Annotated in this window: 42 protein-coding genes and 4 pseudogenes (1 of these 46 running past the window's edge); 26 read left to right on the top strand and 20 right to left on the bottom strand. The window is 41.3% G+C overall.

The genetic code is table 11. The annotated features are described in order from the left end of the window. Both V7K48_RS10025 and V7K48_RS10020 read left to right on the top strand, forming a co-directional pair. Positions 1 to 31, top strand: partial view of a hypothetical protein gene (locus V7K48_RS10025; RefSeq protein ID WP_335071980.1) — the end only. Its footprint begins 656 nt before the window's first position; 31 of the gene's 687 nt are visible here — the last part of the coding sequence; the start codon falls outside the window, past its left edge; it ends in the stop codon at positions 29 to 31. 198 nt (positions 32 to 229) lie between these two features. Beyond that, positions 230 to 4,087 (top strand): CHAT domain-containing protein, encoded by a 3,858-nt coding sequence (locus V7K48_RS10020; RefSeq protein WP_335071957.1) that lies wholly within the window; start codon positions 230 to 232, stop codon positions 4,085 to 4,087. A 233-nt stretch (positions 4,088 to 4,320) separates the two neighbouring features. On the opposite strand, the pseudogene recR reads toward V7K48_RS10020, so the two are convergent. Further along, positions 4,321 to 4,917 (bottom strand): annotated as a pseudogene (gene recR, locus V7K48_RS10015) (recombination mediator RecR); the annotation flags it as partial. 365 nt (positions 4,918 to 5,282) lie between these two features. Between recR and V7K48_RS10010 the strand changes: the two are divergent. Further along, positions 5,283 to 6,683, top strand: a complete 1,401-nt coding sequence (locus V7K48_RS10010) for a DUF697 domain-containing protein (RefSeq protein ID WP_335071953.1) — start codon at positions 5,283 to 5,285, stop codon at positions 6,681 to 6,683. A gap of 402 nt (positions 6,684 to 7,085) precedes the next feature. After that, entirely contained in the window at positions 7,086 to 7,346 is a 261-nt protein-coding gene (locus V7K48_RS10005; RefSeq protein ID WP_335071951.1) for a Calvin cycle protein CP12, read from the top strand. Here the strand turns inward: V7K48_RS10005 and V7K48_RS10000 are convergent. Both V7K48_RS10000 and apcB read right to left on the bottom strand, forming a co-directional pair. Continuing rightward, positions 7,343 to 8,161 carry a TlyA family RNA methyltransferase gene (locus tag V7K48_RS10000; RefSeq protein ID WP_335071949.1) on the bottom strand — a complete coding sequence of 273 codons (819 nt, stop codon included), beginning with the start codon at positions 8,159 to 8,161 and terminating at the stop codon, positions 7,343 to 7,345. The two genes, V7K48_RS10005 and V7K48_RS10000, sit on opposite strands and share 4 nt — an antisense overlap. Before the next feature lie 953 nt (positions 8,162 to 9,114). Further along, positions 9,115 to 9,624 (bottom strand): allophycocyanin subunit beta, encoded by a 510-nt coding sequence (apcB, locus tag V7K48_RS09995; RefSeq protein WP_335071947.1) that lies wholly within the window; start codon positions 9,622 to 9,624, stop codon positions 9,115 to 9,117. 358 nt (positions 9,625 to 9,982) lie between these two features. Here apcB and glnA point away from each other — a divergent pair, with 358 nt between their 5' ends. Next, on the top strand, positions 9,983 to 11,407 hold the full coding sequence (gene glnA / locus V7K48_RS09990; protein WP_335071945.1) for a type I glutamate--ammonia ligase: 1,425 nt from the start codon (positions 9,983 to 9,985) through the stop codon (positions 11,405 to 11,407). A gap of 119 nt (positions 11,408 to 11,526) precedes the next feature. Here glnA and V7K48_RS09985 read toward each other — a convergent pair whose 3' ends face one another. Then, complete coding sequence (locus tag V7K48_RS09985; RefSeq protein ID WP_196524783.1) at positions 11,527 to 11,727, bottom strand: hypothetical protein; 201 nt, start codon at positions 11,725 to 11,727, stop codon at positions 11,527 to 11,529. A gap of 294 nt (positions 11,728 to 12,021) precedes the next feature. On the opposite strand from V7K48_RS09985, the gene V7K48_RS09980 reads away from it, so the two are divergent. Continuing rightward, a complete protein-coding gene (locus tag V7K48_RS09980; RefSeq protein WP_335071943.1) occupies positions 12,022 to 13,080 on the top strand; it encodes a class I SAM-dependent methyltransferase in 1,059 nt (352 codons plus the stop codon). Between the two features lie 322 nt (positions 13,081 to 13,402). On the opposite strand, the gene V7K48_RS09975 is transcribed toward V7K48_RS09980, so the two are convergent. The 5 genes from V7K48_RS09975 to V7K48_RS09955 all read right to left on the bottom strand — a co-directional run bounded on the left by V7K48_RS09975 (position 13,403) and on the right by V7K48_RS09955 (position 17,427). After that, positions 13,403 to 13,615 carry a hypothetical protein gene (locus V7K48_RS09975; RefSeq protein ID WP_335071941.1) on the bottom strand — a complete coding sequence of 71 codons (213 nt, stop codon included), beginning with the start codon at positions 13,613 to 13,615 and terminating at the stop codon, positions 13,403 to 13,405. A gap of 59 nt (positions 13,616 to 13,674) precedes the next feature. Further along, positions 13,675 to 13,902 (bottom strand): heterocyst-inhibiting protein PatX, encoded by a 228-nt coding sequence (gene patX / locus V7K48_RS09970; protein ID WP_334973923.1) that lies wholly within the window; start codon positions 13,900 to 13,902, stop codon positions 13,675 to 13,677. Between the two features lie 107 nt (positions 13,903 to 14,009). Next, positions 14,010 to 15,848, bottom strand: a complete 1,839-nt coding sequence (locus tag V7K48_RS09965) for an FAD-dependent oxidoreductase (protein ID WP_335071937.1) — start codon at positions 15,846 to 15,848, stop codon at positions 14,010 to 14,012. 174 nt (positions 15,849 to 16,022) lie between these two features. Further along, complete coding sequence (locus V7K48_RS09960) at positions 16,023 to 16,601, bottom strand: hemerythrin HHE cation-binding protein (RefSeq protein ID WP_335071935.1); 579 nt, start codon at positions 16,599 to 16,601, stop codon at positions 16,023 to 16,025. Positions 16,602 to 16,695: 94 nt separating this feature from the next. Then, a complete protein-coding gene (locus V7K48_RS09955) occupies positions 16,696 to 17,427 on the bottom strand; it encodes an alpha/beta fold hydrolase (RefSeq protein WP_335071933.1) in 732 nt (243 codons plus the stop codon). Positions 17,428 to 18,235: 808 nt separating this feature from the next. Between V7K48_RS09955 and V7K48_RS09950 the strand changes: the two genes are divergently transcribed. The 9 genes and pseudogenes from V7K48_RS09950 to V7K48_RS34975 form a co-directional block, all read left to right on the top strand. Continuing rightward, on the top strand, positions 18,236 to 19,174 hold the full coding sequence (locus tag V7K48_RS09950) for a hypothetical protein (protein WP_335071931.1): 939 nt from the start codon (positions 18,236 to 18,238) through the stop codon (positions 19,172 to 19,174). Positions 19,175 to 19,299: 125 nt separating this feature from the next. After that, positions 19,300 to 19,575 (top strand): reverse transcriptase N-terminal domain-containing protein, encoded by a 276-nt coding sequence (locus V7K48_RS09945; RefSeq protein ID WP_335071929.1) that lies wholly within the window; start codon positions 19,300 to 19,302, stop codon positions 19,573 to 19,575. A gap of 1,026 nt (positions 19,576 to 20,601) precedes the next feature. Continuing rightward, positions 20,602 to 22,062 carry a hypothetical protein gene (locus V7K48_RS09940; protein ID WP_335071927.1) on the top strand — a complete coding sequence of 487 codons (1,461 nt, stop codon included), beginning with the start codon at positions 20,602 to 20,604 and terminating at the stop codon, positions 22,060 to 22,062. A 22-nt stretch (positions 22,063 to 22,084) separates the two neighbouring features. Continuing rightward, positions 22,085 to 26,854 carry a response regulator gene (locus V7K48_RS09935; RefSeq protein ID WP_335071925.1) on the top strand — a complete coding sequence of 1,590 codons (4,770 nt, stop codon included), beginning with the start codon at positions 22,085 to 22,087 and terminating at the stop codon, positions 26,852 to 26,854. Between the two features lie 260 nt (positions 26,855 to 27,114). Further along, the gene (locus V7K48_RS09930; protein ID WP_335071923.1) at positions 27,115 to 27,768 is read left to right on the top strand and encodes a hypothetical protein; all 654 of its coding nucleotides are present in this window, start codon (positions 27,115 to 27,117) and stop codon (positions 27,766 to 27,768) included. Positions 27,769 to 27,910: 142 nt separating this feature from the next. After that, the gene (locus tag V7K48_RS09925; RefSeq protein WP_335071921.1) at positions 27,911 to 30,106 is read left to right on the top strand and encodes an OmpA family protein; all 2,196 of its coding nucleotides are present in this window, start codon (positions 27,911 to 27,913) and stop codon (positions 30,104 to 30,106) included. A gap of 50 nt (positions 30,107 to 30,156) precedes the next feature. Continuing rightward, positions 30,157 to 30,681, top strand: coding sequence for a Rab family GTPase (locus V7K48_RS09920; RefSeq protein ID WP_335071919.1), 525 nt, complete (start codon positions 30,157 to 30,159; stop codon positions 30,679 to 30,681). Positions 30,682 to 30,685: 4 nt separating this feature from the next. Further along, positions 30,686 to 31,630, top strand: a pseudogene (locus V7K48_RS34980) (histidine kinase dimerization/phospho-acceptor domain-containing protein); the annotation flags it as partial. Between the two features lie 186 nt (positions 31,631 to 31,816). Further along, a pseudogene (locus V7K48_RS34975) lies at positions 31,817 to 33,091 on the top strand (ATP-binding protein); the annotation flags it as partial. Between the two features lie 105 nt (positions 33,092 to 33,196). Here V7K48_RS34975 and V7K48_RS09910 read toward each other — a convergent pair. Next, positions 33,197 to 33,613 (bottom strand): ATP-binding protein, encoded by a 417-nt coding sequence (locus tag V7K48_RS09910; protein ID WP_335071915.1) that lies wholly within the window; start codon positions 33,611 to 33,613, stop codon positions 33,197 to 33,199. Positions 33,614 to 33,762: 149 nt separating this feature from the next. Between V7K48_RS09910 and V7K48_RS09905 the strand changes: the two genes are divergently transcribed. Beyond that, positions 33,763 to 34,953 (top strand): PP2C family protein-serine/threonine phosphatase, encoded by a 1,191-nt coding sequence (locus V7K48_RS09905; protein WP_335071913.1) that lies wholly within the window; start codon positions 33,763 to 33,765, stop codon positions 34,951 to 34,953. A 43-nt stretch (positions 34,954 to 34,996) separates the two neighbouring features. On the opposite strand, the gene V7K48_RS09900 is transcribed toward V7K48_RS09905, so the two are convergent. From V7K48_RS09900 to V7K48_RS34970, 7 genes are all read right to left on the bottom strand, one after another. After that, entirely contained in the window at positions 34,997 to 35,323 is a 327-nt protein-coding gene (locus tag V7K48_RS09900; RefSeq protein WP_335071911.1) for an STAS domain-containing protein, read from the bottom strand. 107 nt (positions 35,324 to 35,430) lie between these two features. Next, entirely contained in the window at positions 35,431 to 36,141 is a 711-nt protein-coding gene (locus V7K48_RS09895; RefSeq protein ID WP_335071909.1) for a PIG-L deacetylase family protein, read from the bottom strand. Positions 36,142 to 36,257: 116 nt separating this feature from the next. After that, positions 36,258 to 38,240, bottom strand: coding sequence for a glycosyltransferase family 2 protein (locus V7K48_RS09890; RefSeq protein ID WP_335071907.1), 1,983 nt, complete (start codon positions 38,238 to 38,240; stop codon positions 36,258 to 36,260). A gap of 103 nt (positions 38,241 to 38,343) precedes the next feature. Continuing rightward, entirely contained in the window at positions 38,344 to 39,813 is a 1,470-nt protein-coding gene (locus V7K48_RS09885; RefSeq protein ID WP_335071905.1) for a DUF3131 domain-containing protein, read from the bottom strand. Continuing rightward, the gene (locus V7K48_RS09880) at positions 39,814 to 40,872 is read right to left on the bottom strand and encodes a hypothetical protein (protein WP_335071903.1); all 1,059 of its coding nucleotides are present in this window, start codon (positions 40,870 to 40,872) and stop codon (positions 39,814 to 39,816) included. 188 nt (positions 40,873 to 41,060) lie between these two features. Further along, positions 41,061 to 43,901 carry a DUF3131 domain-containing protein gene (locus tag V7K48_RS09875; RefSeq protein ID WP_335071901.1) on the bottom strand — a complete coding sequence of 947 codons (2,841 nt, stop codon included), beginning with the start codon at positions 43,899 to 43,901 and terminating at the stop codon, positions 41,061 to 41,063. A 142-nt stretch (positions 43,902 to 44,043) separates the two neighbouring features. Further along, positions 44,044 to 44,160, bottom strand: coding sequence for a phage integrase N-terminal SAM-like domain-containing protein (locus V7K48_RS34970; RefSeq protein ID WP_442949425.1), 117 nt, complete (start codon positions 44,158 to 44,160; stop codon positions 44,044 to 44,046). A 479-nt stretch (positions 44,161 to 44,639) separates the two neighbouring features. On the opposite strand from V7K48_RS34970, the gene V7K48_RS09870 reads away from it, so the two are divergent. The 4 genes and pseudogenes from V7K48_RS09870 (at position 44,640) to V7K48_RS09855 (ending at position 47,896) form a co-directional block, all read left to right on the top strand. Next, positions 44,640 to 45,758: a TIR domain-containing protein gene (locus tag V7K48_RS09870; protein ID WP_335071899.1), complete on the top strand. Its 1,119-nt coding sequence runs from the start codon at positions 44,640 to 44,642 to the stop codon at positions 45,756 to 45,758. A gap of 392 nt (positions 45,759 to 46,150) precedes the next feature. Beyond that, positions 46,151 to 46,525 carry a DUF433 domain-containing protein gene (locus tag V7K48_RS09865; RefSeq protein WP_335071897.1) on the top strand — a complete coding sequence of 125 codons (375 nt, stop codon included), beginning with the start codon at positions 46,151 to 46,153 and terminating at the stop codon, positions 46,523 to 46,525. Further along, positions 46,522 to 46,918 (top strand): annotated as a pseudogene (locus tag V7K48_RS09860) (ACP S-malonyltransferase). The gene V7K48_RS09865 and the pseudogene V7K48_RS09860 overlap by 4 nt, the downstream one beginning before the upstream one ends. A gap of 435 nt (positions 46,919 to 47,353) precedes the next feature. Beyond that, positions 47,354 to 47,896 (top strand): Uma2 family endonuclease, encoded by a 543-nt coding sequence (locus tag V7K48_RS09855; RefSeq protein WP_335071895.1) that lies wholly within the window; start codon positions 47,354 to 47,356, stop codon positions 47,894 to 47,896. Between the two features lie 152 nt (positions 47,897 to 48,048). Here the strand turns inward: V7K48_RS09855 and V7K48_RS09850 are convergent, their stop codons facing one another. After that, entirely contained in the window at positions 48,049 to 49,566 is a 1,518-nt protein-coding gene (locus V7K48_RS09850) for a DUF3131 domain-containing protein (protein WP_335071893.1), read from the bottom strand. 388 nt (positions 49,567 to 49,954) lie between these two features. On the opposite strand from V7K48_RS09850, the gene V7K48_RS09845 reads away from it, so the two are divergent. Next, positions 49,955 to 50,530: a TIGR04376 family protein gene (locus V7K48_RS09845; protein WP_335071891.1), complete on the top strand. Its 576-nt coding sequence runs from the start codon at positions 49,955 to 49,957 to the stop codon at positions 50,528 to 50,530. Positions 50,531 to 50,690: 160 nt separating this feature from the next. On the opposite strand, the gene V7K48_RS09840 is transcribed toward V7K48_RS09845, so the two are convergent. Further along, positions 50,691 to 50,990: a hypothetical protein gene (locus tag V7K48_RS09840; RefSeq protein WP_335071889.1), complete on the bottom strand. Its 300-nt coding sequence runs from the start codon at positions 50,988 to 50,990 to the stop codon at positions 50,691 to 50,693. Positions 50,991 to 51,192: 202 nt separating this feature from the next. After that, positions 51,193 to 53,757 carry a penicillin acylase family protein gene (locus V7K48_RS09835; protein ID WP_335071887.1) on the bottom strand — a complete coding sequence of 855 codons (2,565 nt, stop codon included), beginning with the start codon at positions 53,755 to 53,757 and terminating at the stop codon, positions 51,193 to 51,195. A 121-nt stretch (positions 53,758 to 53,878) separates the two neighbouring features. Between V7K48_RS09835 and V7K48_RS09830 the strand changes: the two genes are divergently transcribed. The 5 genes from V7K48_RS09830 to V7K48_RS09810 all read left to right on the top strand — a co-directional run. Next, positions 53,879 to 54,220 (top strand): hypothetical protein, encoded by a 342-nt coding sequence (locus V7K48_RS09830; protein ID WP_335071978.1) that lies wholly within the window; start codon positions 53,879 to 53,881, stop codon positions 54,218 to 54,220. Between the two features lie 73 nt (positions 54,221 to 54,293). After that, positions 54,294 to 54,617: an HNH endonuclease gene (locus V7K48_RS09825; protein ID WP_335071885.1), complete on the top strand. Its 324-nt coding sequence runs from the start codon at positions 54,294 to 54,296 to the stop codon at positions 54,615 to 54,617. Between the two features lie 128 nt (positions 54,618 to 54,745). Then, the gene (locus V7K48_RS09820) at positions 54,746 to 55,486 is read left to right on the top strand and encodes an RNA methyltransferase (RefSeq protein WP_335071883.1); all 741 of its coding nucleotides are present in this window, start codon (positions 54,746 to 54,748) and stop codon (positions 55,484 to 55,486) included. Positions 55,487 to 55,660: 174 nt separating this feature from the next. Next, the gene (locus tag V7K48_RS09815) at positions 55,661 to 57,226 is read left to right on the top strand and encodes a serine hydrolase (RefSeq protein WP_335071881.1); all 1,566 of its coding nucleotides are present in this window, start codon (positions 55,661 to 55,663) and stop codon (positions 57,224 to 57,226) included. 52 nt (positions 57,227 to 57,278) lie between these two features. Next, on the top strand, positions 57,279 to 57,671 hold a 393-nt coding region (locus V7K48_RS09810; protein ID WP_335071879.1), incomplete at its 3' end, for a hypothetical protein.

Below are 57,671 nucleotides of genomic sequence, written 5' to 3'. Positions count from 1 at the left end.
TCAATCGACTACAGAGCATACAGAAAATTAACGGCTTGGCAAAGTCAAAATTCAAGAGTGAAATCTGGGAATTGTAACGTTGTAATGCTATGCTCTTGAAGTTTTGTATATTTTTTGCTAACTTGCTACGGAAGCGCTGTGCGGATCTAATGGGTTTTTACGTAATTGATGATTTTTTTAACACAACGATGGCTAGAATCTAGAAAAACAAAATCCAAGAGTGTGGCAGATGCTCAGGCGGATATCGCAGTCGCTTAAAAGGTTTTTAAGGCGCCTTATTGAAAGTAAGCAGACTAGTTCTCTCAAGGGTGCGAGAGGACGCAACCTGGTGGAGGTACTACCAGAACTAACCAATGCGGATCTGGAACAATTGTTTATCCAATTGTTAGAAGGCGTGCATCAAGCACGAGGACGACAGTGGACATTGAGGTATCTGCAACGAATCGAAAATCGCGTTCCAGTTGAACGCTGGATAGATTGGTTGGTGATATTTGGTGATAGCTTGCTAGCTTCACCCGCACCGAATCCTCTTTTAGCAACACAGATGGTGCAATTGGGGGAACTTAGTGTCGGCAGAATTGGAGACGTTGCCTATGACATTGGCATCCGGCTGATGCAAAAGTTACCCACACAAATAGAGTATCAGGACAATCAGGCGCAAGATGGGGTAGAAATCACTCCTGGGCAAGAACTGATTCGCAATTTAGGCGAACAGTTATGGGAGTATGATCAGCCAGATGTTGTAGAAACTACTCCTGGGCAAGAACTGATCCGCAATTTAGGCGAGCAGTTATGGGAGTATGATCAGCCAGCTGTTGGAAAAACCACAACCGATGAAGAAATTCTCTCAACTACACCTGGGCAAGAGCTAATCCGTAGCTTAGGTGAGCAATTATGGGAATATGATCTGCCAGATGTTGAACCAATAACGCCAGCACCTCAAAATGCCTCTTTTGAGGAAAGATTGACCGAGAATTTAGAGGAACTGGTATTGGAGTATGAAGGAGAAGATGCTCAAACCACAATCACCTCAAATCTCCCTCTCCCCGCAGCGGAAGATTCAATCACCTCATTAGCCGAACTCAGGTTTGGCGATGAAGAGGAAGTTACCCCAACTAAAACACCAGCAAATCTCCTTTCCACTAGACAAAGAACTGAATTAACAACGTCTGACTCAGTGGAAACCTGGGATAACACTTTGACGAATTTAGAGCCAAATGTGGCTAATACCCTAGATGAGTTGTGGGTAAGATTGGATGAAAGTACCAATTTAGTTCAACAACTTGCTTCTAATTTGGCAGTTCAAAGCAGTAATTCCCCTGGTATTATTGAACGACATAATGATCATCCGATTACCCAGGCTCAAGAGTGGTTTTACCAAGGTCTAAGCCAAGCGAAAACAGGTGATTTGTTAGGCGCGATCGCATCTTATGACCAAGCCATTGAACTTCAACCTGAATTTTCTGAATATTGGTTTAATCGAGGTTTGACGCTGTTTCATTTAGAACGTTTTGATCAAGCGATCGCATCTTACCAAACCGCTATAGAACTGAAACCCGACTTCTACAAAGCTTGGTACAACAGAGGTGGAACTCTCGGAGAATTAGGATATTTTGAAGAAGCGATCGCTTCTTTTGACAAAGCCATAGAAATCAAGCCAGACTACCAAGAAGCTTGGTCTAGCAAGGGTTTGGCGCTGCTGAAGTTAGGTTGGCTACCGGAAGCTATTTCCAGTTATGACCAAGCCCTGAATCTGCAACCAGAAGACCAGGAAAACTGGTATCACCGAGGCATAGCCCTAGCTGTAAGTGAACAATTTGCAGAGGCGATTAGATCTTACGACAAAGCGCTAGAAATTGACCCAGACTACCATGAAGTCTGGATAGACCGGGGTGTAGTACTGTTTAATTTAGGACGGTGGTCAGAAGCGATCGCTTCCTGGGACAAAGCCCTTTCAGTTCAAGCCGACTTCTACTTAGCTTGGTACAACCGAGGTATAGCGTTAGACAACTTAGGACGCCGCCTTGAAGCGATCACCTCCTATCAACAAGCGATCGCCATTAAACCCGACTTTCACTTAGCTTGGTATAATCAGGCAGTAGCATTGTTTTATTTAGAACAATTTGCCGAAGCGATCGCCTGTTATGATCACGCTTTGCAAATTAAACAAGATTATTGGGAAGCTTGGATTGGTCGGGGAACTGCGATCGGTAATTTAGTAAATGCTGACGAATTGCTAAATTTGTCAAGTAGTATAATATCGACAAATCCCGCCTTACAACAGGGCGGCTACGAAGGAAAATTAGCCAGCTACGAAGAAGGTTTAAAACATCTGCGGACAGATACCCACCCAGAAGGTTGGGGTAGATTGCATGTTGCGATCGCTAATACTTACTACGATCAAGGCAAAAAACATACTAATACCCGCGATTATTGGCGCAAAGCCGCATCTGAGTACCATCAGGCGCTGTTAACCCTCACACTAGAATATTTTCCCCAATTGCACCTAGAGGTTTTGCAATCTCTAAGCAAAGTGTTGATGGGTTTGGGACAAACAACACAAGTTCAAGAATTACAGCAACGCGGTAGAGATTTATTGCAACAATTACTAAGTGAAGAAACTCGCTCTGACGAAAGTAAAAAACAGCTAGCTCTGAAATTTGCAGGCTTTGAGCAATTGGCAGTTGATTTAGCCATAGAGTCTGGTGATTTAGTTGAAGCTTGGGAAATTGCTGAACAAGGCAAAAATGCTTGTTTAAATTGGCTGCTTTCTGGCTGGAATGATGATATTTACTCACCTCATTATCACGCAATTCAACAACTATTCAATCCCACAACAGCAATTATTTACTGGCATATTAGTCCAGTTGCATTACATACTTTCATTATTAAAGACCAAGCGCCATCACCAATCCTTCTCTTTACACCCATGCAAGCTCCTGGGGGAATACCTTTAGGAGAAGACGCTATCCTTCTAAATGAATTGCCTCTACCTGAAGCAGTACAACGCCTAATTGAGTTTGAAAGTTGGCTAGAAGATTGGCATCAACAATACCAAGAATATCGCAGCACCGCCCAAGACAAAGAAAGTAAAAGCCAGCATTCTTGGCGAGTTGATATGGAACAGAAGCTGTTGCAATTGTATGAAATCCTGAATATTCCCATAATTGCACAGGAACTCGAAGGCATCACCCAGCTGGTTCTAATTCCTCACCGTGACTTGTACAGATTGCCCATTCATACCCTTTTCCATCTCTCTTCCCCATCCCAGGAAGAATTGCCAAATGTAGAATCAAATTTCACCGTCACCTATCTGCCTAGTGCCCAAATAGGTTTATCAATAAAAACTGAAGATATTTGGCAGTGGCAAAATCAGTTATTGCTCAGTGTTGAATATCCTGAAAGTACAGGTTATTCCACACCAAAATTTGCCAAACTTGAGTCTGAAGTTGTAAGCCAGATGTTTAATAATATTCAACGAATTCAAGGGTTAGAAGCTACGAAAACTACTGTTGAAAACGCCTTATTTGAAAATTATAACATCTTTCATTTTACGGGTCGTGTCACTAATAATTTAGCTGAACCGAAAAAATCAGAATTAGCATTAGCAGGTGAAGACAAACTTACTCTAGATGAAATCTGCCAACAAAATCTAGGAAGTTACAACCTTATTACTCTCTCCTCCTGTGAAAATTTAAGTACTAGCAACCACACTATCAGCAGCGAATATGTGAGTTTAGTCAGTGGTTTTGTGAGTCAGGGCGTTCCTCATGTAGTGAGTACTCTCTGGAGTGTAGAATCTTCAGCTAGTGCCTTGGTAATGATCGAGTTTTACCGACGATTACAGCCCAATAAATCAGCAGTTATTGCCTTAGCTGAAGCAACACGATGGCTGAAAGAACTAACTGCTGGAGAACTGACAAAATGGTATGAAGATATCTTGAATAATCTGCACCCTGAGGAATTACGAATTCAAACTTATTTAGCGACACAACTATATAGAAGTAGTAAAATGGCATCAGATAAAAATCTTTATAATCATCCTTACTACTGGGCGGCATTCACGATTACGGGTAAGCCGAATTAATTCTTTGAAATTTAGTAAAAATAATTTGTAAGATCATGTCCGGTTAAACAATTGTCATTGCGAACGTTCTACTCGCAATGACATATCACAAGTAATTTGCCGGACATGATATGATTGATAATTCGTAATGGTAGATTTGTTATACAAGTTACTAACTTTGCCACTGCTGCACATCAAGAAAAACCTGCCCTCTGGGTTGATGGCAAAGGCTTAAATCTAAAGTTGATTTAAGCCTAATCTAACTCCCGGCGTCCTTCCAATGCCCTCGCCAGAGTCACTTCGTCGGCGTACTCCAAATCACCACCTACAGGCAAACCAAAGGCAATCCGCGTCACCTTGGTAAATGGTTTCAGCAGCTGACCAATATACAGTGTTGTTGTCTCTCCTTCTACACTCGGACTAATTGCCAGAATCACTTCTTGAGGTTTCTGCTGACTCACCCGCCGCTGCAAAGCGAGTATAGTCAACTGTTCTGGCCCAATTCCATCAATTGGAGAAATCACCCCACCCAAAACGTGATATTTGCCTTTGTACTCGCGGGTTTTTTCCAGCGCAATCACATCGCGAGGATCTGCTACGACACAAATAGTATTGTTGTCACGGTTGGGATTGCGGCAAATTTCACAAACAGGTTCAGCAGATAAGTGAAAGCAAACAGAACACAAGCCGATCTGTTTTTTTGCCTCGATTAAAGCTTGTGCCAAAGCTTCAACTTCTGCTTCTGGTCGTTTTAAAATATGCAAAGCCAGTCGTTGGGCAGATTTAGGCCCAACTCCCGGTAGGCGTTGCAATTGCTCAATTAACCGTGCTAAAGGGCGTGCGTAAACCGTTGTCTTGTCTCCAAAATATTTTTATCTTAACTTATGATGACATTTGAAGTGAAACTCGGTAAAAGCCGTCTTGCAAGGACAGGGTTTTAGACCCAATTTTCTGATAACAAAGGGTACTCTATTTTGATTCATAAGCAAAACTAACGCCTTACCATCATAAACAGGGCGTTTTCTTATGGGTATGTAATTAATACTTGAAGAACTTCAGACAGATAAGATAGAGATAGATTTTAGCTCTCTCAGGGTTGAGCATGACTGCTGAGTATGAAAATATAGCAAAATAATTGATGCTCAAGTGCTGAAGGTAGGGCGAATGAAATTAAGTGAGCATTTTTCAGGGAGTAAAGGCTGAAAGTATTGATAATATGTCAAGTTCGCGTAATCTGCAAGAAACTCACTTAAATCGTGCCCGCGCCAGTCTCAGACAAGCGCTATCTTGGTATGGATATCTTCGGAAGTCAGGAAAGTTGTCATCTAACCCAGAATTGGTAGGTTTGGTGAAACCGGAATTGGAAGCTTTGAACGCCACACTCAACAAGCTGGACTCTAACGTTATTAGAATTGCCGCTTTTGGTTTGGTGAGTCGGGGAAAGTCAGCAGTTTTAAATGCCTTGCTGGGAGACAAGATTCTGCAAACTGGGCCCCTGAACGGTGTCACCCAATGGCCCCGTTCCGTGCGTTGGCAGCCAGGGGGTAAGGTACTAGTAGAGTTAATTGATACCCCTGGATTAGATGAAATTGAGGGTGAGTCACGGGCGGATATGGCAAGAGAAGTGGTACATCAGGCGGATTTAATTTTGTTTGTCGTGTCTGGTGATATCACGCGCACTGAGTATCAGGCACTGCTGGAATTGCGGCAAGCACAAAAACCCCTGATTTTGGTGTTTAACAAAATAGACCTTTACCCAGATACAGACCAGGAAGCGATTTACCAAAATTTGCAACAACTGGGTGCCGGACATTACGCCACATCTTCCACTTGGGGAAACCTCAACACCGCAGTGGCTCCTCAAGGGAAGCCTCTACTACCTGATGAAATTGTGATGGTGGCGGCGGAACCAGCACCAATGGAAGTACGGGTTGAGTGGCCTGATGGTCGTGTCAGTTATGAATGGGAGACACCACCACCGCAAGTAGACGAACTCAAGGAGACAATTCTGAATATTCTCAATCGAGAGGGCCGATCGCTTCTGGCTTTAAATGCACTCATCCAAGCACGGGATTCAGAAGCTACGATCGCTCAAAAAACTATCGATTTACGCGAACAAGAAGCCGAAGATATCATTTGGCAATTTACTAAATACAAAGCTTTGGCAGTCATGCTCAATCCCATTGCCTTCTTAGATATCCTTGGCGGAACTGTTGCCGATTTGGCTTTAATTCGTGCTCTAGCTAAATTGTATGGTTTGCCGATGACTAGCTATGAAGCTGGGAAAATTTTAAAAACGATTTTATTTAGTTCTGGTGGCTTACTGCTGGGAGAATTAGGTAGTAGTTTTCTTTTAGGCTTAGGCAAGAGTACGGCTGCAATCACCAGTGGTGACAATCCCAGCAATATTACTGCCTTTGCTGGCAGCGCGATCGCCCAAGCTGGTATCGCCGGTTATGGAGCCTACTCGGTTGGCAAAGCTGCTCAGGTGTATCTCGAAAAAGGCTGCACCTGGGGACAGTTAGGCGCTAGCAGCGTCATTCAAGAAATTCTCTCTCAAGTTGACCAAAACACAATTCTGTATCGTCTGCGACAAGAATTAGGGCTAAAGTATTGAGAATAAATAAAAATTGTTTCCCGTTTATTGCCGTTTATAAGTGTTTATCAACTTCTATCAAGCTCTGATGACAATTGACTGACATTCCCAATTTGGGATGCAAGATTGAGAACATGACCATCTCTATTAATGACCACAACTAGTGGAATTTCCTTACCTTTTTGAATCAAAGATGACAATAGGGTAATTCCCACTCAATTTTGCGAAAAAGATGGCGGTGTTTACTACCGCCTCTTGTGGTCAGCCTATCTAAACTGGAAATGTGAGCCAGCCCGGTCTTGTTGCTCCAACAAAGAGGGACTGGCGTTAGCGCAGCGTTAGCGACGCAGGAGCGTGAGCTTTCTAGGGTCATTGAAAGCTCACAGTTAATATCTATCTCTGTAAACTAAAGGTGAAAGTATCATGACAACTAGCCTAAACTCATCTGAAACTGCTGGGACGGCAAATCTTGAAGAAGCCATTACTAGTGCCATTACTGAAGCCCGTACAACTTGTGAGCAAGATGGCAGCAATTCTGCTGATTGTGCCGTAGCCTGGGACATTGTAGAAGAGTTGCAAGCTGAGAAAGCTGATCAACAACAAGCAAAACAAAAGAAAACCTCTCTAGAAAATTATTGCGATACCAATCCCGGTTCCGTAGAGTGTCTAATATACGACGTTTAACTCTTCCGTAAATCAGTTGTTGCTGATTGGGTTATTTGCTTAATTGCCTCTAAATCAGGCGATGGTGTTTCACTTTCCATTCCCAACCACAAAAGATATTCGATATTCCCAGCAGGGCCAGTGATCGGCGACCAAGTTAAGCCTTTGTATTTCCATCCTAATTGGTGGGCTGTTTGCAACACCTGGAAAATGGCATCAGCTTGGTCGTTTGGATCGCGCACAACGCCTTTTTTACCTACACGGGATCTGCCGACTTCAAACTGTGGCTTGACTAACAACACAGCTTCTCGGTTAGCTTGAGTTAATTGCCACAAAGCAGGCAAAATCTTAGTTAAAGAAATAAACGATACATCGACCACAGCCAAATCAGGAATCGGGTCATCCTCGCCATATAACTCATCTGGTCGTAGTTGTCGTAAATTGGTGCGTTCCCGCAAAATTACCCGCGAATCGTTTCTTAAGAGCCAGTCAACTTGTCCGTAACCGACATCAATTCCGTAAACTTGTTTTGCTCCAGCTTGCAAGAGACAATCAGTAAAACCACCAGTAGAAATCCCACCATCTAAACAAATGCGCTCTGCTACGGGAATGGTAAATACTGACAAAGCTTTGGAGAGTTTTTCACCGCCTCTAGAAACAAAAGGCGATCGCTCTTTAATATTTATTTGAGCTAAAATATCAACTTCTGTACCAGGCTTATCAACTAGCTGCTGATTAACAGTAACTTCCCCCGCCTGAATTAATCGCTGTGCCAAGGCGCGAGAAGAACATAAATTTAGCTCTACTAATAGTGTGTCGAGTCGCTGTTTAGCCAATTAACTAGACTCTCCTAGTAAGATTAACGTCAAAGCACGATTGATGATTTCCTCACGGTTAACAACTTTTTCTAATTCTTCTGGCTCATAAATGCAAAATTACTCCATAGCTACGAATCATCTTGATTATGTCTAGGACTAACGCAAGAACTCTCTGAAACTCTTATTTCTCTGTGTCGCGCCAGTTGCTTTAAGTCGGGGAACCGCAAGGGCGCACTGGCTTCTCTGCGGACTCTGCGGTAGCCTGCGGCAAGCTGCTTTGCGTCTACGATTTTCCATTACCTGTGCGTAAGTCCTGTATGTCATTTCGGCTGATTATCTGTTAATTCTTCGACTATGAGCAATGCTCTTTGAACATCGCCTTTAACATGTAAGTCTTTCAGGGTTAATAATTCTTCCATAATCAGCGCCATAAACATCGGCAATTTCTATTGTGGCGGATCTGGAGCGATCGCAGTTGGTTGCACTGAAATCTACCCCGAATTAACTTACATCAATGTCTACTCTTATTCATCCTTATCATAATTAAACATTAAAACAAACTTTTGTTTAGGTAAAACTAACATGGGTATATAGGATGCTCATCCCAGATATTACTTTTCTCACCTTTTTGATAATAAATAATTAACGTTGGGACATCAAAATATTTCTTTTGAGCTTCTATTGACCAATTACCTGAACCGAAGTGCAAAAATTTTAGATCATTAATACTCATAGAACTATTACAAAAAATTATTTATATCAATAATAAACATCACAATAGCCAGGATAAAATTTTTACAGTATTTATTCTCGTTGTACTACTAATTAATTTCTCAGACAACAAATAGTTTTTTTGCATTAAAAAAAGTAAACGCACCTTGCCAATAAAACCAAAGTGCGATATCCGTTAAGTCCAATTACGCGAACTTTGTTTGTATAGTTCCGCGATTTCTAGTTACCAGGGCTAGATGCTAAATATCCTGCTCGCTCAACTCGCGTGTGATGTGATCAAATGGCTCATCCACAAAAGTAGTATTAACCACACCTGCGGCTGTCACCTGTTCTTTAATCAGATCCTTGAGAATTTGGATACCGCGAACCGTAGGCCCAATAGGCACTCCTAGAGAATTGTAAGTTTCCCGTAGCCCTTGTAGCACTCGTTCATCCAACACATTCGTGTTCCCAGCAACCAGCGCATATGTGGCATAGCGCAGATAGTAGTCCATATCCCGTAGACAAGCTGCATAACGACGAGTTGTATAAGCATTTCCACCGGGGCGAATCAATTCTGGCAGTTCTTCAAATAACTGTAAACCAGCTTGCTTGACAAGTGCAGCCGCATTGGTATTGATTGCTGCCGCAGCTTGTACTCTTGCTGTACCACTGTCAAAGTAAGACTTCAGACTATCGATCGCATTCCGGTCAAAATACCGACCAGCTAGGTCATAATTCTTAATTAAACTTGTTACCGCATCGCGCATTCCCTTTTCTCCCAATCTTTGCTATTTATGGTTTGATATTTATTTGGCTGCACTTATGCACCATTAAATTTTTGTGCTATTAAAAATAGATTCGGCACAAAAACAATCTATCCACTATTTAAGGATTCTATGCCAAAGTTGACCCCTATGTGATGAACTTTTCAGTTTTGTACACATGATTGCCGAAAGGTTAATATAACCTGAGAATCAAGACATCTGTAACATAAGCTACAAAATTCCCTAATGTCTAGTATTTAAGATATTTCAGGTGTGTCACGACTTGATTGAGATCAGCAGGGTTAGAATGCTTTGGAAGATTCTGGTATTACTTTAGGAAATTGGTAGAGAAGGAGTAAAAATGACAACACCGCAAGAAGTCTTGGAGAAAATTAAAAATGAAGAAATTCAACTGATTGATCTCAAATTCATCGATACAGTAGGGACTTGGCAGCATCTCACAGTGTACCAAAACCAAATCGATGAGACTGCATTCACTGATGGCGTACCTTTTGACGGTTCTAGCATCCGAGGTTGGAAAGCGATCAACGAATCGGACATGACGATGGTACTCGACCCCAACACTGCTTGGATCGACCCATTCATGAAAGAGCCAACATTGAGTATAATTTGTAGTATTAAGGAACCCCGCACGGGTGAATGGTACAATCGTTGCCCACGTGTTATAGCCCAGAAAGCAATAGATTACCTGGTTTCCACTGGTCTTGGTGACACAGCCTTCTTTGGCCCTGAGGCTGAGTTCTTTATCTTTGACAGTGCTAGGTTTGCACAAACTGCCAACGAAGGCTACTACTTCATAGACTCTGAAGAAGGTGCTTGGAATTCCGGTAAAGCTGGTACAGATAACAAACCCAACTTGGGTTACAAACCACGCTTCAAAGAAGGTTACTTCCCAGTTTCACCAACGGATTCTTTCCAAGATATCCGGACAGAAATGCTGTTGACAATGGCACAATTAGGTGTACCCATTGAAAAGCATCACCACGAAGTTGCTACTGGTGGTCAGTGTGAACTAGGTTTCCAATTTGGGAAGTTGATCGAAGCAGCTGACTGGTTGATGATTTACAAATATGTGATCAAGAACGTTGCCAAAAAACACGGCAAAACCGTTACCTTCATGCCAAAACCGATTTTTGGCGATAACGGTTCAGGAATGCACTGTCACCAGTCCATCTGGAAAGATGGCAAACCTCTGTTCGCAGGTGATAAGTATGCGGGTTTGAGCGATATGGCTTTGTACTACATTGGTGGTCTTCTCAAACATGCACCAGCGCTGTTAGCAATTACTAACCCCAGTACTAACTCTTACAAGCGCCTAGTACCTGGTTATGAAGCTCCAGTAAACTTGGCTTACTCCCAAGGGAACCGTTCTGCTTCTATCCGTATTCCTCTATCTGGAACTAATCCCAAAGCCAAGCGTTTAGAATTCCGTTGTCCAGATGCTACTTCTAACCCCTACTTGGCATTTGCTGCAATGCTTTGTGCTGGTCTTGATGGCATTAAGAACAAAATCCTTCCTGGTGAACCCTTAGATAAGAATATCTATGAACTCTCTCCAGAAGAACTGGCAAAGGTTCCTTCAACTCCAGGTTCTTTAGAACTGGCATTGCAAGCACTCGAAAAAGATCACGCCTTCTTAACTGAATCAGGCGTCTTCACGGAAGATTTTATCGAAAATTGGATTGACTACAAGTTAAGCAACGAAGTCAAGCAGTTGCAGCTGCGTCCTCATCCTTACGAGTTTTACCTCTACTACGATGCTTAATTAACAGTTGTATCTCACTAAAAGTAATAAGTTTTGCCACCCTAAAGTAGAGGGTGGCTTTTTTTCCAGAGTTGTCAGTTGAGACATTCACTCAAAAATCAACCTTAGAACTATAAAACTTAGCTCATGGAAGCATGGCTAGGCCCATAAATCATCCGAGTGTTAGCATCTACCTTGCCTTGAATCGGGTTCCAGTAGTAGGATGCTTCTTCAGGTAGACCAAGTTCTTGTGCAGCCCGCATCAGCATTGATTGTTGGCGATTCTTGACTTGTTGATGTTCACGCACCATTAACGCACGAGATTTATCTGCAATAGACATAACCATAGTCCTCCCTATTTTTGTAGTGAATATATAATTTTTGGTTCTTTTATAAACTAATATAGCAAAAATTCTGTAACATAAGCTACAAAATTCTAAAAAATTTACCATAAATATCGGCTATTTTTCTGCCAAAAGCCCAGAAAATCTTTCTCAAAACAGCTTTGACGACTAAAATCATCTGGCTTAAGATTTGTCTTAGCTCAGGGCATATACCTTTCTAACAGTAGATAACTTATTTGTTACAATTGTTTACAAAAGGAACTATAAGTAATCAAAACTTTACCTATTTTTATGCCTGACACTTTAACTAAGCTGACTTATCAGACCTTTCAACAAAGCAAAAATTACTTTGCTCTGGCTCACAAAATATTAAGTTCACAGTTAAAGAACCTGGTGTATCCGACGCTTGAACAAAAAACCAAACCAATCCCGAAGGAGGTTGTACTCAAACTTCAAGAGAGATTGAATCAGGTGCTAGAAACAGACTGGCAAGATGCCCAAAAAGGTGTGTATCCCGAAAGTTTACTGTTTGACAACCCTTGGGAAGACTTTTTCCGCTACTATCCGCTGGTATGGCTAGATTTCCCTCAAATGTGGGAGCGGGTTGAACAACAGAATTACCAAGATTTTTCACCAGAAATAGACATAGATAGTTATCCCAGCTACTACGTGCAGAATTTCCATCATCAAAGTAATGGCTACTTAAGCGATATGTCAGCCAATTTATATGACTTACAGGTGGAAATTCTTTTTAGTGGGGCAGCTGATCCGATGCGGCGACGAATTCTCGCTCCCCTCAAGCAAGGGCTGAAAGTTTTTGAATCTGTTTCACCAAGACAAGTTCGTATTTTGGATGTAGCTTGTGGAACTGGGCGGACTCTGAAGTTGATTCGGGCAGCCTTGCCTCAAGCATCCTTGTTTGCTACGGATTTATCACCAGCTTATTTGCGTAAAGCAAACGAGCTATTATCTCAAATTCCAGGAGAATTGCCGCAACTTTTACAAGCCAATGCCGAAGAGTTACCCTATCTAGATGACTATTTTCATGCTGTAACTTCTGTTTTTCTCTTCCATGAGTTACCAGCAACTGCACGTCAAACAATTATTGAGCAATGTTTCCGGGTAACAAAACCAGGGGGAGTCTTTATTATTTGCGACTCAATTCAGTTGAATGATTCACCTGAGTTGGAGCATATGATGGACTTTTTCCCTAAAGCTTTCCATGAACCCTACTACAAGCATTACAGTACTGATAATTTGGTAGAACGTTTAGAGAAAGCAGGCTTTGAGAATATTGAAATCCAAGTCCATTTTATGAGCAAGTATTTTATTGCTCATAAGCCAGCTTAAATCAGTGAATAGTTATCAAGGTTTGAGTTAGGGATTTAAACCTTAACTCAAACGAGCTACTTTATGCGGCTGAGTGATGTCTAACAAGGAATTTTATGCTTCGGCAAAGGACGTTAAACAGGCGTCGGAGCGAAGATAAATTACTTGTTAATGTAGAAACCAGCTACTCAATGTATGAGAAGAAAACCTATTAGGGATAAAGTTAAGTTGCCTTAAGGCTGTTTCCTCAACAAGCAAAATGTCTGAATTAGATGTGCTTTAGATTAACTGATAGCCTAAGTAACATCTATTTCTAGAGCAGTTGAGGATTGAGACGCAGAGCTTACCACCGAATATGAGCAACAATTGTGTAGCTTTTGAGGAGTTGGTAATGCTGTTGATCAAGGCACTTAATTTGATTTGCGTTTTGATCGCCAGGATTGATGCCAACTATATATACAAAGCTTGCAGTTGAAATACTAAGCGATCGCTGAAGATTTTCGTGTGTCAACTGTATATATCTCTGCCAGAAAACCTGTGTAAAAGATGTTAGCACAACAGCCGATTTTCTGGTACCTTGGTTCCTTTAGAAAAAGAGGCATTACCCAACGATAGTTAAAGCACAACATAGATATTTCGGAATTTTTGTGTCACTTCTCTGCGCCCACTACCGCGATGACGTGGCAAATCATCTGAATTTTGTTCAGATGCCGCTGAGAGCCACTGTTCCGAAGCAGGCGTGGAAGGCAGCCCATAGGATAAGTGATTGACCATTGCTTGGCAGTTAAAAGCTAAGGGGCCGAACACCAGACTCGAGACTAAAAGTGAAATGGCAACACGCATAGCAGATGTCTATTTTGGAACTCTCCACTTCACTGATACTTAGCTTTTTAATGAATATCCGGACAATTCATCAAAAAGTATTCTGTTTTACTGAAAATAAACTCTTCTTATCCTCCGTTTAAATGTTCGACCAATAACCAATTACCAAAATGATTCTGACGACCCCACAATATAACTAATTGTTCGTGGGGATAAGCGCGTAATTGCTCGTCGATATGCGATCGCAAAGTCACAAGCTGCCAATTTTGGCCTTGATATGCGGCTGGTGCTGTGACAGCGAATCTGTATTCTTGCTGATCCAAGCGGTAGAAAATGCCTTTGAAACAGTTATTTTCTCGAATTAATGCCTTGTCAAAAGCAGAGTCAGGGTACTCATTCCAGGATGGGCTAGGGCAATCGCCACTAACTGGATAGGCTTGTGGGTTATCTAAGTAATACAGTTGCCAGTGTCGCCAATCCGAATGATTGGGTGGAAGATTAAATAAAGGAATAATTGCTGCTTTCGAGCGATTATCTGACAATAAAGCTGTTTGCAGCACCCTAACAGGTAAATCCCTTGGCTGGCAGTTTAACTCAACACACATCGCTGCCGCCATCCCCGCTGCTTGACCAATGCCCATAACCACAGGTTGTAATCTGGTGGCGCCATTGGCAATGTGGGAGACAGAAATATTTTTTTCACAAACCAACAAACCATCTGTTGTGGCTGGAATTAGACAACTGTAGGGAATTGTAAAGGGAGTCCCCGTCCAACGTCCCCCCCAGCGGATAGATTTAGGTTGCAGTGGGAATTGAACACCAGGATAATGATGGTCATTGGCGTAGTTACCAACTGCGATTGCTTCTTTTATCAAAGACGCTTCTCTACCAGAGGCTCCGCCAAGGCGATCGCAAATGCTGTCAGCGATCGGATCATTAAATATAGATGCAACTCTACCTCCAGTAACTGGCAAAATATCTTGTTCTCGGACAGTAGTTAGCCCCACTAAGCGGCGGCTTTCCCGGTAATAGGGATGTAGTGCAAAAGCTGTAGGAGTGTGAGGAAATAGTTTTTTTGCTAAACCATAACTACGACCAAGCTGATTTTGGATAAAACGGGCAAAATTTTGGCTGTGCCAGCGAGATTCTTGGATGAATTCACCTCTGGATGCATCTGACTCTATCAACCGTCCTACTCCTTCGCCGTAGTCATTGCCACAGTTTGGCCAATTAATCATAAACAGACCCCCAGGCAAGCGTCCATAATTCAAAAATGTCTCTGCTCCATAGCCATCCCAAGCACCTGTAAACTGGGATGGATTATCGTTAGGGGCAGCCGGAATTTCTGGGGCGACGGCTTCACCAAAGTCTTGCATAATCACTACCCAAGTGGGCGCTTGCACTGGATATTTATTGGTTAATGAGTTAAAAGTCACTGGGGCGCTGAGTTCTCCCCACTCAGATTGCAATTCCCAGCCCCAGCGGTAAGGTATCTCACCTAAAGCCAACAAATCTCCTAATTCTGTAGCGTCGAGAATAATTTTGGCTGTGACAGCAAAATCAGCAAAGCGGACACCAGTAATAGAATCACCCTGCCGAAATACTTCTAAAGGCACTTGTCCAGAAATCCAGTGCAGATTTGGCAATTCCTGCACCCAATCTGCAAAAATCTCTGCCCCAATCCGAGGATTGTAACTAAAAAAGCTTACCCAGCTGTTATCTAATCCTCCGGGCTGTCGTTGTCGCAATTCTTGCAAAAACGTACCCCATAACCCCGTTTGAAAGGCTTCTAATTCGTTGCCATCAGGTGCAGATACTCCAGCCGAAGTCAGCATCCCCCCCAACCAAGGAAATTCACTCACTAAAATCGTTTTGGCTCCCCGTCGCGCCGCTTGGATAGCAGCCGCAGTGCCTCCGGTTCCCCCACCAACAACCAAGACATCAGCTGTGTATATCTGATAAACCATCTCTTAACCTCTCTGAGTTTCCGACATATTCTCTAAAAAAAAGCGATCGCATTCCAGTTTTTATCTCAAACTGAGTGCGATCGCGATCGGATACCCTAAATCAAAAGAGATTATTAGGATTATTTGTTAATCAGTACTTACCCAACTAGAAGTCGAGGTGGTGTTCAGTTGTATTTACTTTGTCAAACCTTCAAACACACCCCTCAAAGCTGCGACAGCATCTTGAGTCCGTGCCCAAACACCTTGATCTGGGTCTTGACCTGTAAGTTCTCTTGTACCCAACACTTCCAATACACCTTTCAATTGTTCTTGATGGGCACGATTTTCAAAGTTCACTTGATTGAGTGGCCCAATAGCTTCTTTGACATCATCACCAACCACCTGTGCAGCCTTATGGATAATTAAACCAGTCATTACGGCTTGGTGCTTAATCCTTTCGTGGATAGAAACCTTTTGATAGAGTGTTAGCTCATTCCCATCAATTATACGGTTTACTTGCTCGACGTACTGCCCTATAGTGTCTCTAGGCTGGGCTGAACCACCACCAAATTTAGAGATGACTTGCTCAATTACTGTGAGATTTTCTTGGTCATCTTTGAGAAAGTCTATTAAGCGCTTGCTAATTTCTTGATCGTTGCTTACAGCAGGTAGTACTTTTTGTTCATTAGCAATTAGCAACTCTTGTATAGCTTTCAAATCTGCTAGCTCTGTAGCGATCGCGCTCCGCTTGGTATCATCTAAAGCTACAACCATTTCTAGACTTTCCTGAAATAATTTAGGACACAATTAACCTCTCACAATTGTTTGACTCGGCGCATCTTTCTTGAGATATATTATCATCTAATCCTTAAAGTCGCAAACAGGTATACAGGGAATCTAACACATATATAAACTTCCAGAAGTCGAGTAGCTGTTCTCCTACAAGCTGATACTGGGAAAAGTGAAAAAAATGCCCTCCTTCAAAACATGACCATAGGCGATCGGCTTCCTTGAAATGCGATCGCCATCCTTTCAGTGCATCAGGTGTGACAACAATATCGTTTAAGCTACCACAAACCATCAAAGGTACTGAAACTCTGTTTGGAGTCATACTCACTATCTCAAACAGAGAATGAGGAGAGAGCGAACAATCTAAGTCTTGCTCCAGAAGATGTGTCAGACTCTTAAGAGTGCATTTATCCTGATAACCAAACAAGTTATAAACCATATCAGTCAAAAGCTTTTGGCGACTTGAAAACTGACGGTGAACATAGTAATGAGCTTGCCAATCAACTGCTGGATCAACACCCACAGCTAATAGCGTCAAAGACTTAACTGTTTCTGGATAGCGATGGCTATAGAGTAGACCTAGTAATCCTGCTGTACTATGACCAATCAGGTGAACAGGTCGATTGCAAGATTTGAGGTAGTCATGAAGTAAAACAACAGCACCATCTAGTGAACTTACTTCATCTTGGCTTTGGCGATATTTCCACTCTTGGATTGTCACTTGAGATGATAAGTAACAAAGCAGTGGTTGAGCAAAGTATTGCAAACTAGGGCTTGTATTTAACCAAAGAACATCCGGCAGTTTAGACATCCTAATTTTCCTGTAAATAGAATAAACTCTCAATTCACTAATTAAGAATTTTTGTAACGAATAATCCCAAGTTCCTATATCTGAATTACAGATGATTGTTCCAGTCAGGCTTACCAGCGTGTCAAACCTTCTGTAAAAACTTATTGATAAAAATATTCAATATATTATTTTATAAAAGCTTACAATATCAGAGAAATTATTGCAAATAATTGTTGTTAGTGCTTTAATACCGTTTTTCTGTGAACTTACACAAAAAATTTCCCGTCTAGAGATTTAACAGGATTTTGTCTTGCTGACGAGTTAGAAATACCCTTTTGATATACAAGCACCCATATCTCAGTTACCTCGGCAAGGAGTTAAATGTATTTGTTTATACATTATATTTTTCATTACTTGGATTGTTTTCTGATGTCAGGAAAAATAAACTTTTTTCTCTAAATTTTCTCTAAAGATTTATATACTGCTTTTGTAAAATTGAAATAATTTAAATTTTTAAACTCAGTTAGCATCAATATTTTAGCGAAGTTTTTAATTTTAATTTCTGCATCAGAGAAGACAATATTGAATCATTTAATAGTAATATTTACAAAAAATTTAGTTATGGCTTGATATGTATAGGTTAGAGAATTATATATAACAATAATTTTTATTTATTAGCCAGACTCATGAGAACTTGTTTTAAGTTCATATGAATAAATGAACTTTGTATATACAACTAAAGATAGAGGTTATAACTATACCTTTAGGTTTAAACTTAAGATAAATCTCAACTCTATGAATTACTACTATTAAGCAAAATAAAAATATTATGTCCATGAATTGCTTAAAAAACAATAAATTAAGTGTAAATCAAGCTAGCCATGTCTCAAATGTTGAAATAGCACTTTTTATAGATAAAATCAAAAGTAATATCTGGCTATTTGGTATTTCATCTTGGCTTTTCGGAATAACTGATAGAAGTATAGCTGTATTTGCTGATGGTTATATATCTCCTATAGAAATATTTCAGCTATTTACAACCTTTTTCTTTTTTGTGAGTTGGTTATATCTCAAACCGGAGGAAAGCTTTAATAGTAATGATTTAGACCCTAACCAATATCAAGAATATCTTGATCGTACTCAAGCTAACAAGCTTCAATTAAAAAAGCTACACATGATTAGTCAAGAGTATATTTTACCGTTCCCTTATACTTGCCAAATCTATCACCTATTAAACTTAAAACATTTGGAAACAGTTCATAGATTTAGCCTTAATAATCTTAAAATTCTTAGTATTAGCCAGTTCCAGACTACAAACAGCGGTGGTATAATTCAATTTAAAACAATATTAGATTCGCCAGCTAATCCTCTGAGGATGTGGCGACAACCGACTGTAGAGGTGGATTTAATATTGCATACTCCCTATACTATTGAACTAAGTATTCCAGTCTACAATCAGAAAAGAATAATTGTTATATTTCATGCTTTTCCCTTAAATGACTCAGAACATCAGCTATTTATAGATATTTATAGTGACCTAGAGTGGCCAAAGCCATTATTACAAATAATATTGCATTTTGCTTCTTGTTTGACACTCTTTGAAGATTTGCCGTATCTAAGAGCTTTAGCTGAGAAAAATATAGAGCGTTTCTTCAACTTAAGTAGGACTTCAAATCATGAGACTGCACTGCTGTTTAAAAGATTTGTTGAGCTATATGGTTTGAGTCCAGAAGCAACTAAATTACTTGAGGGAAGGAAAGAGAGTTAGGAGCGGAGCCGGAGACGCTCCGCCTCCGGTTAGAAATGAAGAGTTAGGAATTTTAAATTTATAACTCCTGAATTTTATCAAACTCGCCGTAATACCCCTTCCTCAACGAAGTAGGGAAGGGATTAATGACTGCTTTCGGAACGAAGGAACTACTAAAAGATTGGGCAGACATTAATTGGAAGCTCATCAGAAAGTGGATTATCAACTTGAGACAGAGGATTTATCGCGCAACTGGGAACCGTCAATGGAATAACGTTCTTAGCCTGATGAAGTTGATGTTACACAGCTACTCCAACTTGCTGCTGTCAGTAAGAAAGGTTACCTTAGAAAACCAAGGGAAGAAAACTGCTGGTATAGACAACCAGAAAGTTCTAATCCAGATTTTGTACTTCAATCAGTAACATGAATAAACTACACTTAATAAAATAATGGTTCTTTATCTTTATTTTCTATCAAAAGATTACGGTTTTTAAATAGTAGTTAGCGATACATTTTAGCTAGCTCACCAAAACTAATTTAATAGTGAGTTTAAGTATTTCCTGGAAAGAATCATTAAATATTTACAGTTTATACTACATTAAGTATTACAAAGTAAAGTATAGAAAGTGGGTTATGTAGTGTTGGCGTAGCCCGCCGCAGGCATTACACACCTCCCAGCTTTTTTAAGTATTAATACGTAATAAAATAATTAATATTGGTAATTTATTTTGAAACATAAATATATTGCATTTTGAAATGTAGAATCTGGGTTCTAACTCCTGAAGGAAGGGTTGCCTTGGTCAAGGATGCACAGAGAAATACTTCGTGGAAAGTTCACCCAACTAAAAGGGTTTACATTCTTAAAGCAAATGGAAAAGACACCTACCAACAACGAGTTGCTCTCGTAAGCTACCAGAAAGCATCCCAGACCTTGTGGAAACAGCTAAACTTCTCTTGGCAGAACTCAAAGACACATATAGCAATAGATGAGTCAGTAGCATCAAACAACCACAGTTACGCACAGGTAACGGAAAATCGTAGACGCATACTCCTACGGAGAAGCAAGCTACGCGTAGCGTCTGTCTGCGACACGCTGCGCGAACATAGAGAAGCGGCTTGCCGCAGGCTACCACAGAGTCCGCAGAGAAGCCAGTGCACCCTTGCGGTTAAGAGACTTGACTTGTCCCTTGCACGTCTCCCCGCAGGAGTTGCAACTGGCGTGACACGGAGGAATAGGAGTTTGAGAGGTTTTTTGCGTAAGTCCTAAACCATTTAATAGCGCCGAAGCAGACAATCACTTGTCAAGCAAAAGAATTTTTAGTCGTTTTCCTTTGCTATGTCTCAACAAGCATCTATTGTGGGCATTATAATCCCAAGCCGAATACATTAGCTAGCAGCCAGAAAACTTTTGGCAGCGAGTTTTTCATCTACAACTATAGTATCGACCAATGGCAGATAGTTTTAGACTTTATCTCTCTGTTTCTCCATATAGTTTGTACACTGAATTTATTTTGGGATGCCTACAGATTCAATTGGGAGTAATCTGTAGTGTAGGTATTTGGACATTATCAGAAGCTAGGTTACAAGCTGCCCAAGCACATCAGACTTGGAAATCACTTTTAGAATTGACCGAGCAAGTCACTACAGTAAATCCTGAGTCAGCAGAGCAATACTCAAAACTTAAAACTCACACAGATGTCAGAGTAGAGGCTTGGGCCGATAGTGCAGCGTTAGCGAGTCCGCGTACCCCTACTCTTGAGCAAGCTAGCAAGAGCGATCGCCCCAGAGTGTCTGGCTTATCTGCAACACGCTACGTGAATGCCAAGCAAGAGGGCGAACTGAATTTTAGTCATTTAGAATTTTCGATGCCGCTCCCTTATCGATTAAAGCCAACACCTATTTTGATAGCGGCACCCGAAAACTTCAATCCTGATTTACGATTACCGCCAGTGTTACCCGAACCACCGCAGAATTCTAGTCCACCAAAAACTTCCACCGAATCAGGAACCCCGGATGCAGTTTTGGAAAGTATTGATACGGACTATCGCTATGACACAGACAACTTTGGCCAAACTAATTTTTTCCTCGAACCAACGGTTCAGTTTCGATTGAGTAATGGCAATAAAATATTTTTCAAGACAGGTTTTAACTTCTTTGAGCAACCTGGTGTTGAATCAGTAACCAATTTTCCCTTACAAGTTGGATGGCAAGGAAAAATTGGGCAAGTGACTCTACAAACAGCAGCCGGAGTCGATGTGTTCAATCGTTTACCCACAGCTATCAATCTCAATGCTAAGGTGGAGGCTCCCATTTCACCGCCGCGAGTTTCGTCATCAGGTCGATTGCTATCGGCAGTAATACTAGCAGGTAATTTAGAACAAGGACCTTATAAATCCAATGCCCGAACTTTAGACAATCAAATTACTGCTTGGCGATTTGGACCTGATTTATATTGGCAGGTTGACCGTAATACCAGCTTGTTTTCGTCATTGCGTTTGGGTAGTTACAACGATGGTAATTCCGAGGTGCAGTCATTTAGTAGATTAGAGCGCAAGTTCGGACAATTTTCTTTGGCGGCTAACTTATTCACTTGGAGTTACGATCGCGATTTAGAACGCACAAGTGGCTATTTTTCCCCACCAGATTTCCTAGTTTATAACGGTGAGGTGGCTTGGGAAGGAGATATTGCTAATTTCTTACGCTGTCGTCTCGCTGCCAATTTAGGACGACAACGACTTAAAGGAGAATTTGACAATGCCAATACTTATCAAACGCGTTGTACGGTAAAGGTTTCACCGAATATAGAGCTAGACCTCGGCTATAGCTTTAGTAATGTCCGAAATCAAGAAACTGGGGGAAGTGCCTACAGTGGTAATTCCTTGACAGGACAGTTGCGGGTCAAATTTTAGGAGTCACTGATAAGGCTTAAGAATGAAAGCACCATTACCTGATAACGAAATACAGCGAATCGAATCTCTTTTGGAGTATAAAATCCTCGATACTCGTTCGGAAGCTGCCTTTGACGACCTCACCCGTTTAGCCTCCTATATTTGTGGAACTCCGATTGCCTTAATCAGTTTAGTTGATAGCGATCGCCAGTGGTTCAAGTCAAAAGTTGGCTTGGATACCCTAGAAACACCGCGAGATGTATCATTCTGCGCCCATGCTATTATGCAACCTGAAGTTTTTGTTGTGCCGGATGCAACAGAAGACGAAAGGTTTGCTACAAACCCATTTGTCACCTCTGACGCGAATGTTCGGTTTTATGCTGGTGTACCGCTGATTAACTCTGAAGGATATGCACTAGGAACACTTTGTGTAGTTGACCATGTACCAAGAGACCTCTCTCCAGGACAAATTGAAGCATTGCGAATTCTAGGTCACCAGGTAATCAAGCAACTAGAAATGCGGCGCAACTTAGCAGGTTTGGTGTTGGCGAGTGACACACGCAAACAGGCACAAAAGGGACGTAAACAATTTTTTAAAAGAGTAGCCGCAGGGTTTGGGTTAGCATCAGCAATTTTAGTTTTGATTGGGGTGATTTCTTATCAAAACACACGCGTATTGATTGATACTAAAAATCAGGTGCAAAAAACCCAAGAGAAAATCAATAAACTGGAAGAATTACTGTCCGATATGAAGGATGCTGAAACTGGACAACGCGGTTATATCCTCACTGGACAAGAAAGTTATCTGGAACCTTATCAAGCAGTAGTTGGAAACATCGATCAAAAAATTGTAGAACTGAAGGATTTAATAACAGATCAACCTAGTCAACAAAAGCAGTTTGCAACCCTTGAATCTCTGATAGCTGCAAAACTTGCCATACTCAAGAAGACTATATACCTGCGTCAAAATCAGGGATTCGACGCAGCGTTGCAGGTAATCCAGACAAATCAGGGAAAATATCTCATGGATAATATCCGCAAGGTCATACATGAAATAGAGAATCAAGATAAAAGGTTGCTCCAACAGCAATCACAAGCTGCAAAAGCCAGTGCTAACAACACGCTTTTGACACTTGCGATCGCTATTTTTCTAAGTTTTCTGATTCTGGCTATAGTCTACTACTTCATTTCTCGTGAGGTAAGAGAGCGTAAATTGACAGAAGAAACACTGAACCAAGAACGCAACTTTATCTCAGCAGTCCTTGATACAGCCAGCGCTTTAGTAATAGTTATTGATACAGAAGGGCAAATCGTTCGCTTCAATCAAGCTTGTGAACAAACAACTGGTTACTCATTTGATGAGGTGAGAGGAAGACATTTCTGGAACCTATTTTTACTTCCTGAACAGGTAGAGGAAGTTAAAGCAGTTTTTGAGCAGTTACAATCTGGTGAAGGACCCAAAGAGTACGAAAACTATTGGGTAACTAAGGATGGCAGTCGGCGGCTCATTGCTTGGGCTAACACTACTTTGCAAGACTATCAGGGCGACGTTGAATACATTGTCGCCACAGGTATCGACATCACCGATGTATTCGAGGATCTGCGCTTACGCAAACTAGCTGAACAGCATCTCAAAGCAGAGTATGCTACAACCCGCGTCTTAGCAGAATCAACTACAATTAACGAAGCCATGCCCCAAATACTGCAAGGAATCTGCGAGAGTTTGGGATGGAATTTAAGTGAATTTTGGATGGTAAATTATCAAGCAAATATACTTAATTTTATAAATAGCTGGTATAAAATATCTTGGGTAATGCAAGAATTTGAAATACTAAGTCGGCAGATCACCTTTGCACCAGGAATTGGGCTACCTGGTCGTGTTTGGGCTAGTGCTGAACCTGTTTGGATCGCTGATGTCGTAGAAGATAACGATTTTATCCGCTCTCAAATCGCCGCCCAAGCAGAACTGCATGGAGCTTTTGGCTTTCCGATCCGTAGTGGTAAAAAAATCCTTGGTGTCATTACCTGCTTTAGCCATGAGATTCAGCAACCTGACCCCGATTTGGCAAAAGTTATGAATTCTATTGGCGAGCAAGTAGGGCAGTTTATCGAGCGCAAGCAGGCAGAAGAAGAACTCCAACGCCAAAACTTGCGATCGCAACTATTTACTGAAATCACCCTCAAGATTCGTCAATCTTTGCAAATCAAAGAAATTCTCCAAATCACTGTTACAGAGGTACAAAAAATTATCCATAGCGACCGAGTTTTGATTTATCAACCTTTGGCAGATGGATCTGGAGCCACCGTGGTTGAGGCAGTAGTTTCTGGCTGGCTGGCAATCAAAGAGAAAAAGCTTACTGATACTTACTTTCAAGCAGAATACATCCAGCAGTACTATCTACAGCAGTACCGTCAAAGACGGAATCTGGAGCTTGCTGAATTGGATATAGTTGAAGCCCAAAAAAGCCAGATGGAACTACTGGAACAATTTGGAGTCAAGTCCAATTTGGTCATACCTCTTCTTGTCAAAGAACAACTCTGCGGTTTACTGATTGTCCATCAGTGTAGCAGTTCCCGCCAATGGTCTAGCTTTGAAACTCATCTTTTACGGCAAATAGCTGACCAAGTAGGTATTGCTTTAGCCCAAGCCCAAATGTTAAACGCAGAAACTCAACAGCGACGAGAACTCGAAATTGCCCGTCACCAAGCTGAATTAGCTTCTCAAACCAAAAGTGCCTTTTTGGCTAACATGAGCCATGAAATCCGGACTCCGATGAATGCTGTGTTGGGGATGACAGGCTTAATGTTAGAAACTCCCCTCAACTCGGAGCAACGAGATTTTATCGAAACAATTCGTATTAGTGGAGACGCTCTGTTAAGCCTGATCAACGAAATTTTGGATCTGTCTAAACTTGAGGCTGGGGAAATGGCATTAGAAACCCTAGATTTTGACCTATCTACCTGTGTAGAAGAGGTGTTGGATTTATTGGCTCCCCCAGCCCATCAGAAGGGATTAGAAATTGCAGCGTTAATCTATCCCAACGTCCCCACCCATCTCCAAGGCGATGCTGGCCGCCTGCGGCAAATTCTTATGAACCTGATTAGCAATGCGATCAAGTTCACCAGCAATGGAGAGGTAGTATTACGAGCAGAATTGCGATCGCAAACCTCTACTACAGCCACCATCTATTTTGCGATCACAGATACTGGTCTTGGTATTACCTCTGAAGACCAATCCAAACTCTTTACGCCATTTACCCAAGTAGATGCTTCCACCACCCGCAAATATGGTGGCACAGGTTTGGGATTAGCTATCTGCAAGCAACTGGTGAGCTTGATGGCAGGAGAAATTGGCGTAGAAAGTCGGTTGGGGAAAGGATCTAAATTTTGGTTTGAAGTAACTCTCACCAAGCAACTTTACCCTATTTCCTCAGAAGGCGATGGCTTGTCTGCGACACGCTACGCGAACGCCAAGCAAGAGGGCGAACACGAACTTTTGCTGAATCGGCGCTTGTTAGTAGTGGATGATAATGCTACTAATCGCAAAATCATCTACCATCAAGCTACCCGTTGGGGGATGCTGGTGGATCAGGCTGTTTCGGCTGCTACTGCCCTCCAAGCTATTCAGCAGGCTGCCAAGCAAAAAAATCTCTATGACATTGCTGTGGTTGATATGCAGATGCCAGAAATCGATGGCATGACTTTGGGAGAGCAAATTAAGGCAAATTCAGCGATCGCTGGGCTACCTTTAATTATGCTTACTTCTACTAATCAACGGGATGAAATCCAACGAGCGCTAAAAATAGGATTTGCAGCTTATTTGGTCAAACCTGTTAAGCCATCCCGACTCCTGGATACGATCATGACTATTTTAGGAAGGCAGTTGGAACAAAAAGAAACAGGAGTCAGAAGTCAGAATTCAGAAGTCACAAGTCAGGAGTTAAAACTAAAAAATTACGAAAACAACAGCAACAGCAACTATCATTCTCCTGACTCCCGGCTCCTGGCTCTCGGCTTCCCTAAACTTAGAATTCTCTTAGCTGAAGATAATCTGGTAAATCAGAAAGTTGCCTTGAAGCAACTCCAAAGGCTGGGTTATAGCGCTGATGTCGCTGGTAATGGCAAAGAAGTTTTGCAGTTATTGGAAAAAATTCCCTACGATTTAATTCTGATGGATTGCCAAATGCCAGTTCTCGATGGTTTAGAAACCACAAAAGAAATTCATCGTTGGCAAGAAAGCAGCTTTGCCAGCAGTCGTCGTCCTGTAGTCATTGCGATGACAGCTAATGCCATGAAAGAAGATCAACAAATGTGTCTAGATGCCGGAATGGACGACTATCTGAGCAAGCCAGTAATCAAAGAAAAATTGGCTGCGGCGCTAGAACGTTGGGGAAGTATGATATTCAGGGCAAAAGAAATAGCTGCCACAGAGCAGACAGTTTCTACAACAGATGTAGGTTCAGTTGAGCTCCCAATTGATTGGGAACGGTTGCATCAACTCTCAGAAAATAACCCAGAATTTGAATTGGAACTACTGCAAATATTTGTTGAGGATATTCAACCTCGTCTAGAAGTGATTAAAATAGCGCTAGCTAATCATGACTTTGAGCAACTAACGCGAGAAGCCCATCAAATTAAAGGTGCTAGCGCCAATATTGGAGCTACAACCATGCATCTGGCAGCAGAAAAACTAGAACAACTAGTTCAAAACCAAGAGCGTCGAGGCACTACTAACTTCATCTCAGAGTTAGAAGAGTTTGTTAAACGCATCCAAGAGTTTTTGATCTGTAAAGATAGTAACGCCAAAATCTAAAAAATTAATAATATTTATTAATAAATTAACAGTGACGATTTTTTCTGAGTAAGCATGAAAAATATTTATTTTCCATTTTTCATTACTCATTGCCTATTTTCAAGATAGAACTTGTGAACAACTGGGAATAATAACTTTGATGTACTAAAAGTAGGTTCGGTGAGTTAGCTGCGTCCTATGATGAGAATTTTTAGCCTAAATCTCAATTAGATATATCACCTCCTATCCCCAGTTAATTCCCGAAAAATGAGGTTTTCCTGATGAGTCAAATGAGTAAAGACGATGCACGAGAACGGCTTGGCAATATCGATCAGATCCGCGATATTATTCTTGGAACACAGCTAAGAGAGTACGAAAATCGATTTAGCAAGGTGGAGTCAGATATCTCTCTGTTGCAACAACAGATGCGATCGCATGTCGATCAACTCAAGTCAAACTTTTCGGCTGAACTAAAGTCAGGGTTTGAAGCGGTGGAGAAAAAGCTGAAGTCACTCAACCTGACAACTCAAGAAGAAACTCTTGACTTACGGCAACAGGTTGATAGACTCAATAAAAAGTTCTCTAACAGCGTTCAGTCACTTGATGAGACGTTAGATAGCCAAACTACCTCGATTCGAGATGAAATCTTTCAGACTAAAGTCCAATTACAAGATGATGTCACGACGTTACGGGATCTGATTTTAGAAGAAATAGATCGACGCTTTTCACAGTTGACAGATACTAAGGTTTCTAAAGACGATATGGCTGAAACTTTGTTTGCCTTGGGAATGCGTCTGAAAGAAACTGAATTCATTCCTAAATTGCGAGAAGCAGCCGATGAACGCAGCGACAAATATACTGCTGCACCACTTCTAGGAACTACAAAGTTGTCAAAAGTGTTAACTCACCTCAACGGTACCGCAGAATTACATTAGTAATTAAGGCAGAAGACAAGGGGAGATGAGGGAGTAAGGAGACAGGGGGAGAATAATAACTCCAAACTCCTGTACAGACGCGATTAATCGCGTCTTTTAACTCAGCACTTTTAAATGACAGTCGATAGTGAGACTTACTGATATGACTCAGGTGGAAAATTCGATTTCTCAATCTTTTGAGTTAAAGCCAGAAACAACTGTACAGCTTGAAAATTTATTGAATCTACTTGTCGAACTCAAAATTATCGAATCACCTGAGCAATCTTTTTCTTTATTACCATCAGAAACTGATAATAGTAATGAGGATATTACAGAGAAACTTGAATTACTGCAACTTCCGCCAGTGACATTAGAAGTATGTGAAGCTTATTTAGAGTCGGCTTTTAATTTTCCTCAACATATATCTAATTCCTCACAAATTGCTCAAGAAGAATTAGACGAATCTATTGAAATATTTGCAGCTTTTGAGGAAAAATTAGACAACTCAGAGGATGCATTGCAAAAATTACGGGAGATATTGGTCGGATATGAATTAACAGAAATAAACAATATTACAGCTAAACTTGAACAAAAATTAGCAAAAATAGAGCATCAAATTTATGATCCTAAAGAGCTAATAAATCTACTACTACCGTGGATTTCGGAAATTTTAAGGCTAAAGATTGCAGAGTCAAAAGAGGAAATTGTTGAGATAATTGCTCCGATTATCGATCAGGCTATCCACAGTCGCACTGAACAAGATAAAATTAGCATGAGTACGGCGCTCGCTCCTGCTATTCCCCTAGCTATTTCCCAGCAGATTATTGTTTCTCCACAGGAAGTTTCAGATGCGATCGCTCCGACAATCGGACGAGCCATAAAAAAGCAAATTGAAATTGAACAGAATATTGTTGTGGATGCACTCTACCCAATTATTGGTAGTACTATAGCCAAATATATGGCAGAGACAATCCGTGCTATTAACCGACAAGTTGAAGAAACTGTTAGCGTTGAAGGCATCAAACGTAAAATTCGTGCCAAATTACAAGGAGTTTCCGAAGCAGAATTAATTCTTAAAGAAGCTCTACCATCTACAATTCAAGCCATTTTCTTGATTCATAAAGCATCTGGTTTAATTATCTCAGATATTCAGCGCTCTGATGCAGAGCAGTTAGAAGCTGAAATGGTAGCAGGAATGCTGACAGCAATTCGCAGCTTTGCCAATGATTGTATCAATCAATCTGGAAGCATGACAGAATTAGACGCAATTGAATATGGTACATCCAAAATAATTTTAGAAGTTGCAGGATACTGTTATTTAGCAATCGTTGTCCAAGGAGACCCAAGCAAAAATTTTATTTGGAAAATGCGGCAAACCTTCAGCCAAATTGTTAAAATCTATGGTGATTTAATTGAGAAATTTGACGGTGATCCAGATTCAATTCCTATTGAAGTTCATACACTTTTAGAAGAACTGAAACATCCAGATATTCAGCAGGAAAAGAAAAAGAAATTCTCACCGCTACTGGTATTAGGTTTAACAGTTATCAGCACCATTTTCATTCCTTGGGGTATTTGGCAACACCATAGTGGAGTTATACGTTCCATTGAAAATCAAACTTCGTTGGCTCTAACTTCTGCTCCAGAACTAGCCGTATATCGGCTCACCGTGCAGGTAGAACACAATAAATTAAAATTAACAGGACAATTACCTAATCAACTTCTTCGCCAGAAAGCCGAGCAAATTGTCAAAAGAACCTCCCCTAATTGGTTGATTGACAATCAAATCTTATTAGTAGAAGTACCCGCTGATCCTGTATTAGCTGCTGCTGAAGTCAAACGAGTCACAACAGTTTTAAATCAGACTAACGGTATAGAAATTTCTGCTCAATATGTTGCTGGTAAAGTAGCTGTCGAAGGTACTATCAACCGGGTTACAGATGCTCAGATTATTGCTCATGCATTTGAACAAATTCCAGGCGTAAAATCTGTGTCCAGCGCGATGCAAGTACAACCCCCACAGATTGAAGTTCGATTTTACTTTCAACCCGACTCAGCGAGTTTGATGAAAGCGGATTTAAAATACAAGGTTCAACGGGTTAAGTTTTTCCTTAATCAGCACCCAAATAGGCATTTAAAAATCATTGGTTATAGTTATGACGGTACTGGCGCAAACACATCTCAGAAATTGGCACTAGCGCGAGCAAAGGCTGTACAACAAGCACTGATTAAATTAGGTGTTGAGCCATATCATATACAGGTCATTGGTAGGACAGATTTACCATCAGGAATTGATGCAACTCAACCCTCATGGTTAAGCCGCTGTGTGGTTCTAGAAATGATAAATAAGCAATTTTAAATTTATAGTAGCTATGATTCAGATAAAATATTCTCTACTTTTTACCAACTATGTCTACAATCTCTAAAAAAATATGCTTATTTGGTGATTTTGGTGTTGGTAAAACTAGTCTAATTCGCAAATTTGTAGAATGTCAATTTAGTGACGAATACCTTTCAACTGTAGGAGTAAAAATATCTCGCAAATTGGTTAATTCTTCTCCAAAACACCTAAATTGTGGACAAGATTTACAACTGATAATTTGGGATATTGAAGGCAGCAATAAGTTTAAGGCAGTTGCTCAAAATTATTTTCAAGGTTCTAAAGGTGCTGTGATAGTTGGTGATGTAACACAACCAGAAACGCTCAATCATATCCGGGAGCATATTCAAACTTTTTTAGATATTAATCCTAAAAGCTATATTGTTGTTGCACTTAACAAATCAGATATGATTGCAGCCGAATATTTAGAAAACATTCGCCAAATGTATCAATTCACTGAGCAAAGTAATATATTAGACACCTATGTAACTTCAGCTAAAACTGGCAAGAATGTTGATGAAATATTTCAAACTTTAGCCACTAGTTTAATTTAGTAATATGAACTCATTATTGACAAACCTATTATCTGTATGTCGGATTGAATATTTGATAATTGATGAAAACTTCAAGATTCTAGAGATGTCTTTGGAACTAAATCATTTCGCTGACATTTCTAATGAAGTGCAGCCTGGTCAGGATGTTCGGATTGCGTTTCCAGAATTAGAGGGACTTGAAGATATTTTTGATGCAATTCGACAGGGGGAGCAAGATAATTTTGAATTAAAGGGAATTAGGCGTTCACAAGATACGGCTTATCCTTTGTATATTGATATTTGTATTACTAATAATTTCCAAGAAAATTCTTCTAGGAATCCGCTAATCATTGTTATTAAAGACACGACAGAACGGATGGTTCTTGAGCAATCTTTGTTTCAAGGTGCAAATGAAGCAAATCTTTTGTTACGTAATTTAAAGGCTTCTAAACAATATATTGACCAAATTGTGACATCAATAGCAGATGCGTTGTTGGTGACAACGCTATCAGGAAAGATAAAAAAAATGAATCTTGCTGCACAAGTTTTATTGGAATATGACGAAGTAGAACTCCTGGGTCAATCTATGACAAAAGTTATTAGAGAAGTCAATAACTATTCACTGATAACTGGGGATATTGAGAAGATTAATATATTACAAAATCCTTACATAGATCCTTTAATGAAAGAGGTAGAAACCATTTGCTATACTAAAAGTGGTAAAACAATTCCCATAGCTTTTTCATCCTCAATAGTTAAGACAGAAATTGAACATTTTCAAGGTTATGTTTACATTTTGCGAGACATGACTGAACGGAAGCAGGCAGAACTTGCTAAACAGGAATTCTTAGCGATGATTAGCCATGAGGTTCGGACTCCGATTTCATCGGTAATCGGTATGGCCAGTTTATTACTAGATAGCGAATTGACTGATGAACAGAAAAATTTTATTGAAATTATTTATACCAGTGGAGATTCCTTACTTAAAATTATTAACGATTTCCTTGACTTCTCTAAAATACAATCGGGCAACTTGGAGCTAGAAGAGGAACCTTTTGTTTTGCAAAATTGCATTAATGAAGCTCTTTATATGCTTGTGCCGGAAGCTAAACAAAAAGGTTTAAAGCTCACATTTTTAGATACCCCTAAACTTCTTACTACAATTGTGGGGGATGTCACCCGACTGCGCCAAATCTTGATTAATTTACTCAGTAATGCTATTAAATTTACCGAAACTGGAAGCATAGAAGTTTCAGTTGTAATCTGCAAGAATAGCGATATTAATCATTCTTCTGCTGCAAATACTGACGAAATTCAGTTTAGTGTCAAAGATACAGGCATCGGAATTCCACATGATCGCCTTGAACGTTTATTTAAAGCCTTCAGTCAAGTTAACTCCTCCATTACTCGACAGTATGGCGGTACTGGATTAGGTCTTGCTATCTGTAAGCAACTGTGCGAGTTAATGGGTGGAAGAATTTGGGTTGAAAGTGAGCTTAATGTAGGTAGTACATTTTACTTTACGATTACCGCTTCTGTTATTCCAGAAGAGTCAGGAGTCAGGAGTCAAGAGTTATTCTTGTTGTCCCCGTCTAAGAGCGTCCCTGTGTCTTCTTCCCCATCACCTGACTCCCATAAATTAAGAATTCTTTTAACTGAGGATAATCTGGTGAATCAGAAAATAGCCTTGAAGCAACTCAAAAGCCTGGGCTACAGTGCTGATGTCGCTAATAATGGCAAAGAAGCCTTGCAGCTATTAGAAAAAATTCCTTACGATTTGATTCTGATGGATTGCCAAATGCCAGTTCTTGACGGTTTGGAAACCACAAAAGAAATTCATCGTTGGCAAGAAAGCAACTTTGCTAGTGGTCGTCGTCCCGTAGTAATTGCGATGACAGCTAATGCGATGAAAGAAGACAAACAAATGTGTCTAGATGCCGGAATGGACGACTATCTAAGCAAGCCGGTGATGAAAGAAAATTTGGCGGCGATGCTAGAGCATTGGGGTAGTGTGATATTCAGAGCAAAAGAAACGGCTGCCATAGAGCAGACAGTTTCTACGACAGATTTAGGTTCAGTTGAACTCCCAATTGATTGGGAACGTTTGCATCAACTTTCGGAAAATGACCCAGAATTTGAATTGGAACTACTGCAAATATTTGTTGAGGATATTCAACCTCGTCTAGAGATAATGAAAATAGCGATCGCAGTTCATGACTTTGAGCAAATAGCGCTCCAAATCCATCAAATTAAAGGTGCTAGTGCCAATATGGGAATTACAACCATGCATCTAGCAGCAGAAAAACTAGAACAACTAGCCTACAACCAAGAGCGCCGAGGTACTACTAACTTCATTTCAGAGTTAGAAGAGTTTGTTAAACGCATCCAAGAGTTTTTAATCAGGAGTCAGGAGTCAGAAGTTAAAAGTTAGGAGTTAAAAGTTAGAAGTTAGAAGTTAGGGTTATTTCTCCCCTACCTTTATTGTCTCCTGATCTCCCAACTCCCTTCTTTACAGTAGCGCCTATTATCGGTATCTTTAATAAGATTTACTAATAAATAAACAGTAACGATTATCTACTACCGGCTCATAACTCAACTTGTCGGCAATGGCAGACATGATTTTTAAACCACGCCCACGCTCTTGCTCATTATCCTCAAATTCTGATGTTTGCCGCAATTGCTGCTCTAAGTCAAAGGGTTCGCCTTGAGACCAAATGCGAATTTCTATATATTCATCTAACCGCACAGCTTCCATCTCTATAGGAGTTTCAATAGGTAAATTTTTGTGTGCATGTTCAACAATGTTAGTAAAGCCTTCCATCATCAGTGTTTGACATTGCCACCAAATTTGTTTATTGGCAATAGGTGGTTGATTCATTTGCTCAAACCAAGATAAAACTTGAGGTGAAGCTGTCAGGTCTGTGTTAACTTTTAGAGAAATTTTATTATTCACTTCTTAACTAAGAAAATATTTTAAAATCATCATATTCGGTAATTAGTTTATTTAATTTGAGTATTTTTACTATACATTAAAAACTAAATTGCATATAAGTTAAATTAAAGTAACTATTTACTGCTCATTTTACTTAAAGAACGTAATTTATGTTTAAAATTCTGGTTATTGATGATGACCCTACAGTGCGAGCAGTACTGAAAAGTACACTGCAAAAGCAGGGTTATGAGACTACTGTAGCCAGCAATGGCGAAGAAGGAATTATACAAGCACAACTGTTACGTCCTGCTCTGATTATCTGTGACTGGATGATGTCCCACTTAGATGGGCTAGAAGTGTGTCGTCGAATTAGAACAGATCCAGAGTTGGCAACTACTTTTTTTATTCTATTGACGGCTAGGGGAGCAGCTCGAGGAGAGGAGGAAGATAGAGTTAGGGGACTTGATGCTGGAGCAGATGAGTTTATCTCTAAACCAATAGAGATGAATGAATTAAAAGCACGCGTAAGAGCAGGACTAAGATTACACCAGCTAAATCAGGATTTACAAAGTCAAAAGCAAGTTTTGGAGACACTCAATCAGGATTTGCAAACCCAAAAGCAAATTTTGGAAACAGAATTGTCTGAGGCTGCTGCTTATGTGCGATCGCTTCTACCCTCACCGCTTGTAGGATCAGTAACTACAGAAAATCTGTTTATTCCCTCAGCACAGCTAGGAGGTGATTGCTTCGACCATCATTGGATTGACGAGGATAATTTGGCAATTTATTTGTTGGATGTATCAGGTCATGGGGTGGGTTCAGCCCTCTTATCAGTATCCGTGCTGAATGTTTTGCGATCGCAATCTCTACCGAATACTAACTTTTGTCAACCAAGTGAAGTCTTGAAAGCTCTAAATCACGCCTTCCAAATGAGGAAGCACGGTGATAAATACTTCACAATCTGGTATGGAGTTTATCACCGCCTTAAACGTCAACTCATTTATGCCAATGCTGGACATCCACCAGCTTTACTATTATCTAATACCTCTACCAACAGTATTCAAGTTAAACAGCTAACTTCTTTAGATTTACCAATTGGCTTTTTACCTGGAGTCCAATTTGAAGATGCTGTTTTTGAGATTGAAGAAAACAGCACTTTATACATTTTTAGTGATGGTGCTTATGAAATTAATCAGCCAGATGGTCAAATTTGGGGGATTGATGCTTTCATTGACTTACTAACCGAATATAGCCGGAAAGATACGTGTAACCTAAATCAACTATTAGCAAAGATTCTCACCTTAAATGCTCAAGATAATCTTGACGATGATTTATCTTTAGTAAAAGTTAAGTTTGGTTAGTATCGTCAAATTTAAACATTCAAATTTTATATTGTCTAGTAGCTTACTGTGTTGCCAATACTTGGCGATTGAATTCATCTTGGTCAGCAAAGGTTTGAAAAATTCTATCCATTTTAGTCAGTTCAAACAACATCCTAACTTGATCGCTGATCGAACAGACAAAAAGTTTACCATTAGCAGTTCGCACTATTTGCATTGCTGATACTAAAGCACCTAAACCAGAGCTATCAATAAACTTAACTTCTTTAAGATCAAGCAACAAAATATCGGCTCCACCGTCTACAATATTGCTAACTTCGCGCCGTAGTTCATTACCTCTAATACCATCTAAAATTCCAGATATTTCTAGTACTTTCACACTCAGACTCATGTTTTTATTTTCCGATTATTTGGTTTGAAAACTATATATTTATATTGTGGCATTGACCTAATGCAAACCGCAATAGATATAGTAATATTTTTGTATTATATATGCAATCAACTGTGTTGGATTGCTGGGTGGTTATTATTTGCTATTGCAGTAAAAAAGCTAGCATTTACACATTGACGGGAAATTTCAAAAGCTTCAAAATAACCATCTTTTTGACCTAATTCTCGTGCCCAAAAACGAGACAAAACTAGTATTGCATCAAGTTGCATAAATGCTTTATTTAACTCTGATTCATAACAACTGATCGCTGCAACTTTTTCCTCAATTACAGAGGTAATATCTACAAAAAAGTTTGGTTCAAAACCACGCAAAAAAACAGGTGGTGCTGAATACCATAAAGATATATTTTTGCGGGTAGCAACATTAGAAACTGCGATCGCACACACTTCATGATCTCTATGTCCATATTTTTCAGGTTGTGGTGCGTGAGTAATAATCAGATCCGGTTGCCAGCGTCCAAGAGCTTCTTCAGTAACTTTAATCACTGCTTGTGTTGAGAAATTGGACTCCTCAAGTGCATGAAATTCGTAAGTTGCACCGATGATTTTACCAGCTGCGTCTGCTTCTTGATGACGTGTACCCTTAATAGGCGAACTGGAAAGAGTGCCTTCAGTCAAAATTAAGCAAAGAACATTCCATCCTGCCTTAGACATCAGACTGAGAGTGCCAGCAGCAGGTAAGACTTCATCATCAGCGTGAGCATAAATTGTTAAGACAGTTCGCTGACCAAAGTTGTTTAAGTCTGAATAAGTATTCATGGCTATGTTTTCTAGATTGGATTTACTAGTTAAGAGTTAGGAGTAGAGACGCGATTAATCGTGTCTGTACAGGAGTTAAGAATTATCTCTCTTGTCCTCCTTGTCCCCTCTGCCTCTCAGACCTTTTTCGGTGGCTGCCAAACAGATGCACGGATGATAGCCGACAAAAGTAACAAGTTATAGATAGCCCATGCACCATTGAGTAGGTGAACCAAAGGATTATTTAGATCACCAATTGCAAAGTGGTAAAGGCTCCATAATATTCCTAGAATAGTGAGGACAAAGATAAGTAGTTGGGGCCAAATTAGTTGGAGATACACTCCAGATTGTCGCTGCTTAGGTGTTACTTGGAATTTGAGGTTACCTCCGAACAACACACTTAATACAGCTTGAATGAATAAGGGAAATAAAGCGATCGCATATTGTTCAGCTCGCCAAACTTCTCTAGCTGGAATGCCCCAAGTAACTGCAAAAAAAGTCAAACGGTTGATAATAAAAGCTGGGAAAAAGTGTAGAGCAAAATCAGGTCCGTAGGTTTTAACTGGAACAATATCTGTGAAGAAATAGATGATTGGGCAAGAAATAAAAACAACAGTAGCAAAACCAGAAAAATAGCTATACATTGTCTTAAAATAATGTAATCGTTGCCAAAATGTTAGCCCTGGTTTTGTCAATGGATTTTCTCTCACTAACACCTGGATAGTACCTTGTGCCCAGCGTAGTCGCTGTTTCAGGGTAGATTTTAAGTCATCCGGTGCTAAACCTTCTGCTAAAAGTTCATGATGATAAACAGATTTCCAGCCAGCACCGTGTAGACGCATGGCTGTATTCATATCTTCTGTAATGCTATTACTCGATATCCCACCAACTAAATCAAATTCATTTAAACTTTTTTCATCTTTGGCATACTCACCAGCAAAATATTGCAGTCCAACACTAATCAGTGCCTCACGCCTTAATACTGCATCTGTTCCTGTATAAAAGGCGGCATTCATACCATCTTTACCCTGTTGGAGTGGGCCATAAAATAAATGTGCTTGATGCCCAAACGGATCACCTGGAGGAATGTTGTAAAAATCCTGGGGTGTCTGTACAAAAGCAATTTGATTCTGGTTGTATTTCCCTGCTAAAAGATTATAGGTGCAGAAATAAGGCAGAACTCGCTTGAGAAATTGTGGCTTGGGAATATGATCAGCATCTAGGGTAAGAATAAACTGTCCCGAAGTTTCTCCAGAAAAAATCGCGTAATTGAGGTTACCAGCTTTAGCGTGGTGGGGTACACCAGCTGGCTTGGGACGAGCAATGTAGCGAAAACGAGCAAGTTCAACTAGTTCCAGTTCTTTCTTGCGAATAGCTTCTTCTAAGGCTTTGCGTTCAGTGGTTAGGCGATCGCTTATACTTTGATGAGCTGGAGGTAGCCAAAGAATAAACTGTCGTAGACTTTGCACAAATTCAGTAGCAAACTGGTTAACCACTGGTTCTGATGATGCTTGCAGCCATTTTTCTGCGGCTTGAGTATTAGGTGTGAGATTTTCCAGTTGCTTCAGGCGCTCTAACAAATAAGAGTGTTCGGCATCAATCCGCTCCGCTTCTTGTTGTAGTTGTGGTGACTGCAAATCCTCAATACACAATCTTTCTGTCATAGCCCGCATATCAGCCGAGTTACCATCATCAAGGACATAAACCCGTAACTTTGTTGGCGGGTAATCCATTGTCAGAGCAGCTTTGGCAGTTTCTTCTACAATTTCCGGCGGCTCATTGTAGCACGTCACAAATACATCCACTGTCGGCCAGTCCGATCTGGGTATAGGTGGGATCATCTGGTCGAGAGACTTAATCTGTCGGACTAAAGGACGCCACAAGCCAATTACAAACATTACGCCGCCGAAATAGCTATAAATTTCTGCTATTAACAAAGGAATAGAGATCCACAGCGCATCAAAATTGATGGAATGGGTGACGCGCCATTGCAAATACCAAATACCAAAAATTAAATTGATTTCTGCTAAATAGCGAAATAACAGCGTTCTTTTTTTGAGTGCTGAACGGCTGTTGCCGGAAAAGTTTGAGGAATTATCACTAATAGAAACTGAAGTCATGTTAGTACCAGTAATTAATCTAAAAGACTAGTGCTGCGTGGCAAAAATAACTATCTAGTCGAAAAAGTGCTGAGTTAGGAATTGTTCGGAATTCTGTTTATTTCTACTGCTCTCTCTGACTCCTGCCTTCAAGCACCAGTGGATGTCTGCCTCTAGCTTGGTAAAGCAGACTTTCTAAAACGATCGCATTTGTATTCACGTCAACTGAACCATTAACACCTAGCTTGGAATTTTCATATCGTCCTGAAAGATAGCCACGATTTTTATCGGATAAATTTTGAACAAAGTCTCGCAACATTTTTGTGTAAGGCTCATCTGGCATCAGAGCAAACCAAGAAAATGCCGCTTTCGTACTGACAAACTGCAATTGGGGATAGGCTTTTCCCCTAGTGTTAACGGCTTGCCAAGCTTTACCATTGGCGTAGACGCTGTAATACAGAAAGTAAGGGGGGCGATCCAACGAATCTTCATTTATAGCAGTTAAAATTCCAGTGCGCTTAAACCGTTGTTGTTGCACTTTAAAAAGATTTTGCACTTGAGGCTTGACAGGATCATTCCAACCCATTTCTAAACCCCAAAGTAAATAAGGATCATTTGTTAGATAGTTAGTAGCTCCAGAGTTTTGTAGATTCCGTTGATCGATTTGCAGAGTAATACCATCAACCTCAACCATCTTGACTGGTGGATTGGAAAGAGCATTATTAGCTCGAATGTTCCACAGCTTTAGACTGTGAGCAGCGTATTGCTCGTAGCCTAATCGCCCTTCCTGCACTTGTAGAAGTCTGCCTGCTCTAGGAATAGCACCGTTTAACCAACCATCTTTGACAAGTTTCGATAGATTCCAACGAGCGACGATGCGATTAATCCGATCGCTATACTCTGGATAATGCGATCGCATAACATGCAATCCTAATAAAAATCGTGCCATATCCAAGACTGACCAACCACTTGTACCCTTGGGATCGGGAGTGTCATTGAGATGCCGCATTTGGGCAGTACGGGTACTGTAAGCTTTATTAGGCAAACCAGTTGCAGGTAGCGGCAGTTTTTCCAACGTTTGTAGCAAAGTGTTCATCCGCTGTTGAAACATCTTTTGCGGCAATAACCCTAACTGGTAAGCCGCATGAATTCCCAATAAGGCGCTACCTTGATCCCACCAAGTTGTCCAGGGCAAGTTGTCTGCCGAATTTACTAAACCTGTTTGGGGATTCCAGTTACGCTCAAAATATTTCCAAGCCCGCTCGGCGGCAATTTTATCCACTTCTTGAGTCAATCGTGGTAAAGAAGTTGTTGGCGAAAGAGTAGTAGATTTTTCTGGCGTAGCTGTTGGTTTTAATGGTGTCGGTTTTGGTTTTAGCGGTAGTGGTGTGACTATGGGAGCAATAAGTTCTGGAACGATTTGTGAGGGTAATGTTTGAACATCAGGGTTAAAGTTATCAGGGGCAGCAATGATCATAGATGGGGTAGGAGAGCATTGCCACGTTGTCGGACTCGGACAAAGCAGGGGTTGTTGATTTGTCGTTGTGTACAAAACTGATTGCAAAATCATGCTTTTGATGACGCTTGTTGCCATTTATATCTTCTTTGCCAACTCAGCAGGGGATAAATAGTCGAAAGCTGGATTATTTACAGCGTCTTTATAACCAGCAAATTTGCCGCTATTACTGTTAATTGCCCAATCACATTCCTTATTAATATTGAAGTAAAGGATGGCTCTTACACCCATCCCAGATAGCTGAGTGTAAGAGTCTCGTAACCATTGGTCTTTGGCATTGTTTTGTAAACCATTTTGCGTATTACTTGTACTAGCTGTTTGAGCGATGAAAATCGGTTTACTGCGAGCCATAACCTTCATCCGCTTGATATATGGTTCAAAAACTTCTTTTGGGTTATTCCAGTGTTTCCAAGAAGAATTACTACAATACCCCCAGTTGTACGAACTAAAGGCAACGATATCTACCGACTTGTCCCCAGGATAGTAGTTTTCAAAGCGATGTTCATTGTTTTCACTCCAACCATTAGGCGCAAATACCCAACGGATTGCCTGTGAAGATACACCAGCCTCTTTAAATACCTTTTGGATACGTTGATAAGCTAACTTGAAGTTCTGAGGGTCTTTGCTGTATGCTTCTCCAGGAATGTTCATCTCTTGCAACGGAGCGATAAACGCAATCCGACCCTCGCCTCGATTTGCCCACTCAGCATAGGCTTTTGCCACCTTTTGCAGAGAACTATCTACGTCTCCCCTAGCAATCTGCGCTGCTGAACGAGTGGATTTGAGATTAATAAAGCCTGTGTATCCATTGTGCTTCAGTTGTTCTAGGGAAACTGGAATGTTGTAGGCAGGATTCGAGTCTTCGATATCAAAGAAAAATCCAGCAATAGAATGGCGCTTACCAACCCATTGATCGACTTGACGCAATTGGCTGTCAATTGTACTTTGATTTCCGATGTAATCTGAGGCATACAGTCCCAGTAGTACAGGAGTATTGGAAACTGTTTGGTTGTGAATTTGGTTTAATTTCCGGTTTTCAAGTTGCCTTGAAGCATCAGTAACCGCCATTAAATTTTTATTCGCAAAGATGCTTCCTAGTAAAATTAGCATTATCAGCGCCAGTCGTACCTTGTTCATAGATTTGAAAGAATAAACAGGGATTTTGAATCGAGATATCTGTTGCTCGTAAAAGCTACCGCATCATGTACAAGTATTCCCAAATACAACTGATTAATAACAAACACAGCTTTGTAATTACAGAAAATCGGCGGGAAAGCCCACCCCTGGAAGGCGTGGGATGAGCTTAAAGTGAGTTGTGTTTCAACTTATTCTGTGACTTTTGTGCCAGTTATGAGTGGAGTATTTTCGCTACCTGAAACCCAGTAACTTCCAGAACTATCAGAAATTAATCGAGTTCGTTGTGTGGCAGTGTTGGGTAGACCTCGCCCAGAATTACCTTTGCTAACTGCTACCCACCAAGGAGAGTTCATCGTGGTAGTCGGACGAATTAGGGGTTGTTGATTCATCCCTTTGTATAGCAAGGATTGCAAAATCATACTGTTGGTGCTGCTGGTGAAACCAATTGCCGTTTTACCTGTGGCTTCATAAAAACCCTCATAAAATCCGGCTAATGGATTGTATAAATCAGTCGTTCCTTGCAGTAACTCTTGACTATACTTGTTTTCTGGAAGCAGGGCATGATAGGCAAAAGCGACTGCTGTACTTACTAATCGCCCCTTTGGTACAGTTTGCCCGTCATCTGCTAAAGCGACCCAAGGCTCACCTTTTCCAGTAATTGTGCTGTGGACAGTGTAAGGCTTGCGATCAATCAAGGTGGTGGCTGAGGCTGTGAGGATGTCGGTGCGACGGTAACGTTCAGCTTGCGCCTGGAAAATTGGTTCAAAGAGCGATCGCATTTGTGGATCTAGTCCAAACTCCAGAGCATAGAGTAAGAAAGGATTGCTAACTGTGTATTGATTTTTGGAGTTAGTATCTGTGCGACGGCGTTGGATTGGTACTTTCACTCCCTCTACTGAGGCAGTTTGATATTCACCGCCAACAGCAGAATGCTCAACATTAAATCCCCATAATTGAAAAGCACGAGCTGCATATTCCTCATATCCCAAGCGGGTTTCGGGGTTAACGCGGGTAAGCGATCGCCCATCTTGCTCTTTGGCGGTTGTAGCACTGGAGAGAATACCTTCACGCACCACACGCAAGTATGACCAATCCAGCACAATTTTATCTACCGCAGCCGTATATTCTGGATGACAGGTTTTTAAGTTGTAAAGCGCTGCCAGCATTCTACCTAAATCTAAAGCTGACCAGCCGTTTCCTTCTGGAACTGGATTTCCACCATAATCTACTGGTTGCAGCGATCGCGTATCATAACCCCGACCCGGTAACTCCCTACCAAACAACGATAACTTTGTCAAGGCTGCTAAAAGATGACGGGTGCGCTGGTCAAATTCTTTCGGGGTAATGATATCGAGCGATCGCGCTGCATGGAGTGCTGCCAGATAATCTCCCAATCCCCACAGAGTTGCACCTTTGAAATCACTGCGATCGTCGATCAGCCCACTCTTGGAGTGATAATTTGCTTGAAAGTATCCCCAAGCCGCCTCTGCATAACGCCGTTCAATAACCGTCAGTGGTCGATCTAGTTTGAGGTTAGATGATGGTTGGGGACTATCCACTGGTGGAATAGGTGCAACAGCCACTTCCATAATTTTAGAAGTATCCGCAGGGGTTGCGGTAGGAGTCGTAACAGTAGAATTCGGTTGATTTGCAGTCGGAGTCGTAACAGTAGAATTCGGTTGATTTGAGGCTGTTGCAGGAGAAGCATTTTCACTGGGCTTACCAGTAGACACATTCGCAGAACCAGAAGCAATTAAAGGGTGATTTCCCTTAGCTTTGTAGTATAAAATCTCCAAAATTAACCCATTAGTATTACCTGTCAAAGCTTTGTTGGGTTGTTTTGATTCTTCATAGATACCAGCATAGTAACCACCATCATCAGGACTGCGGAGATCCTTGACTGCATCAAAAACTTTTTGGGCATAGGCATTATCTGGAAACAGATAGCGCCAACCAAAAGCAGCTTTGGTGCTGATGCTGCGAAATTGTGGATAAGGTTGATTGGCATCCGTGATTGTTGCCCAGTTTGCACCGTTCGCGTAGACGGTGTTGTAAAGAAAATAAGGCGGTTGGTCAATATTATCTTCTGTGACAGCAGTTAACTGGCCTGTGGTATCAAAACGCCGTTTTTGCACATCTAAAACCCTGCCAGCAAAATCAGCCAACTCACCTTGCAAGCCAAATTCAATCCCGTCAAGGATATAAGACTCACTAACAACATAATTATTGGCGTTGGTGCTTTTAAAATCACGGGTATCAACGGGAATTTGCACACCATTAATTTCGACTAACTTAAACGGTTCCAGGGAAATAGCCTTGGGTGCAGAGAAACCCCAAAGTTGATAACCTCTAGCGCCGTATTCTTCGTAGCCGAGTCGTCCTTCTTGCACCAGTAATGTTTTGTTGTCTGGAAGAACAGTAGCACCAAAAAGTTGCCCATCTTTGAGCGATCGCGCCACTTGCCACTTTGCGACAATTCCTTTGAGCCAATCATTATATTGCGGATGACAGGTACGGATGACATCAAACGCCGCCAGTATTCGCCCAACATCCAAAGCAGACCAGCCAATACCCCGCTCCAGCGGATTGTTACCATAATCAACCATCTGTGCAGTGGCTGCGTTATAGACTTTATTGGGCAAGGTATCTTCAAACAACTTCAAGCTGTTGAGAGTCGTCAAAAACTTATTCAGGCGACTATCAAAATCTGCTTGGTCAGTAAGATTCAACCAGCGTGCAGCATTCAATGCCATCAGGTAGTTACCCATATCCCAGAGTGTACCGGAAGGATAACCCCCAGTAGAATTGGTAAATCCTGTTGTTGGCTGATAATTTTTCACAAAATACTGCCAAGCACCACGAGCGTAAGTTTGTTCCTCTGGTGTAAGCGGGGCTGTAATATTGCTACAGCTATTGGAATTTTGGGATAAGACTGGTGTCGGGATGTAAAACAACAATTGCAGAAATGTCCCCACTAGGAACAATGCAATCCATCTCAACAGCTTTTGTTGAGGGGGTTTGTATATCATAATGTAAAGAAAGAGTTAGGAGCGTCATAGCCCGTCTGTACAGTTATAATTCATAAATCAAGCTTTTATCAGGTCTGTTCTTTTCGTAATGGCTTTATCGATTCAGTCGAGTAACGTCAGTGAACAACATCAAATCGCGCACTTATGATGGATTTTGAGTTGACACAGTGACGTTTTCTTTAACAGCTAAATGTGTTAGGAATGCTTCTATTTCCGCACTCTCCATATCTTTAGAATGGCGCTTATCATGAAAAAAAATCTAATGCCTAATCCAGTCAATGTAACTTTTTCTGTTTTGCAAGAATAATGCTTAAGCCGAATTGTATCCTGAACCTGCTCTAGCAGCTTTTTTGGGCGTTCTTTCATAGAGTAATATCTAGAAAATTTCCGTATAATGTCCTGAATCGGATGTTATCTGGAAAAATTCTGGATATCACCAAGGAATATACTGAAAATCAGGTTTTAAAACCAAAGTAGGGTATTTATACGGAAGTTTTCTATCTAATATCTAAAATAGGATATTAGATAGAAAACTTCCGTATAAATACGCAAAATCAGTTACTTATACGGATAAATTCTCTAGAAGAAACGGATATCGACAGTATACAGAAAAATTCTGCATAACATGAAAATAAATACCTGTAAGTATTACATATGGTTATCCACAAGATATTTAGACGGAAAATTTCCGTCTAATAATTTAGTTATATGGCAAACCTAGATTAGGTGTAGATATCAATGGATGATTTCAGAGATTCTCTTGACCGTATCAAATCTACTTGCTCTAAAATCACTGCACAGTTTGAATCTTTTGATGTAGCTGAGTCAATAAAGGTACTGCAAGAAGCAGCAAATGAGGCAGGTAAATCTTGGTCTGGTTCGTGGCTTGGCTACCATTCACGCATATATTACGATCAACTTCAGCCAGTTCCTCCCGGAGCAAGATTTAGTCAAGAATGGGGTTTTTTAGACAGATACTCTAACGATAATATAGGTGAATGGCGTGAATATGGTTTCGATTATGTATACAACGCCCTAAAATCAACTTCAACTAGCCTTTCTTTAGAGCAACTAGAGAAACTTGCAAATCATATAGATGAAGCGATTCCTGATTTGCGAGAGGAACTGATATCAATAATTTTTTCTTGCCTAGCTAATAGAGAAGATGAATACTTGAGCCGTTTAAAAGAAGAAGCCGAAGAATGCAAAATATTATCTGCGAAACAATTTATTGATTATCTTCGACCACGTGGAAATTTCTTGTCACGTGACATGGTTGCTATGCAGTCTGGCTTGCAGACTCCGCCACATATTTATCTTCAAGCACAGTTGCTAGCAATTCAGTCGCCTGCTAGAGCGGCAGAAAATTTAAAGAAGCTCACAAATAGGCTCTCATTGCACTTAACCAACAAATCTCGTGCTTATATACACTCATCTCAACCAGGTACACATATCTTTATTGGACACGGACGCTCACCTCTTTGGAGAGACCTCAAGGATTTTATCAGTGATCGATTGAAATTACCTTGGGATGAATTCAATCGAGTTCCAATTGCCGGTATCACTAACATTACTCGTCTGTCTCAGATGTTAGATAATGCAGCGATCGCATTTTTGATAATGACTGCTGAAGATGAACAAAGTGATGGTAAGCTCCGTGCAAGAATGAATGTCATACATGAAGCTGGGCTTTTTCAAGGACGTTTGGGTTTTACGCGCGCAATTATTCTTTTAGAAGAAGGCTGTGAGAACTTTTCAAACGTTGATGGACTTGGTTATATTAAGTTTTCACCTGGAAACATTAAAGCCTGTTTTGAGGAGGTTCGTAGTGTTCTTGAACGTGAAGGATTAGCGTGAGTGCCATATAACAATTCGCTTAGAGGATGTTTGAAAAGTCCCAAAAGGTATAATTTTGCTGTTCTCACTTGGGTTAACTTCAACGATAAATCAAGGTTTTAGCCTTGTACTGAGATACTTTGCTGTGCTAACTAGGAGAGCAAAAGACCCTTTTAAAACATCCTCTTAGAGCGGACTGCTGAAATATCTTGGTGCATTGCGAAAGCTCTTTGCAGCCGCTTAAGCGAACCGTTAACACATATGTGATTTTGTTTACCAGATTTTTTGCCATTCTTGCGGTTATGAATTGACGCACATCTTGAATATTGTATAGCGATAAGCAAGGTAGGCGATTACCTATCCTGACTTTTTCATCGGGTAGTATGGAGCTAGTTTCAGAGGAGCATTGAGATATGACTCTGGCATCAAATGGGCAAGCAGCTATTATTCGCACAGAGCGAGGACTGACGATCGCAGGAACGCGCATCACTTTGTATGACGTGATGGACTACGTAACAGAACAGTACCCGCCTAAGTTTATCCGAGGCTTGTTCGATCTCACAGAAGAACAAATTAATGCTGCTCTAGCTTACATTGAGACAAATCGTGCCGATGTTGAAGCTGAGTATCAAATGGTTCTCAAAGAAGCTGAAGAGCTTCAGCAGTACTATGAAGAGAAAAATCGTGAGCTCATTGCCCGGATTGCCGTAAAGCCTCCAAAGCCTGGAACTGAAGCTGCTTGGGAAAAACTTCAGGCAGCTAGGGCAAAGCGTGAATCTAAAGCATGATTTTTTTGATCGACCACAATCTCAAAGGACATGCACTGGTTTTCTTTGGTGCGATTGCTAGTCAAGGTTGGCTTGATACAGTCTCGATTCAATTTGTCACATTTGCTGAGATGGAGTTGTAAATCAATAGTAATGACAGGGTAGTTTGGCGACTAGCTCAGGAAAACCAGATGATTTTGCTCACAGCCAATCGTAGTATGAAAGGGAAGGATTCACTAGAGCAAGTCATGCGTGAAGAAAACACTGCAATATCTTTGCCCGTGATTACGATTGGAAATACTGATCGACTGCTATAATGACTCCAAATATCGTGAACGGTGCGTCGAACGTTTGATTGAGATTGTCCTTAATATTGACGACTATAGAGGTTCAATGCAGATTTTGATTCCGTAAAGTGCTAAGTAGTGAGCGATTGTAACTATGTCGGTAGGTAACGCGGCATCACAAGTCGATGAAGCGGACGGACGAGAGATTTTGTCGTGATCCAGACGTGATCTGCCGCCGCTGATCTTGGTCCATAACACATATGTGATGCAAATGTGATGCAAGATTACCAGAAATTAAGATAAGATTGTTTGTTTGTACAGGGTTTTACATAGAAGACTAGTGCTTGAAACTGTAGTAGGGTCAATAAATCTAGTCATAGAGGACGCGATCGCCCATACTAGATGGTAGACAGCTTCGACCATAGGAGCCATCTATGTTGCTGCGAGAATTGAAGGAGCAAGTCTTAAGGACATTGCATCAGGCTCAAAAGATTGGGTGCTTCTGAGTTAAGCAACTATAAAATTGAACTAGGTCTATCACAAGAATGTGAGCAGTTCTGCTATGAAGACGTTGGCTAAATGGTCTGTAGACGACTATCATCGCATGGTTGAGGCGGGCATTCTACGTGGTCGTCATCTGGAATTGCTAGCAGGCGAAATTGTTGAGATGAGTCCAGAAACCCCAATTCATTACACCACAGCAAAACGAGGTGCAAAATATTTAGAAGAGTTGCTCTCAGATAAAGCTGATGTTCGTTTCAATGGGCCTATTACACTATCCGACTCAGAACCCGAACCTGATATTGCAATTGTTCGACTTCCGGAGTCATCCTACAATGATCGCCATCCTGCTCCTCAAGATATCTTCTGGATTATAGAAGTTGCCAAGACAAGCTTAAACAGGGACTTGGAGATCAAGGCTACAATTTATGCGACGGCTGAGATTCAAGAATATTGGGTTTTAAGTTTATCTACTAAACAGATGATTGTGTTCAGAAACCCTCAAAATGGTAAGTATGTTGAAGAATATACTATTAAGCAAGGAACGGTTACACCATTAGCATTTGCAGATATTTCAGTGTCTGTTCAGAGACTTTTGCCATAGGGTGGCGTTGCTGAATGGAGCGATGAATAGACTTATGTGGGTACAATTATTCCGAATTTCCGTAGTTCCACGGTATGGACATTGCATAGTAGATGACCTCCCTCTATTATGCAACGCCAGTTTTTTCATGGTCTGAGAATCTTAGCTGTAAGTTATGGTTTTTTGATAACCTTCTCGGTTGACTTCTGGCTCCTGACTCCTGCCCAAACGGTGAGCGGTTGTCCAACTTGTTTATACAGCAAGCTCTCCAGAATTACGCCATTATTGTTGGCGGTAAGAGTTTTATTCGGCTGATGCAAAGACTCATAGAAACCGTTGTACCAGCCGTCTTTTGACTTGAGGTTAGCTTGGACAAAATTAAATAACTGCTGCGTGTAGGCAGTGTTATAAAGTACATGCCAGCCGATCGCAGCTTTGGCACTGAGGAATCGCAAATCGTTGTGCTGTTCTCTGGTATCTGCGATGGTTGCCCAAGGTTCTCCGTTGACAAACAAACTGCTGTAAACAAAGTATGGAGGGCGATCTAAGTTGTCTTCGGTGACAGCGGTTAATTGTTTTGTGGCTTCATAACGCGCTGCTTGAGCAGCTAGAATCCGATCAGCATAGGTTTTAGGCAAAGATTGAAACCCAGTTTCGATACCATCTAAAATATAGGGTTCGCTAAGAACATAGTTATTCGCTCCAGAGTTTTTATAGTCCCGTTGGTCGTAAGGAATTCCCTGTCCGTAAAGATCAACAAAGGCAGCATGGGATTGATAATCCAAGGCTTGCTTAACATCCAAGCCCCAAAGCTTCAGACCATAGGCAGCATAATTCTCATAGCCCAAGCGGCCTTCTTGGTTGTACTGTTCTTTGCCTTCGATAACAGCAGTACCGTACATTTGGCCATTTTTGGTCAGACGCTTGACTTGCCAATGTTTCCAAACGTCTGTGGAAAACGATCGCATCTGTGGATACTTTGCCCCGACAATCTTCAACCAGATTGCCATTCGCCCTAAATCGATGGCTGACCAACCAATTTCTTCGCGTTTTTCTAGTTGACCATAATTAACAGGTACGAGGGTTTTTGCATTGTAAACCTTGTTAGGTAGTTCCCCTTTGTATAAGGGCATAGATGCCAGTGTTTTCAACATTTTGCTCATTTTGGCTTCAAACTCAGATGCAGGCACGATATTGAGTTCTCTAGCACTGACTAAAGCTGCGATCGCCGCTGTCTGATCCCACATACTTACAGAGGTAAAGCCATCAACAGAATTGACCAAGCCAGTTTCATCGTTCCAGTTGTGCTGGAAGTATGACCAAGCCTGACGGGCAGTTGTGGTTTCCTCTGGGGTCAGTTTTCCAATTCCAGGAGCAACATAGGGAATTATCGCTATTGTTAGTTGGTTCTTAGGAATGGATTGACCTGGCAAAACTACAGATTTCGCATCAAGGCTGGCAACTATTTCAGCTTCTTTAGCACTAGAGACAGGGCGTTGGGGTTTCTGTGGTTGTACCAACTGCCGTGAAGCTGTTTGGGATGTTGATATTTCAGGTTTTTCTATAGAAGTCTGGGAAAGTTGCTTAGACCAAACATTTAAAATTGCGATCGCGATTACAGCCGTAACTACTCCTCCTACAGAAGCTAGTATGGACAAGCTCTTAGGTGGCGGTTGAAAATCAGAACTCATGCAGATTAAAGCCTTATCTTATAAATCAGTGTTGAAAAGCGTAGTTTCACCAAATACATTCTTCCCAACTTTGAAATCTAACTAACATCCAGAAGTTCACCTAACTTTTCAGCGGATGTGAAAGTGCGACTCCTGAAGGATTGTCAGATGTAGTAACCATTACCCAAGCAACACCTATTTACCACATGATAGGCATCGCAAATTGCCAGCAGTCGAGACTTTCAACGGCTACAGTTATCTGCTCTGACAAAACGGGCACGATCCGGATGAGTGTAGCAATCTGAAGGGAAAAACTATTATCAGGGGAACTATTAAAGTTTAGATTTTACCTACGATGATCATTACTACAATAAAATAGTCTACGCACCCGATCTCTGGAGTTTTAGCAGTGGGTTTATTTGATGATTTGAGTCGGTTTCTAGAAAATCGTTTAGAAGAATTCTTGCGTAACAATCCACATTTGGAGTTAGAGGCGCTGTTAGAACAGCTGCGTGAGCAAGAAGAAGATACATTAAAGCTGATCGCAGATTTACAATTACAAGAGAAGCGATCGCAAGAAGAAATTCTGTCCACCGCTCAAGAAATTCAGCGTTGGCATATCCGTGTTCAAAAAGCCAAAAACGCTGGCAGAGAGGATTTAGCGACTGCTGCGGGTGAGCGAGAAGCAGCCCTGTTGCGGGAAGGGAATCAGCGCTGGGGACAGATGCAAGGGCTGAAAGAACGCATTAACCAATCTCAGGAATTACTGCGAAAAATTCAGCAGCGGCGACAGGAGGTGCAAGCTAAAGCAGCTGAAGCACAGACTAGCCGTGCTAAAGCCCAAACTCAGCAGCATTTAGAAACCAATGGCTGGTCAAATCAAACTAGTAGTTATTCTAATGGGTTTGATGACTTAGAAGAAAAGTTTAGTCGCTGGGAAACCCAAAATGAGTTAGAACAAATGAAGCGGAATCTGGGGAAATAAACCAACGAAAGAATCAGATTTATCGTTTAATTTTTATTTCAAGGGTAAAAGTAATCGCCTAATACAGCAGAAATATTGGCGTCAGCAGCAAAGCCAAAGACGCTCTGCGGCTTGGCGTCAGAAGTCATATCATGTCTGGTAAATTACTTATGATCAGGACTTACGCAACTGACACAATTGACCTCAGCGCGGCGAAGCCACGCTGAGGTTGATATTCATGGGCTAGTGCTTTCATCTCTTTGGCAAGTGGGTCTATCCTACCAGCAAGTTCAGTTAAAACTTTAGAACCTTTTACAGGATGGGGATTTTTACCGAATTCTTGACCGAGAGTAGATGCTTGATTGGCAACATTTATGACTTTGTTACATTGGGCAACTTTACTTTCTCCACAACCTACAAATAATAATGCGATCGCAGTCGTTACTGAAACGATAAAACTTTTTTTAAATACGCGTTGCATAGATTTTATTATCTCCAACTATGTTTCGGGAAAGTTGGGCAGTAAAAATGGATGTCAGTGAAAATACTTTTTTCTAAAAAAAATCTTTATTTCTGTTTTTAACTTTCTTTTTGCCCTGTTACTTTATACTTCACTTTTGGGAAGACGTGTATGTAATTACACTTAAATAGTCCAATTTTAAATTCTCTAGTTGGGTTGTGCTTTACTCTCCCAATTTTGGAACTAACTTTAATGTCGCAGCAGTACTATCTGTAATATTCTTTTGTTTCCACAGCATGGGGTGGTATTCAATCTGACGCCAGGGGTCAACCATATCGTTGTAGTGCTGATGGAAAGCATGGCCTGATTGTCCAGGAGTATGAATCGCTACTGAGTTCTCTAAATTTCCTAAATCTACAATCATCCGCAGTGAAGGAATATCACTCACCTCAAAGGATTTGTTTGCTCTCCAGCGGTTAGCATTCACAGTTTCGCCGTTACCAGCCGTCGCAAATGCACCACGATTAAATAAAGCTTCAATCGGTGCAACCCCAGATTTACCCAAGGTGGCATTCCGAAAAGTAATGGTATGCAGCTTGCCCCAATTCCAGTTTTTCGGGTCTTTGCTTTGAATCCGTTCTAGTTCATCCACGGCTTTTGTAAAGGACTGCCGGAGGATTTGGTCGCGGTTCTCAACTTTTGGGGTGTTGCGGTTGTCCCACCAAGAACTATTGGGCTGTTTTACCAGATTTGCTACCACAGCATACCAGCGATCGCCTCCATCAGGAAAGTACTTTTCAGGCAACTGATCGTGAAATGTATCTGCTAGCAAGTGTTTCCAGAATACTTCAAACAAGGCAGCAGCAGGCGATGTCATTCCCAACTGCAAATTCCAATCTCGGAGCAATTTTTGGGCTGCTTGCAAACGGGGTGTATCAACAGTGATAGATCGCAGTAGTGGCACTAATGTTTGAGCATTCAGATTGCGATCATCACCTTGTATCTGCTGTACATCCTTCAGGGAAATTGGCTGAGTTTGTTGTGAAATCATCTCAACAATCCGCTTTGCCCGATAGCCATAAACCCAGTCTGTGGTAATTAAGTAAGGATATTTACGCATAGCTAAATTATTGGCAGTAGCAATATAAGCTTGAGATGGATTGAAACTTTTGGGTAACTGCTCAAAGTCAATATAGCCTTGCCACTCATATTCATCCGTCCAACCAGGAACGGGATAACGCCCATCTCCCTTGGCTCTGATGGGGAATTTACCAGGCATTTGGTAGCCAATATTGCCATCAACGTCAGCATAAACCAAATTTTGAGCCGGGACATCATAATTACTAGCAGCAGCACGGAATTCCTGCCAGTTTTGGGCGCGATTGATTTGAGGAATGGTATATCCTAGTTTGGAAGGTTCTAGGGCTGTCCAGCGCAAAGCTACGGCGTAGTTTTGGGGTAATTCTAAGGACTGACTTGGCTTGAACTCCTTCAAATTGGGCGAAACATCAGAGAGAATCGGCCCATGTCGGGTATAGCGCACTGTTTGTACAATCGGCTGACTTCCGGCTACTTGAATCGTCTCTTTCACAAATTGCATATCAACCCATTTGCCATTTATCTCATACTGGTTAGAGTTTTTTGGGTTGATTTTCTCAATGTATAAATCCATCACATCAGCTTGTACATTGGTAACGCCCCAGGCAATGCGATCGCTATGACCGATAATTACGCCGATCATTCCCGCAAAGGAAAAGCCAGTAACGTTGTAGGGGCATTCTGTACTCTTAGGTGTGCAGTGCAAACCAACTTCATACCAGATAGAAGGTATTTGTACACCTAAGTGGGGGTCATTCGCCAAAATTGGTTTACCAGTAGCCGTCCGCTGACCAGATATCACCCAGTTATTTGAACCAATGCCTATTCCTGTAGGCCCTATAAGTTGTTCCAAAGCCATCATCGGCTTAGTAATTGACTCTAAAGCAGGGAAGACATCTGGAGAGTAGAGTAGTTTAGCATTCTTGTCCCCTGCTCCCCCTGCTTCCCCTGCCCCCTCTCCTTGCTGGAACTCAGGCAAAATCACTGGCAGGTCTTGAGGATATGGTGGAAAAAGTTCCTCTACTTGAGTAGGGGTAAGGGTTTTGAGCAGAATGGTACGTTCAATTTCGCTCTGGAAATTTCTGCCCAAGTCGTAAGCCATTACCTTCCCCCAAGTTAGGGAATGCAGTATTTGCCAAGGTTCTGGCTTATACCCAGGATTGAGGAATTTTAGCACAGCGTATTCTAGACTCAGGGCGCTGCCTTGATGCTCTGCTAGATAGGCATTGACACCATCTGCATAAGCTTCCAGGTATGCCTTCATCTCTGCATTAATTTCCAGAATTTCTTGCTGCGCCACCCTTGCCCAACCCATTGTCCGCAGATATCTGTCAGTGTCCACCTGAGAAGAACCAAACATTTCTGAGAGTCGCCCAGAACCGATGTGTCGCCAAAAATCCATTTGCCAAAAACGGTCTTGAGCGTGGATATAACCTTGCGCCATAAATAAATCGTGGGAGTTGGCAGCCCAGATGTGGGGAATTCCCCATTTGTCGCGCTGGACAGTTACTTCAGCTTTGAGTTCAGGTAGTCGAATTGTGCCGCTCTCTTGAGCAAAGGATTGACGCACAGTGTAGGTGGCGAATCCCACTAACAATAGCCCCAGCACTAACAGCACAATCAAAGTTTTTTTAAGAATCTGAGGAAACCAACGTTTCCTAAAGCTTTTTATTTGGGCTTGCCGTGGCATTGTTTAGTAAAATTACGCGATGTTACAACGTTGATATTACAGTAGAGTGAGCAATATTGATTTGATGCCTGTTCTACCACCTTTAGAATGGGGAAAAGGACACACTTCAAAAAAGCGCAACATGCCGAAAATCACCCTGGAAGTATCAGAGGAACTATCTCAACAACTAGCACAAGTAGGCGAACGCTTACCTGAACTACTTGCTTTGAGCCTTCAACAACCAGCCGTACCAGCACAAGTTTACCGATATATCCTCGATTTTTTGGCCAGCAACCCCACTCCTGAACAAATTGCTGAATTTAAACCCACTCTCGAAATGCAAGAACGATTGCGTACCTTGCTAGCACGCAGTAACGCAGGTGAACTTATACCCACGGAGTTGAAAGAACTAGATGAGTATGAACGTATTGAACACTTAGTTGTGATGATGAAAGCAGGTAACTTATCTTATTTGACCAGTTGACCGTGAGTGGAACCTATATTCCGGTTAATCTTCGCCGACTGGTAGAAGAACGCGCAAACTACAGATGTGAATATTGCCAGTTACCCGTAGGAGTTGCTTTTTTCCCCATGAAATTGATCATATTATTGCCCAAAAGCACGGCAGTGCAACTGATGCTAATAATTTAGCGCTCACCTGCTGGCGATGTAATCGTTATAAAGGTACTGACTTAGGATCGTTTGATCCAGAAACAGGGGCTTTTAGTTTTCTCTTCAACCCACGCACCCAGAAATGGGCTGAACACTTCACCTTTTTAAAACTAAATCTGGTGGGATTAACGCCTTCAGGACGTACAACAATTAGATTGCTACAAATAAATAGTGACGAACGATTAGCTGAACAGCACAAATTGGGCTGAACTGTTCAGACCTGATGCAGGCATTCACTTACCAGCTAAAATGATTTTAAGGAAACTCTTCAGCAGAAGATAACAATGCTGAGAATTAGCCTGTAAGTATTATCTGGTGCGATCGCAGGAGGCAAAAAATGGGCTTGGCTGGATTAAGAATTGTGTTGGTAGAGCCAGCTGGGCCGATAAATGTCGGAGCGATCGCCAGAGTCATGAAAAATTTTGGACTAGATCATTTAGTATTAGTAAATCCCCAATGCGATCCGCTGTCGGCGGAAGCTTTGATGATGGCTGTTCATGCTAAGGAAATTTTAGAATCTGCGGTATTAGTAGCGACCTTACCAGAAGCATTGCATGGATGTGTACGGGCGATCGCTACCACTGGTCGCGTTCGGAGTTGGGAAACACCCTTAGAAAAACCCCGCACTGCACTACCCTGGTTACTGGAGGAACCAGAAAAACCCGCAGCACTGATTTTTGGTAGGGAAGACCGGGGATTAAGCAATGAAGAATTAAATTATGCACAGCGGTTTGTTCGCATTCCCACAAGTCAAGATTATCTATCCCTGAATTTGGCTACTGCTGTAGCAATCTGTTGTTATGAACTGTCACAATGTGCAGAACAACCTGAAATTCAGACCTTACCCCAAACTGAACTTGCACCAATAGATGTTGTGGAAGCATACTACCAGCAATTAGAATCACTATTACTGAAAATTGGTTATGTGTATCCGCATACGGCAGCTAGTCGCATGGAAAAATTTCGCCAACTATATAATCGCGCTCACCTGAAAACAAGAGAAGTAGCCATGCTGCGAGGGATTTTGCAGCAGGTAGAATGGGCCCTTAAAAACCAGAGGGATGGTGAAAACTTGTAATTCTTCGTTTAATATGTACGCAATCATCCTCCCAAAATAATTAATATCGCTTAAACTAAACACAAAAATGCTACTTAGTGGCAAAGTTGAATTTGAGTATTAATATTGCTTGAAGATTAAGTTTTGGGTCAGGAGTCTGCTAGAAAACAGTCAAGTGGGTCACAAGGAGTAACGGTGTCAGAGTCAAGTGACGAACTAACAGCTTTCTCGCGGCGTCAACCCTTAAATCGCCGCCAGCGTCCACAAAAAGTTCAAAAAGTGGCACAGAAGAAAGTTAAAGCTAACAGCCAGCAGCGAGCTGCGAATGAACGAGAAGCAGCGCCAACACGCCAAAAAAATCAGATCAGTCCTCCCTCAACCCCTGGTGCTACACGCAAGGGAAAATCGGGGTTAGTCATGCCAGGGGCAGTAAAACCAATACCTAATGTGAAGGGGAAAATTCCTCCCTTTCGACCAGGTGCTGTGATGGTTAAAACGGTGCGGATGGAAAAGCCAAAAAGAGGCCGGCGAGCATCGCGGAAGACGCAGTTAAAGCCAATGGCCAAAACCATGTTGTATGTTGTGCGGTTATTGATTGTGGGTGTTGGGATGGGTGCAATTGTGGGCACAGTGTTGTCAGTATTAGACCCAGCTAATCGGATCAGCACAACTTCTGTGCCGCAATCTAATAGTAATGTGACGCGATCGCAGCCACAACCTACTCAAACTCCCCCCGATGCATCTTCGAGCTTATACCTATCCCAAGAAATTCTCCCCTTGAAAAATGCCGTGCAAAATTTGACGGCGACTAACCCAAATCTTACACCCGGAGTTTTCTTCTTAGATTTAGATACTGGTAATTATGTAGATGTCAATGGCTCAACCAGTTTTCCGGCGGCTAGCACAATTAAGCTGCCGATTCTGATTGCCTTTTTCCAGGATGTGGATGCAGGGAAAATTCGCCTAGATGAAATGCTGACCATGCAACAGGATATGGTAGCTAGCGGTTCTGGAAATCTGCAATACAAACCAGCCGGAACCCACTACGCCGCTCTGGAAGTCGCCACTCAAATGATTACAATCAGCGACAACACGGCGACAAATATGCTCATTGCTCGACTGGGAGGCATAGACGCTTTAAACCAGCGTTTCCGGAACTGGGGATTGACAAACACAATAATTCGGAATCAACTCCCAGATTTGCAAGGGACAAATACCACTAGTCCAAGGGAATTGGCAAATTTGATGGCGATTATGAGTCAGGGAAATTTGGTGAGTATGCCATCACGCGATCTCATGCTCGATATCTTGCGTCGCACTCAGAGAGACACTCTGCTACCATCGGGTTTGGGAACAGGCGCAAGAGTATACCACAAAACAGGCGATATTGGCACAATGTTGGCAGATACAGGTTTAGTTGCTCTGCCAACAGGCAAGCGCTACATTGCCGCGGTCATGGTACAACGCCCTAATAACGACCCTCGCGCCGAAAAACTGATTAGCTCAATTTCTCGCGCTGCCTACCAAGAGTTTAGTCAAAATGCTGTTATACCCAACAGTACCACAAGCACTATACCCGTAAATGGTTATCAGCCCCCTGTTGGGAGTCCTGCTTTATCCAACGGGACGACAGGCACCGTGCCCATGAGTATTTATCAGCCTCCTGTTGTGAATCCTGTACCCAACAGTATGGGGGGTACTGTGCCGGCAAATGGTTATCAATCTCCAGTTATGAATCCGCAGTATTATCCCCAAAGATAATTTGGGATTTTTGAATTTTGCATTGTTCATGACATCCACCTCTCCCTTATAAATGAGCGGCGAACTAGAACTGATTGCCTGCCAACCTCACCCGATTGAGAGTAACGGTTTTAATCCTAAGGCAACTCTGCCATACGACTGTACAATTGAACACATTCTTTTGGCGATGAATAATTTTGTAGAGTTTTTAGGCTTTATCAATCAACAGCTTTACAGTAAGGAAATAGAACGTCTTGAGGTAATGCTGATGCCAGCAAACTTTAGCAGTATGGTTGGAGAATTCATGATTTCAAATATTCCGAAATACTGCTCTAACTTAGTAAAAAATCAATATCAGAACGGACATCCTGACTTACAGCAATTTGATATCAAAACTGCCACAAAAGTCATAAACTTAAAAGATGTAAAAAAGAAGATTATTAAGAAATGGCAGCATATTCAATCG

The organism is Nostoc sp. (genome assembly GCF_036919615.1).
Lineage (GTDB): Bacteria > Cyanobacteriota > Cyanobacteriia > Cyanobacteriales > Nostocaceae > Nostoc.
Note: the sequence above shows the minus strand (reverse complement) of the source record. Positions and strands in the feature narration are given on the sequence as shown.

Excerpts from the sequence above, each read along its gene's own strand:
- V7K48_RS10020 (WP_335071957.1), top strand. The coding sequence starts at position 230 with ATGCTCAGGCGGATATCGCAGTCGCTTAAAAGGTTTTTAAGGCGCCTT.
- V7K48_RS10010 (WP_335071953.1), top strand. The coding sequence starts at position 5,283 with ATGTCAAGTTCGCGTAATCTGCAAGAAACTCACTTAAATCGTGCCCGC.
- V7K48_RS10005 (WP_335071951.1), top strand. The coding sequence starts at position 7,086 with ATGACAACTAGCCTAAACTCATCTGAAACTGCTGGGACGGCAAATCTT.
- apcB (WP_335071947.1), bottom strand. The coding sequence starts at position 9,624 with ATGCGCGATGCGGTAACAAGTTTAATTAAGAATTATGACCTAGCTGGT.
- glnA (WP_335071945.1), top strand. The coding sequence starts at position 9,983 with ATGACAACACCGCAAGAAGTCTTGGAGAAAATTAAAAATGAAGAAATT.
- V7K48_RS09985 (WP_196524783.1), bottom strand. The coding sequence starts at position 11,727 with ATGTCTATTGCAGATAAATCTCGTGCGTTAATGGTGCGTGAACATCAA.
- V7K48_RS09980 (WP_335071943.1), top strand. The coding sequence starts at position 12,022 with ATGCCTGACACTTTAACTAAGCTGACTTATCAGACCTTTCAACAAAGC.
- patX (WP_334973923.1), bottom strand. The coding sequence starts at position 13,902 with ATGCGTGTTGCCATTTCACTTTTAGTCTCGAGTCTGGTGTTCGGCCCC.
- V7K48_RS09965 (WP_335071937.1), bottom strand. The coding sequence starts at position 15,848 with ATGGTTTATCAGATATACACAGCTGATGTCTTGGTTGTTGGTGGGGGA.
- V7K48_RS09960 (WP_335071935.1), bottom strand. The coding sequence starts at position 16,601 with ATGGTTGTAGCTTTAGATGATACCAAGCGGAGCGCGATCGCTACAGAG.
- V7K48_RS09955 (WP_335071933.1), bottom strand. The coding sequence starts at position 17,427 with ATGTCTAAACTGCCGGATGTTCTTTGGTTAAATACAAGCCCTAGTTTG.
- V7K48_RS09950 (WP_335071931.1), top strand. The coding sequence starts at position 18,236 with ATGTCCATGAATTGCTTAAAAAACAATAAATTAAGTGTAAATCAAGCT.
- V7K48_RS09945 (WP_335071929.1), top strand. The coding sequence starts at position 19,300 with ATGACTGCTTTCGGAACGAAGGAACTACTAAAAGATTGGGCAGACATT.
- V7K48_RS09940 (WP_335071927.1), top strand. The coding sequence starts at position 20,602 with ATGGCAGATAGTTTTAGACTTTATCTCTCTGTTTCTCCATATAGTTTG.
- V7K48_RS09935 (WP_335071925.1), top strand. The coding sequence starts at position 22,085 with ATGAAAGCACCATTACCTGATAACGAAATACAGCGAATCGAATCTCTT.
- V7K48_RS09930 (WP_335071923.1), top strand. The coding sequence starts at position 27,115 with ATGAGTCAAATGAGTAAAGACGATGCACGAGAACGGCTTGGCAATATC.
- V7K48_RS09925 (WP_335071921.1), top strand. The coding sequence starts at position 27,911 with ATGACTCAGGTGGAAAATTCGATTTCTCAATCTTTTGAGTTAAAGCCA.
- V7K48_RS09920 (WP_335071919.1), top strand. The coding sequence starts at position 30,157 with ATGTCTACAATCTCTAAAAAAATATGCTTATTTGGTGATTTTGGTGTT.
- V7K48_RS09905 (WP_335071913.1), top strand. The coding sequence starts at position 33,763 with ATGTTTAAAATTCTGGTTATTGATGATGACCCTACAGTGCGAGCAGTA.
- V7K48_RS09900 (WP_335071911.1), bottom strand. The coding sequence starts at position 35,323 with ATGAGTCTGAGTGTGAAAGTACTAGAAATATCTGGAATTTTAGATGGT.
- V7K48_RS09895 (WP_335071909.1), bottom strand. The coding sequence starts at position 36,141 with ATGAATACTTATTCAGACTTAAACAACTTTGGTCAGCGAACTGTCTTA.
- V7K48_RS09890 (WP_335071907.1), bottom strand. The coding sequence starts at position 38,240 with ATGACTTCAGTTTCTATTAGTGATAATTCCTCAAACTTTTCCGGCAAC.
- V7K48_RS09885 (WP_335071905.1), bottom strand. The coding sequence starts at position 39,813 with ATGGCAACAAGCGTCATCAAAAGCATGATTTTGCAATCAGTTTTGTAC.
- V7K48_RS09880 (WP_335071903.1), bottom strand. The coding sequence starts at position 40,872 with ATGAACAAGGTACGACTGGCGCTGATAATGCTAATTTTACTAGGAAGC.
- V7K48_RS09875 (WP_335071901.1), bottom strand. The coding sequence starts at position 43,901 with ATGATATACAAACCCCCTCAACAAAAGCTGTTGAGATGGATTGCATTG.
- V7K48_RS09870 (WP_335071899.1), top strand. The coding sequence starts at position 44,640 with ATGGATGATTTCAGAGATTCTCTTGACCGTATCAAATCTACTTGCTCT.
- V7K48_RS09865 (WP_335071897.1), top strand. The coding sequence starts at position 46,151 with ATGACTCTGGCATCAAATGGGCAAGCAGCTATTATTCGCACAGAGCGA.
- V7K48_RS09855 (WP_335071895.1), top strand. The coding sequence starts at position 47,354 with ATGAAGACGTTGGCTAAATGGTCTGTAGACGACTATCATCGCATGGTT.
- V7K48_RS09850 (WP_335071893.1), bottom strand. The coding sequence starts at position 49,566 with ATGAGTTCTGATTTTCAACCGCCACCTAAGAGCTTGTCCATACTAGCT.
- V7K48_RS09840 (WP_335071889.1), bottom strand. The coding sequence starts at position 50,990 with ATGCAACGCGTATTTAAAAAAAGTTTTATCGTTTCAGTAACGACTGCG.
- V7K48_RS09835 (WP_335071887.1), bottom strand. The coding sequence starts at position 53,757 with ATGCCACGGCAAGCCCAAATAAAAAGCTTTAGGAAACGTTGGTTTCCT.
- V7K48_RS09830 (WP_335071978.1), top strand. The coding sequence starts at position 53,879 with ATGCCGAAAATCACCCTGGAAGTATCAGAGGAACTATCTCAACAACTA.
- V7K48_RS09820 (WP_335071883.1), top strand. The coding sequence starts at position 54,746 with ATGGGCTTGGCTGGATTAAGAATTGTGTTGGTAGAGCCAGCTGGGCCG.